We start from the raw sequence: 57671 nt of genomic DNA on the forward strand, positions 1-57671 counted from the left end.
TTTTTCGAACGTGGTGTTGTCATTGCCGATCTCAGTCAGGTTCGCTGCGGGGGGGCTTTGCTATCTGGGGAGAACGAGTGATCGGCGGGGAAATTTAGGTGCGGCCAATGGCCCTATCGCGAGCAGGCTCGCTCCCACATGGAACGCGCTCACCTGTGGGAGCGAGCCTGCTCGCGATAGCGGTCTGACGGTCGACCGATCTCTCGCGGATGTACCAGATCCATTGTGGGAGCGAGCCTGCTCGCGATGAGGCCCTCACAGCCCCTATAAATTTGTCAGTCCCCCCATCGTTCTAGCTTGGATAAAGCCCGCTCCAGGGCCGAACACAGGTAAGGCAATGACGATTTCTCGACGATGGTTCATGGCGGGCCTGGCGCTGACCGGTGCCGCCGTGCCTGCGGTGTATTACGGGCATCGCGAACTGACCCGGCCGGACCCCACCATCACCCCCGGCGAGGCCTCATTCGATGTGGCGGACGTGGCGGGGCAGCGCCGGGCCGATACGCTGCGGGGTATCTGGACGATCCGTTTTTCAGGAAGCGACGCGGGCCTGGACGGTTTGCCCGGCGACGGTCTGCAAGTGTTCCTCGACATCGCCCACAAGGGCCGTGGGCTGGTGGGCTGCCTCGACACCGCCGAGCGGTTGCGCGCCGATGATGAGCCGCGTTATCGAGTGCTGGGCGACTTGGCGGGGGATGACAAGAAACAATTGAGCTGGCGCCTGATCGGGACCCGGCAGGATGCGCCGGTCTATGAATTCATCATGACCCTCGACGAGGTCTGGGCCGGCTTCGGCAATGCCGGCACTGCCACCCTCAGCGGTCGCGTGTTGCGCCTTGATCGCCCGTTGGCGCTGCCGGAACTCGACAATCAGTTCATCGCCCGCAAGCTGCCGTTCCCCGAAGCCCGGGAACGCACGCCGCTGAGCCCGCCATTGCTGGCCTGGCTGGTGTCGCCGGAGCATCGGTTGTTCCATCAGCTCTGGCACGCCTCGCGGGACAAATGGCACAGCCTGGACGAAGACAAGCGCAATGCCTTGCGAGGCATCGGCTGGCAGCCCGGCCCACGGGACCATGAACGTGACGCTCGGGGCAAGCGCAAGGATCGCAACGGCTCGGGCGTGGATTTCTTTTTCATGCACCGGCACATGCTCGGCACGGCCCGTTCGTTCCAGCCGCTGCCGTCGTGGCCGCGCTTCCCGTTGCCGCAGCCGGAACTGGAGCGTGATCGCCTGGGCTTTGCCCGGTATTTCGATAACCACGATGGCACAGCTTTGCCGCCCACCTGGCTGGCCAGCGGCGACGAGCAGTACGCCCAATGGGTGAGTGACATCAAGACTGCCGAGACCTATCACAGCAATTTCCAGGTCTGGGAATCGCGCTACCGCGACCCGCGCTACCTGTCGAAACTGACCCTTGGCCAGTTTGGCTCGGAAGTGGAACTGGGCCTGCATGACTGGCTGCACATGCGCTGGGCTTCGGTGCCCCGCGATCCTTCCAACGGCCACCCGGTGCCCTTCGCCCGCGACCCGGCGGACTTCGCCCAGCGCTGGTACGAACCGGAAAACGATTTTCTCGGCGACCCGTTTTCCTCCCATGTGAACCCGGTGTTCTGGGCCTTCCACGGCTGGATCGACGACCGCCTCGAAGACTGGTTCCGCGCTCACGAACGTTTCCATCCGGGTGAAGTGAGCCGGCTGGAAGTCAACGGCGTGCCCTGGTTCGCCCCCGGCCGCTGGGTGGAAATCGCCGACCCCTGGCTGGGCCCGGTCACCCACGGCTGCAGCACCACGCCGGGTTTGCAGCCCGGACGTTCGGTGGAAATGGACCCGGAAACCATGAAACTGGCCCTGCGCATCACCTTCGGCAGCGACGACAAAAAACTCTCCGAACTGTTCCGCCGCGTGCCGCAGCGGCCGTGGTATGCGCGTAATCTCAAGAGTAAGCCGGTGTAAAGCTTCGCTTCCCAAAGAAAACCAAAGCGAACGCTGTTGTGGCGAGGGGATTTATCCCCGCTGGGGTGCGCAGCAGCCCCTTTAGCCGGCACCTCGGTGAGTCAGTTGTTTTGAGTGCGCTGGTTTGGGGCTGCTTCGCACCCCAGCGGGGATAAATCCCCTCGCCACAAATATCACTTGGCTTGAGAGGGCATGCGCCTTTAACGCGGCACTGCGATGTCCAGGGCGCGGTTCGCCAGCAGCTCACTCAGCTCGACCATCTGCTGGATCCCCAAGGCAAAACTCCGTCGCGCGCCGTCCAAATCAAATGCCAGGTCGCTGGCCATGACATTGACTGACGCAAGGGTTTCGCTGAGGTTGGCCTACAGGCATTCCAGGTCCGCACCTTCCGCAACGGTGAACAACTGGCCCGGCGGTGGAGTGGGGTTTTCAGGTTTGGGGTCGAGGTAGTAGGAGAGGGCGCGGTCGGCGGCTTCATCGTTCCTACGCGCTGCGTGGGAATGCAGCCAGGGACGCTCCGCGTCCCAAAGAGCAGAACGCAGAGCGTCAGTAGAGGCATTCCTTTGCTGCGCGTGGGAACGATAGAAACGTGTGTTTGACGCTCACATCACCCGCCAACCCCCACCCAGCGCCCTGTACAACGCCACGCTCGCCTGCACCCGCGCCAATCGCAATTGCACGTTCATGTCCTGGGCGGCGTACAGCGTGCGTTGGGTTTCCAGCACCGTGAGCAAATCTTCGGCGCCGGCCTGATAACGGCTCTGGGCGATGTCGAAGGCGCTCTGGGCCTGGTGCAGTTCTTCGCTTTGCCATTGCCGCTGCTGGTCGAGCCCGTGGATGCCGTTCAGGGCTTTTTCGACGTCGGCGAAGCCGTTGATGATGGAGGCGCGGTAGAGCTCCAGCAGTTCTTCCTGGCGCGCGGTGGCTCGGTCGCGTTCGGCGCTCAGGCGGCCGTTGTTGAAGATCGGCGCGGCCAAACCTGCGGTGAGGTTGTAGACGTTGTTGCGCAGCAACTGCTCGGCAATGTCGGCGCCGGTGGCGAGGCTCAGGCCCAGGGTCACGGAGGGCAACATGGCCGCGCGGGCTACGCTGATGTCGGCCTGGGCGGCGGCGAGGCGGGCTTCGGCGGCGGCGATGTCGGGGCGGCGACTGAGCAGGTCGCTGGGCACCCCGGCGTCGATGGCGGGCCAGTGCAATCGGTCGAAATTCTCATCGTCGAGTGTGACCGACTGCACCGGTTGCCCCAGCAGCGCCGCCAGGCTGATCAAGGCTTCCCGGGCCTGCTGCTGCACTTGAGGCAACCTGCGCTGTTGCGCCGCCACCAGGCTTTTTTGCTGGGACAACTCCAGGGCCGTGGCACTGCCGGCGTCGTAGCGGGTTTGCACCAGATCGAGTACGCGTTGGGCGTTGTCCAGGTTCTGTTCGGCGATGCGCTGTTGCTCGCGCAGGGACAACGCCTGGGTGTAGCTGTTGGCGACGCCGCTGAGCAGGGTCAATTCCACGGTCGCCCGGTCGAACTGGCTGGCTGACAGACTGCTCAGTGCACTGTTCCGGGCCGCCCGTTTGCCGCCCCAGAAGTCCAGCTCATAGCTGGCGCTGAGGTGGGCGTCGTAATAGTCGATGGTGCGGTTGTCCCGATTGACGTCCAGTTGGCTGTAACCCTTGCCCCGCAACAACTCTTGACGAGTGCCGTTGAGCCCGGCTGTGACCGCTGGCAGCAGCGGCGCGCCGGCGATCACTGCGCTGGCCTCGGCCTGGCGCACCCGGGCCATGGCGGCAGCGAGGTCGTAACTTTCCCGGCGCGCCTGCTCGATCAAACGGTTCAATTGCGGACTACCAAAGTGCGTCCACCATTGCTGGTTATCGGTTCGAGCGGTGGCGGTGTCGAAACTTTGCCAGGCCGGTGGCGGCTGGATGCCGCTGTCCGGCGTCGGCGCGGGGGTGCCGCAGGCCGCCAGTAACAGGCCTGCGGCCAGGAGGGTCAGGTGCGCTTTCATAAGGTGAGGTTCATTCACTGGTGAGGGCCGCGACCGGGTCGAGGCGAGCCGCCTTGCGGGCCGGCATGAAACCGAAGACAACGCCGGTGACCAGGGCGCAGCCGAAAGCGCCGAACACCGCCAGCCATTCGAAGGCCACGGCGATCTTGCCTAGCAGCAACGCACCGCCCACCAGCAAGGCCAGGCCGATCCCGGCCAGCCCACCGACCACCGAGAGCATCACCGCTTCGGTGAGGAACTGGCGCAGGATGTCCCGCTGGCGCGCGCCGGTGGCCATGCGAATGCCGATCTCGCGGGTTCGCTCGCGCACGGTCATGAGCATGATGTTCATCACGCCGATGCCACCCACTAGCAGCGAAATCGCGGCAATGGCCCCGAGCATCAGCGACAGTGTGCCCTGGGTGCGCGCCTCGGCCTGGATCATCGCGGCGTTGTTGGTCAGTTCGAAATCCTGCTTGCCGTCATGCAGGCGCAACAGGGCGCGGGAGATGGCCTGTTCGGCCTCCCTGACCTTGCCCGCGTCCCGGGCGGCGATCACCACGTACTCGGGATGCCGGCTGCCGAACAAACGCACGCTGGCGGCGGAGTAGGGCACGGCGATGCGGTTGTCGGCGTCCGAATCCCCGGAGCTGGCACCTTTTTCCGCCAGCACGCCGACCACCTGAAAGGGCACGTTCTCAATCAGGATGTAGCGGCCGATGGGGTCGTCGACCTCCTTGAGCAGCTTGTGCCGGACCTTGTGACCGATCACCGCCACTGCCGCCGCGCTGCGTTCATCGGCATCGGTGAAGTAGCTGCCCTGGGCCACCGGCCAATTGAAGATGGTCGGGAAGTTCGTATCGTTGCCGCCGACGTAGCTGGTGTGGTCGAGGTTGCCGAAACGCACGCTGGCGTCGGCGCCGTTGACCGGCATGATGCGCTGCACCTCGGGCAGGGCGGCGAGGGCCGCCAGGTCGTGTTCGCTGATGATGCCCTTGGCGGCGCGCGGGGTGGGCGCGGTGCCGTTGAGGTAGATGATGTTGGAGCCGAAGGCGCCCATCTGGGCCATGACCTGGCGTTTGCTGCCTTCGCCCACGGCCAGCATCACCACCACCGAGGCCACGCCGATGACAATGCCCAGCAGCGTCAGGGCGGTGCGGAAGCGGTTGATCCACATCACCCGCCACGCCGCTTGCACGGCGTCGAGCAGTTCGCCTTTCCAGGCACCGTTGTGTTCGCTGCCGGCGCTCAGGCGCTGGCGCAGGTCCACCGCTTGCAGTGCCTTCGGATTGGCTTGCACGTTGTGCGGCAAAGCGCCGGCGCTGTCGCTGATGATCAGCCCGTCGCGAATCTCAATGATGCGCTTGGCCCGCGCCGCCACCTCGCGGTCGTGGGTGATCAGGATCACCACATGACCCTGGCTCGCCAGTTCATCGAGCAACGCCATGACCTCGATGCCGCTCTGGCTGTCGAGGGCGCCGGTGGGTTCGTCGGCGAGGATGATGTGGCCGCCGTTCATCAATGCCCGGGCAATCGACACCCGTTGCTGCTGGCCGCCGGACAGTTGATGAGGGCGATTGCCGGTGCGGCTGGCCAGACCCAGGCGTTCGAGCAGGGCGCTGGCCCGGGCGTGGCGTTCGGCGGCCGAAGTACCGGCGTAGATGGCTGGCATCTCGACGTTTTCCTGGGCAGTGCCGGACGGGATCAGGTGATAGCCCTGGAACACGAAGCCGAAGGCTTCGCGCCGCAGCCAGGCCAGTTCGTCACTGCCCAGGCCGGCGACGTCTTCGCCGGCAAACCAGTAATCGCCGCTGGTGGGGCGGTCGAGGCAGCCGAGGATGTTCATCAAGGTGGACTTGCCGGAGCCGGACGCTCCGACAATCGCCAGGAATTCCCCGGCGTGAATGGACAAGTCGATGCCGCGCAGTACCTCCACCCGAGGGCTGTCGCCACCGCCGTAAACCTTGCGAATGTCCCGCAGTTCGATCAGGGGCGCGTCCATTCAGCCTCCACTGCCGACGGCCGGACCGATCAGCACCCGATCGCCTTCGCTCAGACCGTCGAGAATTTCGGTACGCAGCCGATCGCTGACGCCGGTGCGAACAGTGCGCGGCTGGACATCGCCATTGTCGGCCACCACCTGCACTTGCCTGGCGTTGGCCTGCAACGCAGCGCTGGGCACGGTCAGGACATCGCGTGCCTGGGCGGCAACAAAAAACACCTGGGCGGTCATTTCCGTCATCAGGGCGCGGTCGGCGTTATCCACATCCAGCAACACGGTATAGAGCACCACCCGTTCGCTGCCACTGCGCCCGCCCGTGAGGCTACCGCCCTGGCTCGCTTCCAGCGGGCGCGGCGGCACCGGCAGGATCTGGCGCACGGTGCTGCTCCAGCGGCGGGCGCCGCCGGCCAGGGTGGTGAAGTAGGCGGTCATGCCCGGTTTGACGTGGCCGATGTCCGCTTCCGAGACTTCGGCCCAGACCGTCATTGGCGACAGGCGCGCGATGCGCAGAATCAACGGGGTTTGCTGCTGGGCGTTAAGAGTCTGGCCTTCCCGGGCACCGACGGCGACCACGGTGCCGCTCATGGGCGCGAAAATGCGCGTGTAACCCAGCTCGGCCTCGTCACTGCGCAGGTTGGCCTGGGCCTGGCGGATCTGGGCCTGGAACATGTCGATGCGCGCCTGGGTCGCCCGCACTTCGGCCTGGGCAGTCTGCACGTCTTCCTCGCGGGTGGCGCCGCCGGCCTTGAGTTGCTGCTGGCGGCGGAATTTCTGCTGGGCCAGATCGTGCTGGGCTCGTTGTTCCTGGAGCTGGGCCTTGAGGTTTTCAATGGAGAAGCGTCCGGCGTCCAGCTTGGCCTTTTGTGTGGAGGGATCGATCTCAACCAGCAATTGGCCTTCGCGAACTTCGTCGCCGGCTTCTACATGAATCTTGCGGATCTGCCCGGACGCCTGGGCGCCGACGTCCACGTAACGCCGCGGTTGCAGGGTGCCCAGGGCGGTGACGCTGTTTTCGATATCGCCACGGGTGACGGGGGCGGTAATAAGCGATTCACGGCTCGGGGCCACCGCTTGCCAGGCGGCAAAGGCCACGGCTGGAAGCAGGGCGAAGGTTAAAAGCCAGGCGCGTCGTGTAGGGCGGGGACGTTTCATGCAGGGTTCCGGCCGGTGGTGTCGGGCCCGTTCCATGAGGGGCAGGGACGGGAGGCTGTCTTGGTAAACGAGCGCTTCGGACGGGAATTTACTGTGTGAAACACTTGGTAGCAGGATGGCGGATGGGCAACGCAACAACCAAGACAGGTGATGTTGTGGCGAGGGGATTTATCCCCGCTGGGCTGCGCAGCAGCCCCTCATAGCCAACAACTCGGTGTGCCAGATGTTTTGAGTAGTAGGTTTTGGGGCTGCTGCGCAGCCCAGCGGGGATAAATCCCCTCGCCACAACATCAGTGTCGGTGCCAGTAGAAATGAACGAATCAGCCTTGATACAAACCAAAGCTTTAAATCTATATGAGAATTACTATAAATTACGCGATGAAATCTGCCACTATCGTGCCATTGCCGATTTCAGGCACGCCGATCTGGCACAGGGATAGCTGTCGCAGCCATTGCGCAGGGGAGTCATGTTGGAAAACTACTATCGCGAGCTGGTGTGTTTCCTGAACGCCAGGCTAGGCAACCGCCAGGCGGCCGAGGATGTGGTGCATGACGCCTATGTGCGGGTACTTGAGCGCGCCAGTGACACGCCCATCGAACAACCTCGCGCGTTCCTGTACCGCACCGCATTGAACCTGGTGATCGACGGGCATCGGCGCAATACCCTGCGCCAGGTCGAATCCCTGGAGGTGCTGGACAGCGAAGAGCGTTTCTTCACGCCATCGCCCCATACCAGCCTAGACCACGGTCAACGCCTGGACATGCTCCAGCGCGCCCTGGCCGAATTGCCACCGCTGTGCCGCGAGAGTTTCCTGCTGCGCAAGCTCGAAGGCCTGTCCCACCCGCAAATCGCCGAACGCCTGGGCATTTCCCGGGCGCTGGTGGAAAAGCACATCGTCAACGCCATGAAGCATTGCCGCACTCGTATGCGGCAGTGGGACGCGCATTAATCCGTCCACGCCGGTCGCATCGCGGTAAATTTTTTTTCACTGTCCTCGTTCCTCTCAACAGACGACTTGCCGGCTTGCCAAAGATCGGTCGGGTCACCCCAGGCTTTTCGCGCCCTGTTGAGGGGCCCTCCAGAGGACACTGGACATGACACAGGCAATTGCTTCGCCCAACGTTCACGACTTGATCGGTATCGGCTTCGGCCCCTCGAACCTGGCGCTGGCCATCGCGCTGCAGGAGCGGGGCCCGGTCCAGGGCGAACTGGATGTGCTGTTCCTCGACAAGCAGGCCGACTACCGCTGGCATGGCAATACCCTGGTGAGCCAGAGTGAGTTGCAGATTTCTTTCCTCAAGGACCTGGTGACCCTGCGCAACCCCACCAGCCCCTATTCGTTCGTCAATTACCTCAAGCATCACGGCCGCCTGGTGGACTTCATCAACCTTGGCACGTTCTACCCGTGCCGTATGGAGTACAACGACTACCTGCGCTGGGTGGCCGGGCAGTTCACCAGGCAGAGCCGCTACGGCGAAGAAGTGCTGCGCATCGAGCCGGTGTTGCACAACCAGCAGGTCGAAGCCTTGCGGGTGATTTCCCGCGACAGCCAGGGCGAAGAGCTCGTGCGCAGCGCCCGCTCGGTGGTGGTCAGTGCCGGCGGTACGCCGCGTATCCCCGACGCGTTCACCGCCTTCAAGGAGGATGCTCGGGTGTTCCACCATTCCCAGTACCTGGAGCGCATGGCGACTCAGCCGTGCGTGAACGGCCAGCCCATGACCATCGCGATCATCGGCGGCGGGCAGAGCGCGGCGGAAGCCTTCATCGACCTCAACGACAGTTTTCCTTCGGTGCAGGTCGACATGATCCTGCGCGGCTCGGCCCTCAAGCCTGCCGATGACAGCCCGTTCGTCAACGAGGTGTTCTCCCCGGAATTCACTGATCTGGTGTTCCAGCAGCCCCACAGCGAACGCGAACGGCTGGTCAACGAGTACCACAACACCAACTATTCGGTGGTGGACATCGACCTGATCGAACGCATCTACGGGATTTTCTATCGCCAGAAAGTCTCAGGCATCGCCCGTCATGCCTTCCGTACCCTCACCACGGTGGAGAAAGCCACGGCCAGCGATGCCGGCGTGGAGCTGGCGGTGCGCAACAACGCCACCGGCGAGTTGAGCGTGCGCCGTTATGACGCGGTGGTGCTGGCCACCGGTTACGAACGGCAGATGCACCGCACATTGCTGGCGCCACTTGAGCAATACCTGGGGAATTTCGAGGTGGACCGCAACTACAAGTTGATCACCGACGAGCGCTGCAAAGCGGCGATCTACATGCAGGGCTTCTGCCAGGCCAGCCATGGCCTGAGCGATACCTTGTTGTCGATCCTGCCGGTGCGCGCCGATGAGATCGCTGGTTCGCTGTACGAGCACAGCAACCATCGCGGACAGAGCCGTTCGGTGCGCGACCTGAAGCTGGCCACGGCGTAAGCAATCGGCAGTCTCGCCAGGAAATTCTTCAGAAACTTCCTACACTCACCTCACGTGTCCTGTCTTTCTGACAGGCGCGTTGACGGTTCGCTGTTCCCTCGTTTTGGCAGTCTGAACCCATCAGCCGGTCTCCCTGACTTGACGTGAAGTCGGGGGTGTTCCGGGCCGACTACGCCAAACGAAACAACCTGAGTCAAATGACGCTGTTCTTACGCACAGGCCTGGTGGCGCTGTTGCTGGGCTTATCAAGTGTGACGCCGCAGGTTGGCGCGGCACCTGAGTCGCTGCAAGTGCTCGGGCGCTCCAGTGTGAGCGACTATTCGGTGTCCCTGGGGGCGGCCGACTGGAACTGGCTACGCGGCAAGGGAACGTTGCTGTTGGGGGCCTCGGCGCCGGATTACGCACCGTTCGGTATCACCAGCAATGGCCGCGACTATGAAGGCCTCACCGCGGACTATGCCCAGTTGCTGGGGCAGATGTTGCACGTCGATGTGCGGGTGCAGCGTTACGCGTCACGGGAGGCATCGCTCCAGGCGCTGCGCAGCGGTGAGATCGACATGCTCGGCACGGCCAACGGCTTCGAAGCCAGCGACCCGGCGTTGGCGATGTCCCAGGCCTATGCCGATGACCTGCCCACCCTGGTGGCCCGCGTCGCGGATAGCCAGGACTTGCCCACGGACCTGGCGGGCATGCGCGTGGCGATGCTGTATCACTATTTGCCCACCGAGACAGTCAAGGCGTTTTATCCGGATGCGGCCTTGCAGTTATACCCCTCGACCTTGAGCGCTATCGGCGCTGTGGCGTTTGGGCAGGCCGACGTTTACCTGGGGGATTCGATCAGCTCCAATTACCTGATCAGCAAGAACTACCTGAACAACGTCCAACTGGCTGATTTCTCACGCATGGAAGTACAGCCGTTCGCCTTTGCGGTCAGCCGCGAGAACGCACGCCTGCTGCGCATTATCAATGCCGCGCTACAAGCTATCCCCGCCAGTGAACGCATGAGCATCCTGCGGCGCTGGAGCGCTGGCGGTGCGAGCATACCCGGTCAGCAACCCCTGCATTTCAGCGTCAAGGAACAGCGTTGGCTGAATGCACATCCGCGGATCACAGTGGCCGTCAACCAGAACTTCCCGCCACTCACATTTATCGATGAACAAGGCCATTTGCGCGGTATCAGCGCCGATGTGCTGGCCCGGATCAGCCTGCGCACCGGCCTGAAGTTCGATATCCAGCGGGGTAACTCGCTTCATGATGTGATCGGGCGCGTCAGAAGCGGTCGGGCCGACGTACTGGCCGCCGCTCCACCGAGCACCGAGCTTGAGGGGGCGTTGCGTTTTACCCGGCCCTACCTGAGCAATCCGTTCGTGCTGGTGGCACCCTTGAGGGGCAAGGTCCCGTTGACGTTGGACCAGATGGAGGGCAAACGCCTGGCGCTGATCCGGGGCAATGTGCTGCGTGAGTATCTGCTGGAACAGTTTCCCCGGGTGCACCTGGTGCCGGCTGAAAACGCGGCGGATGCGATGTCCATGGTCGCCGCCGGCACAGTGGACGGCGCGGTCAATTCGCTGATCAGTGCCCGCTATATGATTTCCCGCCAGTACCGCGGCAAACTGCAAATCACCAGCACCGTGGGAACGTTTCCGGAGAGCGTGGCCCTGGCGACTCATCGTGATGCGCCGGAGCTGCATTCGATCCTGGACAAGGCGCTGCTGAGCATTTCTCCCGAAGAAATGGACGAGCTGACCAATCGTTGGCGCAGTGAAGTGGTGATCGACGACAACTACTGGTTGCGCAACCGCACCACTATCGTCCAGGGGTTCGCCATCGCCGCGCTGCTGTTGCTGCTGGCATTGGGGTGGGTCGTTTACCTGCGGCGTCTGCTGGAACAGCTGCGCGTGGCCAAGCAAAGCGCCGATGATGCCAACCGGGCCAAGACCACTTTCCTGGCGACCATGAGCCATGAAATCCGCACCCCCATGAACGCGGTGATCGGCATGCTGGAGCTGGCCCTGAAAAAAGCTGACCAGGGTGTCATGGACCGGTTCGCCATCGAAGTCGCGTCGGGCGCCGCTCGCGGCATGCTCGACTTGATCGGTGACATCCTCGACATCGCCCGCATCGAGTCCGGCAGGTTGTCGCTGACCCCGCAGCGGGCCAACCTGCGGGAACTGATCGAGTCGGTGGCACGGATCTTTGAAGGCCTGGCCTGGCAGAAACAACTGCACTTACAGCTTGAACTCGACGCCGCGATCAACCGCGACGTATTGGTTGATCCGTTGCGTTTCAAGCAGATCGTGTCGAACCTGCTGAGCAACGCCATCAAGTTCACCGACCAGGGGCAGGTGCGCTTGAGTGTGCGAGCCGCACCGGGCGATGACGCGCAGTGCCTGCCGATCCGCCTGCGCGTCGAAGACACCGGCTGTGGTATTTCGGCCGAGGATCAGCGCCGCTTGTTCAGCCCTTTTACCCAGGCCAGCAACAACACCCAGTCGGCCCGCAGCGGCTCCGGGTTGGGGCTGGTGATCAGCCGCACGCTCTGCGAAATGATGGGCGGCACCCTGACGTTGAGCAGCGTGCCGGGGGAGGGCACGCAGATTGAAGTTCTGCTGAGCCTGCCGGCGCTCGATGCCTTGGCTCAAGCGCCGTCGGCGCAAGTCGAGGCGCTGGCACCGGTGCGGGCGCTGAACATTCTGGTGGTGGACGACTACCCGGCCAACCGTTTGCTGCTGTCCCAGCAACTGAGCTATCTGGGCCATCGCGTCCGCGAAGCCGACGATGGTGTCCAGGGGTTGCGCGCCTGGCGTGCTGAACGATTCGATGTCGTCATTACCGACTGCAACATGCCGTTGATGAGCGGCTACGAACTGGCCCGGGCCATTCGCGAGGCGGAGCGGACCGAGGGTTTGTCGCCGGGGGTGATCCTGGGTTTCACGGCCAATGCCCAGCCCGAGGAAAAGGCCCGCTGTGTCGAGGCCGGCATGGACGATTGCCTGTTCAAACCCATCAGCCTCAAGGAACTGAACAGCTGCCTGGCTTCGGTCACGCAGGATTGCGCTGCAGTGCCCGATGAGCGGGTGCCTGCGCCGACCACCGGCGACATCGACTTGAGCAGCCTTGAACTATTGAGCGCAGGTGACACGGGCTCAATCAAAAAACTGCTAGTGGAAATGGTCAACAGCAATGCCGAAGACCTGGCGCAATTGATGCGTCTGCTCGCCCGACAAGACCTGCCAGGGCTGGCGGATCTGGCGCACCGGGTCAAGGGTGGCGCGCTGATGATCAGGGCCCAGCGCCTGATTGCCGCCTGCGAAGCCCTGGAAAGTGCCTGCCGTGGCGGCGACCGGTCGTTGCTCGCCGCCGCGGTGGATGACGTGCGCCAAGCCATGGAGCACCTGACTGAACGACTGGAGGCCTATGTGGCGGGGGAGCTTGCTCCCGCTGGGGCGCGAAGTGGTCCCCGCGGGTCTTCTCATGGATAAGCGAGCCGCGTAGTCATCCCGAAGCTACATGCGAAGTACCTTTTTCCTCCCTTTTTTGGGATTCGTCCTACAGCGCCTCTCAAAAGCTTCCTCTAGCCTGACGCCCCTTAACGATTGGGATGCCTGTCATGCCGAACAAAGCATTACGTATCATGATTGCCGACACGCAACATGCTCATCGAATGAGGCTTGAGCACCTGTTCAATCAACAGGGTTATTTTCGGATCGCCCCCGTGAGTGGCCTGCAGGAGCTGTTGACGCTGGTGGAATACGGCAGCGAGCCGTTCGACCTGGTCGTGGTCAATGCCGGCTTGGCCAACGGCGCGCTGAACCTGCACGATTTCATTCTCGATAACCCCCAGCTTCGTCACGCGATGATTTACAACACACCACAGGTCGGCCTGTCCTCGGCGGCGGTCGCGCGGCGGCCGGGCATGCACTTGAGCCCGGCCCAGTTGCCTGACCTTGCGTCACTGGCAAGTCTGATGGAGCGGATTGATCCCCAGGCCAGCGAGTTGACGCGACCCTGGCTTCGCCCTCTCAGGCAAGGTCACGCAGGGTGAAGCTGCACCGTTGGTCGGCACTGTCAGACCTGACAGGTGGCATGGCCCGGCGCCTGTGCAACAGTCCGAAGCAGTCATGGCATCGGCGCCGTTTGCATTTACGTGGGGAGTTGCCTTGAAAGACGTATTGATCGTGGATGACCACCCTGTCATACGAGGGGCATTGCGGCTCATTTGCCAGAACGAGGGGTTTACCGGAGTCAGGGACGCGAGCGGTGTCGCCGACGCCAGGGCGTTGATCAAGGAAAAGGCCCCAGACCTGGTGATTCTGGACCTGGTGATGAACGGATTCGATGGCATGGATCTGTTGGTCTGGATCATGACCCAGTTCCCAGAGTGCGGGGTGCTGGTATTCACTTCCCAGGACGCGCAGCACTTCTGCAACCGCTGCATCTCGGCCGGAGCCAGGGGCTTTGTGACCAAGAAAAGCGACCTGAAAGAACTGATCAAGGCCATTCATGCGCTGAAATCCGGCTACTCCTATTTCCCTCAAATGCCAGTCAGGCTGGATTTTCAACAACGCACTGAACAGCAGACCCTGGAAAGTCTCTCGACCCGCGAGCTATCCATTCTGCGAATGCTGGCCATGGGAATGCGCGGCAAGGACATCGCCGAGGCCTTGTTCCTGAGTCCGAAAACCGTCAGCACCTACAAGACCCGTCTGCTGGAAAAACTCGGACTCAAGACGCTGGTGGGTCTGTCGGATTTCGCCAAGCGCAATCATTTGTGATCCCTGTGTGCGGGCTCATTGCAGCCCCGTGCGATGGCATATCAGTGAAGTTGGGGGTCGATCGTTCTCTCTATAGAACGCTAAGACTGATTTTTGCAGTCTAGTGCGGCTGCGTTCGTGGTTTTAATCTGTGTCCATCGAATCGCAACGTCTGATTCGCAACACGATTGGAGCCACCGCATGAAAAACATCATCGGCGTCTACACCAGCCCCCGAGCCCATTGGGTCGGTGACGGCTTCCCGGTTCGCACGCTGTTTTCCTACGACAACCTGGGCAAGCACATCAGCCCGTTCCTGCTGCTGGACCACGCCGCTCCCACGCAATTCGAACCCACCGCCGAGCGTCGCGGTGTTGGCCAGCACCCTCATCGCGGTTTCGAAACCGTGACCATCGTCTACCAGGGCGAACTGGAACACCGGGATTCCACTGGCAGCGGCGGCAAGATCGGCCCTGGCGACGTGCAATGGATGACGGCCGCTTCCGGGATCATTCATGAAGAGTTCCACTCCGAGGACTTCGCCCGGCAAGGCGGGTTCATGGAGATGGTTCAGCTGTGGGTCAACCTGCCCGCCAAGGACAAAATGGCCCCGGCCGGCTACCAGACAATCCTCAAGAGCGACATTCCGAGCATCGACCTGAAGGACAACGCTGGCAGCCTGCGCTTGATTGCCGGCCGCTTCGAGGGGCATCAGGGCCCGGCGAAGACGTTTACGCCCATCGATGTCTGGGACATGCGCTTGAATGCCGGGAAAAACCTGACCCTCGACGTACACGAGGGCCACAACACCGCACTGGTGGTGCTGCGTGGCACGGTTCAGGTCAACGGTCGCGAGCGGGTCGAAGCCGGGCAGCTGGCGTTGTTCGACCGGGCCGGCGAGCAGTTGCACCTGCACGCCAATCACGACGCGGTGGTGTTGCTGCTCAGCGGCGAGCCCATCGACGAACCCATCGTCGGTCATGGCCCGTTCGTGATGAACAGCGAGCAGGAAATTCACCAGGCCTTCAACGATTTCCACTCCGGTCGTTTTGGCGCGATGGACGACTGACCAGAGACAAGTCCTGTGGGAGCGAGCCTGCTCGCGATAGCGGTCTGACAGTCGATGCATCATTGACGGATACGCCGCAATCGCGAGCAGGCTCGCTCCCACATGAGTTTCTGCGGTGCTCTCTACGCCGCGTTCAATTTGTGCCAATCTTCGCCCCATGACCTTCCTGGAGCTGTCGCGATGCTGTCTCTGATCTCCGATCACCCACTGCTGAGTGCCTTGGTGCTGTTGGTGCTCGACATTCTGCTGTGGCGGCTGGTCAGCGCTGATCGGACTTATTGGAAGATCGGCGGGCGGCTGCTGATTTTTTCGTTGTTCAGCGCGCTGCTGTTCAACGAAGGCCTCAACCCCCTGCAACCGGCGCAGTGGGTTGACGACGTGCCACGCCACTTGGCGGCCACCGGTTTACAAATTGCCTGGTGGCTGTTCGCTGCGCGGACCCTGACGGTGATGATCGGCGCGGTGATGATGCAACGGGTGGGTCATACCGGGCGGCTCTTGCAGGATCTGATCGGCGCGGTGATCTTCCTGATCGCCGTCATCGCTGCCCTGGCGTATGTGCTGGACTTGCCGGTCAAGGGCGTCCTGGCAACCTCCGGGGCGATGGCGATCATCGTCGGCCTGGCCTTGCAGAGTACCCTCAGTGACGTGTTCTCCGGGATCGTGCTCAACACCACCAAGCCCTATCAAGTCGATGACTGGATTTCCATCGATGGCACCGAAGGCCGGGTCACCGACATCGACTGGCGCGCCACGCGGTTGCAGACCGCCCAGGGCAGCATGGCGGTGATTCCCAACTCCTTGGCGGCCAAGGCCAAGATCGTCAACTTCAGCCGGCCCAGCGATGTCCACGGGTTATCCATCAGCATCCCGGTCAGCCCGCATGCACGGCCACAAACCGTGATCGATGCGCTGGAGCGGGCGATGATTGGTTGTCGTTCCCTGCTTGCCAGCCCGGCTCCCTGCGTGACACTCAAGAGCACCGGCAGCACCGGGGCGGAATATGAAATCAGCGGGTTCGTCGCGTCCATGGGCCAGAAGCGCGAGGTGCGCAATCAGTTGTTCGACCTGGCTTTCCGGCATTTGCAGGCATCGGGCGTAAGCCTGTTGTCCACCAGCGAAAGCGCGTCCACCAATGGCGTGTCGCGGCCCCGTGCGCTGCTGGAAAGCTCGAGCATTTTCTCCACCTTGCGCCAGGATGAGAAAGACACCTTCAGCCAGAACATGACCCTGCAGACCTTCCGCGCCGGCGACATGATCCTGCCGGCCGGGGAGGTCAGCGATCATTTGTTCATCATCGAGTCGGGGGTGGTCAGCGTGACCCTGTTTCGTAACGGCCAGCCGTTCGAGGCCGGACGCATGGGGCCGGGAGAGGTTATTGGCGAAGCCGGGATCGTTTCCGACCAGGCCGCGCTGGCGAACTTTTCCGCCAAGACCTTCTGCACCCTTTATCGCATCGAGAAGAGCTACCTCAAACCCTGCCTGGACGCTCGCCGCGACATCAATGACGCGATGAAGAACCTGCTGGACGTGCGCATGCACCTGGCCCAGAACCTGACCCGCGACGTTCCCAAACCGGTGGCCAAGAAGCGCTTCCTGCAATGGTTGCGCAGTCGGGCCTGAGCAAGTATCAAGGGCGTGCATTGGCCCCCCGAACTTCCCAATAATTGGCTATTTGTACCGCGCCACCGCGAGGCTAACGTAGCGCCACACCCAATTGTTCTGGAGTTCACCATGCAACCGCGTATCGATTTCTACACTGCCTCCCCTGAAGCTTTCAAAGCCATGCTGGCGTTCGAAACCGCTGTTTCGAAACTGGGCCTGGAAAAATCCCTGCTGGAACTGGTCAAGCTGCGTTCCTCGCAAATCAACGGTTGCGCCTTCTGCATCGACATGCACACCGCCGATGCCCGCAAGGACGGCGAGACGGAGCGTCGCCTGTATGCCGTGACCGCCTGGCGCGAAGCCCCGTTTTTCACCCCTCGCGAACGCGCCGCGCTGGCCTGGACCGAAGCGCTGACCCGCTTGAGCGACACCCATGCGCCAGACGCCGACTACGAACTGCTGAACCAGCATTTCACGCCCAAGGAAATGGTCGACCTGACCGTGGCAATCAACGCCATCAATGGCTGGAACCGCTTGGCGGTGGGCTTTCGCAAGATGCCTGAGGCGTGAGTCCACCGGCAATCAATCCAGATAGGTCCTCGGTGTACGACCGGTCATGTGCTTGAAATAGGCGATGAAAGCGCTGTCACTGGCAAAGCCCAGTTCAAAGGCGCTGTAGCTCAGGCTGCGACCAGTGGCGAGCAGTTCAATGGCGCGCATCAGGCGCCATTGCTGGCGCCACTGTTGATAACCCATGCCGGTTTCCCGTTGAAAGATCCGTCCGATGGTTCGGCCGCTGGCACCGATCTTTTGCTCCAGCACCGCCAATGTTGGTGGCAGGTGGTCCAGGGTTGTGAGCAAAGGCGCGAGGCGTTTGTCCTGAGGCAGCGGTAGCAGCATCGGCTGTTCTGCCGCCTCACGGATTTCGTTCAGGCACAACCCCAGCAAGTGCAGGTTGCGACCTTGGGTCCAGTCGCTGTCGAACGCCGCGTCGGTGATCGGCTCGAGTACAGCGTGCAGCAGCGGCGAGACCTCAATGACGCAAACGCGTGAAGGCAGGTCCGCGCACAGCGTCGCCGTCAGGTAGATCGATCGGTAATCCACGCTCTGCTGCATCACCGCCCGATGGGGCGTCAGCGGTGGAATCCAGGCAGCTCGCGACGGGGGCAGCAGGCACAGCTGTTGCGCCAGTGTGATGCGCGCGCAGCCCTGTCGCGTAAATAGCAGTTGCCCGCGTTGATGCTGGTGTAGGCCAGAATCGTGGTGCCCCAGCGTCGCTGCAATGCCGATGACCGGCGCGCTATGACAGTCGGGGTCGAACCGGGCGTGAGCGCCGAGCCAAGCCATAAGTTGTCCGATTTCAAGGATCAGTTGTCAGGCTTTGGATAATACGACAGTCCTGGCTTCGTAGACTGCTCGTCGTTTTTCTAACGAGCGTGCCCATGACTTCTCGTCCGTTCCTCGGCCTGGCGATTGCCTTGGTGATGTTTCCGCAAATTGCCCAGACCCTCTATAGCCCTGCATTGGCAGACATCAGCCTGACCTTTGCCGTCAGCGCCGAAATGGCGGCGCAGATGTTGTCCGTATTTTTCCTGGGATTCGCCTTGGGTGTGGTGGTGTGGGGGGGCGTCTGTGACCGCATCGGCCGAAGGCCCGCCATGCTGGGTGGGTTGGCGTTGTATGCGCTAGGGACGGTGCTGGGCCTGAACGTCGACACCTTCGACGCATTACTGGCCGTCCAGGCTCTGGCTGCGTTTGGTGCGGCGGTCGGTTCGGTGGTCACCCAGACGATTCTGCGTGATCGCTACCAGGGCGCGGAACTGGGCAAGGTTTTTTCGATGATTGGCATTCCCCTCGCGGCCAGCCCGGCGATCGGTTTGTTCAGCGGTGCCAGCCTGGTTCGCTTCTTTGGCTATCAAGGCACACTCGGTGGCCTGTTGATGCTGTCGCTGATTCTACTGTGGTGGAGCGCGCGATCCTTGCCCGAGACGCTTGAGGGCAGTGTCCCGCCGCAACCCTTGTTGACGACTCTGTGGCGCATGCTGAAGGACCCGGACATCTGGCGCTCGTCGTTTTTGGTGGCGGCATTCAACGTCGCCCTGTTCAGCTACTACAACCTCGCTCCGTTCCAGTTCGAACGGCTCGGGTTGAGCCCTGAGCTGTTCGGCTACAGCGGGGCGATTCTGGCGTTGGGTTCGGGTCTGGGGGCGTGGCTGAACAAGCGTCTGCTTGCACGGGGTTTCGACGGCTCTCAGTTATCGGCTGTTGCGGCGATCGTGCTGCTGATGGGGGGGATAAGCGTTCAGGGCCTGCTCGACAGCGCTGGTTTTGTTGTGGCGATGCTGTTGATTGTCCTGGCGTTTGGCATGGCGATACCCAACGTGCTCGGTGCGGCATTGGTACGCTACGGTGATTGCCTGGGCACCGCTGGCGCGCTGTTTGGCCTGTTCTATTACTTGCTGATAGGAGGCGCGTTGATGCTAGCAGCCTGGTTCCAGGCGCTGGGCTGGACCCTGATTCTGTGCGGCTCACTGGCGGTGTGCCTGACGGTTCACCTGATGTGGGAGCGAGCCTGCTCGCGATGACGGTGTATCAGTCAACATCAATGTTGAGGGTCAGTCCGCAATCGCGAGTAGGCTCGCTCCCACAGGATTGTCTTAAGTTTGAAAGCTTCGGACGACAGGCACTGCAATAGGTTTGCTTCGGCTTAATAGGAAGCATTACTATTCACGCCCCGTCCCTACAGCGCAGTGCGATGACCCCCAAGCCGCCCCGCAGACCTGGCTTTTTCGAGCATTACGAAGAGTTGATCGGCACCTGGACTCGTCGCCTGCGCAATCGCCAGCAGGCCGAGGACCTGGCTCACGATACTTTCGTGCGGGTGCTCGAGTCCGATTCGGCTGATGTCCAGCAGCCGCGGGCTTATTTGCACCAGACGGCGCGCAATATTGCGGTGGATGGCTATCGGCGCGAAGATCGGCGGGGCGCCATGGAGGAGGCGGCGCTCGATCACAGCCAGTCGCTTTCGGGCGACCCGGAGCACTACATGCACGCGATCCAGTTGGCGGACTCCATCGAAAGGGCACTGGCCGAGCTGCCGGCCAATTGCCGTACGGTGTTTGTCTGGCAGAAGATCGAAGGCTTGACCCAGGCGGAAATCGCCGAGCGCCTGGGCTTGTCAAAAAACATGGTGGAAAAGTATATGATCCGCACCCTGCGGCATCTGCGCGATCGTCTGGACGGGGCTGGCCAATGATCCGTCGTTATCTTCCACCTGAGCCACAGGACCTTCCATGATGGATAACCGTGAATGCCCGTGCGGGCAGAACCGGGTTCGCGACGAGGCGGCGCAATGGTTCGTACGCTTGCAAGCTCCCGTCATGGGTGTCGATGAGCGCCAGCGTTACGAGGCCTGGCTGGACGAGCATCCTAATCACCGCGACGAAATTCTACTTCTACAGGGGATCTGGAGCGCCACGGATCTGCTGCCCAAGGAACGTCTGCAAGCGTTGTGCGAACCACCCGCCAAACGTCCCCAGCGTCGACCGCTGCTGCGCTTCGCCGTGGCCGCCGGGCTGTTGGCGATGGCGGTCGGGCTGGGCTTGTTCAGCGGCTTGGGTGCTTCCAGCGATTACAGCGCTGAATTTGCCACGGCCCTGGGCGAGCGCCGGCACATCGCGCTGCCGGACGGTTCGGTGATCGACCTCAACAGCCGCAGCCGCGTGCGTGTTCAGTTCGTCCACCATCAACGGCGCGTGGAACTGGCCGAAGGCGAGGCGTTGTTTCGCGTCGAGCATGACGCTGGCCGGCCGTTTACGGTGGAGGCGGGCAACGGCCGGGTGACGGTGACCGGAACGCGCTTCGATGTGCGCCGCGATGCCGACTCAACCCGGGTGGCGGTGGAGCAGGGCAGTGTCAAGGTTCAGGGGCGCGACGCGGCGCAGGCCGAGTTCGTCAGCCTCACGGCCGGCCTTGGCACCCGTATCGATGCGCAGGGCAAGGTCGCCGCACCTTATGGCATCAACGCCGATGAACTCACCGCCTGGCGCCACGGCAAACTGGTGTTCAACAACGCTCCCTTGAGCGAAGTCGTCCAGGAGGTTTCCCGTTATCGCGCTAAACCCCTGCGCGTCGGCAGCGCGGCGGTGGGCAACTTGCGCCTGACCAGCGTGTTTCGTGCCGATAACCCCGAGGCGCTGCTCAAGGCTTTGCCCAACATCCTGCCGGTGGCCGTGCGCACCCTGGATGACGGCAGCCAGGAAATAATTGCGCGGTAAATTCAGGTTTTTTTCGAGTTCTTCGTCTTCTTGTCCAACTGCAACTGGTTTGCATTAACAGACGCGTATTCTTGCGATTCAACAGGACAAGGTTCGACGTGAAAACCACCTTCAAAAACAACAACCGCGCCCCCGCCCGCTGGCTGCCGCTGGCCCTGACCCTGGCCGTCAGTGCCGCATTGCCCCAGGCCTTCGCCGATCAGGCGGCCACGTCCATTCACATCCAGGCGCAGCCGCTGGGCCAGGCCTTGAGCCAGCTCGGCCAGCAGACTTCTTTGCAGGTGTTCTTCAGCCCGGAGCTGGTGGCCGGCAAGCAAGCCCCGGCGGTGGACGGCAACTTGTCCCCAGAAGCGGCCCTGGGCCAACTGCTGCAAGGCAGCGGCCTGCAATACCAGATCAATGAAGGTTCGGTGACCGTGCTGCCGGCGCCCTCGGCGTCCACTGGCGGCCCGCTGGAACTGGGGGCCACCGACATCCAGGTGGTCGGTGACTGGCTCGGCGATGCCAATGCCGAAGTGGTGCAGAACCATGCCGGCGCGCGCACGGTAATCCGCCGCGAAGCGATGGTGGAGCAGGGGGCCATGAACGTCGGCGATGTGCTGCGGCGCGTGCCGGGGGTGCAGGTGCAGGATGCCAATGGCACCGGCGGCAGCGACATCTCCCTGAACGTCGGCGTGCGCGGTCTCACTTCGCGCCTGTCGCCCCGTTCCACGGTGCTGATCGACGGCGTGCCGGCGGCGTTTGCGCCTTATGGTCAGCCGCAACTGTCCATGGCGCCGATTTCTGCGGGCAACTTGGACAGCATCGACGTGGTGCGCGGCGCCGGGTCCGTGCGTTACGGGCCGCAGAACGTCGGCGGCGTGATCAACTTCGTGACCCGCGCGATTCCGGAAAAAGCCACCGGTGAAATCGGCACCACCCTGGAAACCTCCCAGCGCGGCGGCTGGAAGCACATCGACAGCGCTTTTCTCGGCGGCACGGCCGATAACGGCATGGGCGTTGCGCTCCTGTATTCGGGGGTCAACGGTAATGGCTATCGCCGCAGCAACAACGACAATGACATCGACGACGTCATCCTCAAGACCCATTGGGCGCCCACCGAGGTGGATGATTTCTCGCTGAACTTCCATTACTACGACGCCAAGGCTGACATGCCCGGCGGCCTGACCCAGGCGCAATACGACGCGGACCCGTATCAGTCCGACCGTGACTGGGACAACTTTGCCGGCCGGCGCAAGGACGTGTCGTTCAAGTGGATCCGCGAGATCAGCGAACGCACCCAGGCCGAAGTGCTGACCTATTATTCCGACAGCTACCGTGGCAGCACCATCGCCTCCCGGGACCAGCGCAACCTGGCGTCCTACCCGCGTACTTACTACACCTTCGGCATCGAACCGCGGGTGTCCCATGTGTTTGACCTGGGCTCGACCACCCAGGAAGCCAGCGTCGGTTATCGCTACCTCAAGGAAGGCATGCACGAAGAGGCCAGTCGCCTGGCGCTGCGCGATAACCAGCCGGTGGTGCGGCCGGGGTCCGATGGTCACGTCTATCAGGACCGCACTGGTGGCACCGAAGCCCATGCGGTCTACATCGATGACAAGATTGATGTCGGCAAGTGGACCATCACCCCGGGCATCCGTTTCGAACGCATCAGCACCCAATGGCACGACCGCCCGGTGCTCGACACCGACGGCAGTCCGGTACAGGAAAAACGCCGCAGCATCGACAGCAACGAACCGCTGCCGGCCTTGAGCGTGATGTATCACCTGTCCGATGCCTGGAAGCTGTTCGCCAACTACGAGACGTCGTTCGGCAGCCTGCAATATTTCCAGCTCGGCCAGGGCGGCGACGGCAACAACACCGCCAACGGCCTGAACCCGGAAAAAGCCAAGACCTACGAGATCGGTACCCGCTACAACGATGACGTGTGGGGCGGGGAAGTGACGCTGTTCTACATCGACTTCGACGACGAGTTGCAGTACATCAGCAACGATGTGGGCTGGACCAACATGGGCGCCACCAAGCACCAGGGCCTGGAAGCCTCGGTGCGCTACGACATGGCCGCGCTGGACCCACGCCTGGAAGGCCTGAGCGCCAATGCCGGTTTCACCTACACCCGCGCAACTTATGAAGGTGATATTCCAAGCTTCAAGGGCCGTGACCTGCCGTTCTACTCGCGTCAGGTGGCGAACCTGGGGTTGCGTTATGAGATCAATCGCTGGACTTACAACCTCGATGCCTTTGCCCAGTCTAAGCAACGCTCACCCGGCAACAGCGTGAACCCCGACGGCAGCTTCAGCGACGATTACATCACCGACGGCAGCGCCGATGGACGCTACGGTGACATGCCGGGTTACGTGCTCTGGAACGTGCGCGCTGGCTACGACTTCGGATCGCAACTATCGAACCTGAAGGTCGGCGCCGGGGTGAAGAACCTGTTCGACCATCAGTACTACACCCGCTCCAGCGACAACAACTCGGGCATCTATGTCGGCGCACCGCGTACGTTTTTTGTGCAGGCGAGCGTGGGGTTCTGATGAAAAACCAGGATTGACGCGTACTCCTGTGGCGAGGGGATTTATCCCCGTTGGGCTGCGCAGCAGACCCAAAGCGGCAGACTCAATCTGCCTGACACACCGAGTTAGTGATTTTAGGGCTGCTTCGCAGCCCAACGGGGATAAATCCCCTCGCCACAAATAAATCCCCTCGCCACAGATAAATCTCCGTTCCACAGAGAGGGGGGTAACGCCTCAAACCTTCAACACTTTCCCACTGACCGCCACCGCCACCAACGACAGCGCGATCAACCCGAACGCAAAGCTCAGGCTGCTGCCATGGGCGACGAATCCGATCAGCGCCGGGCCTGCGAGGATGCCGGCGTAGCCGATGGTGGTGATGGCCGGTACGGCGATCGCTTCAGGCATCAGCGTCTGCTTGCCGACCGCGGTGTACAACACCGGCACGATGTTCGAACACCCGGCCCCGACCAACGCATACCCCAACAGCGCCGCCTGCCACATCGGTGCCAGGGTCGCCAGCAGGAACCCGGCCGCAGCGGTCGCGCCGCCGTAGATAATCACGCGTCTGGCGCCCAGGCGATGCACCACCGAATCCCCCGTCAAGCGGCCAACGGTCATGGTCAGCGCGAACGCGGCATAACCGAGCCCGGCATAGGCGGTTTCCACTCCACGCTCGGCCGTCAGAAATACCGCGCTCCAGTCCAGCACCGCGCCTTCGGCAAGGAATACGATGAAACACAAGATGCCGATAAACAGCACCACGCCGTGGGGAATGGCAAACGCCGGGCCCGAACTTTCACTGCCATAGGGCAGCAGATGCGGCGCCGCTTTGAACAGCGCCACCAGCAACAATGCATTGACCACCAGCGTCGCCCCCAGGGGCGAAAGGCCGAGGCCGAGCAGCGCGCTCACACCAGCCGCGCCAATGATCCCGCCGAGGCTGAACATGCCGTGAAAACCCGACATCATGGTCTTACCGCTGGCCCGCTCGACGATCACCGCCTGCAGGTTGACGGTCGAGTCCACGGTGCCGAGGCCGGCGCCAAACAAGAACAAGGCTGCCACCAGCCAGGGCAAAGACGTCATCGTTGCCAGCGCGGGCAAGGCCAGGCAGATCAGAATCGTGCCGCCACTGAGCACCCGCCGGCAGCCAAATCGCGCCGCCAGTGCGCCGGAAATCGGCATCGCCAGAATCGACCCCACCCCAAGGCACAACAGCAGCAACCCGAGAGTGCCTTCGTCCAGGTTCGCCCGCACCTTGGCGTACGGCACCAGCGGCGCCCAGGCCGCGATCCCGACACCGGCGATGAGATAGGCAATGCGGGTGGACATCTGTTCCAGGCGTCCGGGGATGAAGGTTGGCGGTGGCGTAATGGCAGTCATGAAACGTCCTTGGTTTGGCGAGGCGATGGTGCGGGCGGGCCCTATGCTTGCACATCCACTGACCGCGCCGCGACCTCAAGGTGCCGAAGAGGTGCGTGGGTGGCAAGCACGCTTTGCCTGCACAGCCTTGGCCGGAATAAAGTACCGGCTTTCGCTGGCTGAATCCGGGTCTGGTCCATGACGCAGTTTTATGATGCACGGGGCAATATTTATGGCGTGGTCTCACCGCAGCAGGTCCGTGCCCAAGGCATTGACCTGCCGCCGACAGCCGCCCAGGCTGCCCATGCCCGCCAGGCCTGGACCCGCGCCGCAGTGCAGGCCTTCTGTAGTTGGGCGCCGCGTCAGGCGCCGCCGGATGCCAAGGCCCATTGCAGCGATGGTCTGCTGATCGGCCCGTTCCAGAATGAGCCACCTTTTGACCTGTTGATCGTCAACACCGATGGGACCCTGGCCGAGCGCAGCGGCAATGGCCTGACGATTTTCTCCCAGGCGCTCAAAGAGCAAGGCTTGATGCCGAGCGACGGCGAATGTGTTCTACAGGTTCATCACGACAAACGTGAAGGCGTGTCACCGCTGCAAACGGCGGTCCGCGCAGCTGAGTTCGAAGGTCTCTCGGGTTTCTGGCTGGACCTGGGAAAACCACTTTTCGGGCCCGGCGCTGTCGCGGCTCAAGGTGTGCAAAGCGTGATCGTCAACCAGCGCGAAGTCAGCCGTGTGGCTGCGCTTCATGCTTTGAATCCGGCCTGGGGCAGCAGTCAGTTCGTGAACATTGGCAACCCGCACTGCGTGACCCTGGTGGACAGCGCCGAGACGTTGCCAAGTAACCCGCAAATGCGTTCCCCAGCGTTGGCCCAAAGCCTGACGCGCATTGCCTATGCGCCGCCCGGTGGGGCCGGGATTCCCTGCCCGGCGGGGGTGAATCTGCAGTGGGCTTGGCGCCAGGCCGAAGCAAGCATTGCCGCGCGGATTTTTGAACGAGGGGAAGGTCCCACCGCTTCTTCGGGCACCAGTGCCAGTGCGGTGGCGTGCGCCGCGTGGCGAGTGGGTTGGGTGAAGGCGGGGGCGGTGAGTGTGGTGATGCCGGGTGGCACTGCACCGATTCTGCTGGAAGAACAGGCGGGTGAGCTGATGCGGGTCAGGTTGTTTGGTATTGCGCGGTCTGTGTCATAGACGATCTGCGCCGCAGCCAATGACGCCATCGCGAGCAGGCTCGCTCCCACATTCGATCTTCAGCGGGCACAAAAATGCGCGTACGGCGCCGCTCCACTGTGGGAGCGAGCCTGCTCGCGATGACCTCAACCTGGCTGAACCGCAAACTCCACCATCGGCATCTGCCGCTTCATCAGCACTTCGCCATTGCGAATGGAGTAAAGCGGTAGGCCCTGGCTACGGATCACTTCGTAGTCACTGTCGGCCGAGAGGATCAGCAGATTCGCCGGGCGCCCGGCTTCCAGGCCGTAGCGCTCGCCCAGGGCCATGGCCTTGGCGCTGTTATCAGTGACCAGGTCCAGGGCGCTTTGCAGGTTGCGGTAACCCAGCATGTGGCAGATGTGCAGGCCAGCTTCCAGCACCCGCAGGATATTGCCGTTGCCCAGGGGGTACCACGGGTCGACGATGGAGTCCTGGCCGAAGCACACGTTCATCCCCGCTTCGAGCAATTCGTTGACTCGGGTGACGCCGCGGCGTTTAGGGAAGTTATCGAAACGTCCTTGCAGGTGGATGCTTTCGGTGGGGCAGGAAACGAAGCTGATGCCCGAGTGCCCGAGCAGGCGAAACAGCTTGGCGCAGTAGGCATTGTCATAGGAGCCCATGGCCGTGGTGTGGCTGGCGGTGACGCGGGCGCCCATGTCGCGGCTGCGGGCTTCTTCGGCCAGCACTTCGAGAAAGCGCGAGTGCGGGTCGTCGGTCTCGTCGCAATGCACGTCCACCAGGCAACCGGTGCGCTCGGCCAGGTCCATCAGGAATTTCACCGAGCTTACGCCTTGATCCCGGGTGTACTCGAAATGCGGAATGCCGCCCACCACGTCGGCACCCATTCGAATTGCTTCCTCCATCAGTTCGCGGCCGTTGCGGTAGGACTCGATGCCTTCCTGGGGAAACGCGACGATCTGCAGGTCGATCAGGTGACGACTTTCCTCACGCACCTCAAGCATGGCTTTGAGGGCGGTGAGGTCAGGATCGGTGACATCGACATGGGTGCGCACATGCTGGATGCCATGGGCGGCCAATGCCTGGATGGTTTTTTTGGCGCGGGTCTTGGTGTCTTCCTGGGTGATGGTGGCCTTGCGCTCGCCCCAGCACTCGATGCCCTCGAACAGCGTCCCGCTCATGTTCCAGCGGGGTTCGCCGGCGGTGAGGGTGGCATCCAGATGAATGTGCGGTTCGACGAAAGGCGGCACCACCAGATTACCGCCGGCGTCGAGGTCTTGCGGGCCGAGGCTCGGGGCTTCGGTCTGGCGTGCAATGCTGGCGATCAGGCCGTTTTCCAGGTGCAGTTCATGCAAGCCTTCGCGGTTGCGCAGGCGGGCGTTGATGATGTGCATCAAGCGAGTCCTTCTCAAAGATCTTGGAGGGGGGTATCGGTGGCGCGAATTCCCAATAGGCCGATCAATATCACATACGTTAGCGCGCCGGTGGCGATTCCTACCAGTGGCGCAACCCAAGGCGAAGTGAACGCCGCGAGGGTGCCTGCGCCGTACGCAAACAGCCCCGGCCAGTTGAAGGCCGGCAGCTGCGCTTGGGCCAGACGCGGATAGCGGCCGCGCCAGCGGAAGAAGAAATCGGCCATGATCACTCCGCCAATCGGCGGGATCACCGTGCCCAGCAAAATCAGGTAAGGCACCAGCAGATCGTACATGCCCAGCAGGGCCAGCAGTGTGCCGATCGCCGCGCCGCCCAGGGTCACGGTTTTGCGCCGACGGGTGCGCAGCAGGTTGCAGCCGGCCACGGCAAAGTTATAGATGGTGTTGTCCTGGGTGCTCCAGATGTTGAGCAGCAGCATCGCCATCGCCGCCATGGCGAAGCCTTGCAACAGCAGAACTTCCACTACGTCCGGCTGCTGATAGACGATGGCTCCGTAGGCGCCGATCAATACCATCAGGCCGTTGCCGATGAAAAAGCCGATCAGGCTCGCCAGCACCGCGATCTTCGCCGAGCGGGAAAACCGCGTCCAGTTGGTCGCCTGGGTGGCACCGCTGACGAACGTGCCGAACACCAGCGTGATGGCGGTGGACCAATCGAGGCTGCCCGTCGGCACCACCGCCAGCAACCCATCCAGGCCACCGACCTTTACCGTCGCGACCCACATCGACAACATCAGCAACAACATCATGGCCGGCACGGCGATGTACGACAGGATCTCCAGCCCGCGATAACCGATGTAGGCGGTGACGCAGAACCCCAGGCCGAACAGCACCATCAGCCCCAGCACGGTGCCTTCGTTCAAATGAAAATACTTGCCCAGTACCACCGCCGCCGTCGCCGTGCCCCAGGCGTACCAGCCGATCTGGGTGAAACCCAGGATCAAGTCGCTGAGCTTGCTGCCCACCTCACCGAAACAGAAGCGACCCATCAGCACCGAATTGAGCCCGCTCTTGAAGGCGATATAACCCAGGCCGGCGGCGTACAGGCCCAACAGCAGATTGCCGATCACGATGACCGTGAGCATTTCGGCAAAACCGAACGCTACCCCCAGCTTGCCACCGGCAAACATCGTGGCGGTGAAAAAGGTGAAGCCCAGCAGCACCATGGCCGTGGAGGCCAGGCCCTTGCGGGCATGCATCGGGACTTCGCTCAAGGGATAGTCGTTGCCCGGATCGTTTTGAGTCATGTGGAGGTCCTTGCGCAGGAGGAAGATGTCGCAAGCGTGCAGCGCCCGTGCCAAGCGAGTGATCGCGAGGTTATTTATAGCCAATCCGTGGGATTGGGTAAGTGAAGAGAACGAAAGCGGTGCGGCGGTGGTTCAAGTTGGAACACAGTTTCCACTGCCTATGCGGTTTCTTCAGGTGGGAGAGTGCAGCGCTAGAAACCGCAACACTGCCGCGACGAGGGCCTCCGGCGCGTCTTCCTGGACCAAATGCCCGGCATTGGGAACGGGATGAAACTGTGCGCCCGGTATCATCCGTTGCAACGCACGACCGCGTTCGATGGGGATCCACTGATCGTCCTCTCCCCAAAGGATCTGCGTCGGGCAGCGCACGGTTGCATACAGCGGTTCGACCTCGCGGGTATAGCGTTCGTCCATCTGCGCGATCTGCCGATAGAGCGCGGCCTGGCCGGTCTCGCCAAGCCAGGGCTGCACGTACGGCGCCAGTTCTTCATAGGGGATCTGCCTGTTGATCGCACCCCGGATATAGGTCGGTACGATGGCCCGCTGAATGTAATCGGGCAGGCCGCTGAACGCCGCTTCGTACTGGCGCACATGCTGGACAAAAGGTGAACCCCAGGGCGACAGCGCCACCGGATCGATCAGGGTCAGGCTGCGGTAGTGCTTGCCGTTGAGCAGGTGCGTGCGCAGGGCGGTTGCGCCACCAAAATCGTGGGCCACCACGTCCGGGCAATCCAGGCCCCAGTGGTCCAGCAACTGTGCGAGCAACTGGTTTTGCACACTGAGGGAAACGTCGGCGTCCGGTTGTGCGGATTGGCCGTAACCCAGCAGGTCAAAGTAATGCACCTTGCGAGTGGCGAAGAACAGCGGGGCGATTCGGTGCCACACGTAGGAAGAGAAGGGCGTGCCGTGGACAAACACCAGCGGCGGGCCGTCGCCGTGGACGGCGTAACGGATGCGGTGTCCGTTGAAGTTGTATTCGTGATCCAGGGGCCAGTGGCTCATGGTCGCGTCCTCTTGGCATGTTCGAGCCAAAAAGCATAGACACAAAAAAAGCCAATGCCACAGGTCCCTGTGGCCCGGTTACTCGCCGCGGTAGATGCAACCGCTGGTGCAGGTCTCATGGATGCGAATGGCACTGAGTTCCGGCAACAATGGCTTCAACTGTTCCCAGATCCACTTGGCCAGGACTTCGCTGGTGGGGTTTTCCAGGCCGGGGATGTCGTTGAGGTAGTTGTGGTCCAGGCGCTCGTAGAGCGGCTTGAAGATCGCCTTGATCTCCGAGAAGTCCCGAATCCAGCCGGTGTGCGGGTCGATGTCGCCGCTCAGGTGAATCGCCACTTTGAACGAGTGGCCGTGCAGGCGGCCGCACTTGTGACCGTCTGGCACGTGGGGCAGGCGGTGGGCGGATTCGAAGGTGAATTCTTTGAAAATTTCCACAGGTTCAGGCTCTTTAAGGTAGCGGTCGCGAGGCAGGCGGCGGAGTTTATCAGTTTGGTTCCGGCGTTGCGCGACCGTGCTGACTAAAGGGTCAGCAAACGCCCGCCCAGCCCACCGTTGGCCGCCAGTTCAAGGAACTCGTCACCGAGCCGGCGGCTTTCGTCCATCGCCGTGCGCCAGTATTTGCGGCGGCTGGTGTCATCGCCCATGAAACGCTTGAAGTCGTTACGGTCCGGCAGCTTGCCGAAGGGCAGGCGCGCCAGGTATTCGCGGGACGGCGCTAGTAGCAGCACGTCCTGCAGACGCTCGACGTTCCCCCGGCGCCATGGCAGGCCCTTGTCGAACCAGCCGGGAATGACCCGGTCGGTGAAGTGCGGATACAGCACGATGTCTTCGCCGCTGTAGGGCAGGTCCAGGTGGTAGTCCAACAGGCCGCCGTCGCGGTAGGTGCCAACGCCGGCGCCGGGTAGGTCGCGCACGCCCTCCATCACCATCGGGATCGAGCCGGATGCCAGCAGCGCCTGGCGCAGATTACCGGCCTCCAGCGGGACGAAGCGTGACGGAAAGTCGTTCAACGGGTGCAACGGCGGCGCCCGGCGTGGGTCGTGGACGATCAGCCGTTCGAAATGCCGCGACAGGCGCGCTCGGCCCCGCAGGTTGTCGGCGATCACCGACGACAATCCCAGGCCGAGTCGCCCGCGATGATCCTGGGCCAGCCAGCCGTGACTTTTGACCACCATGATGTTGAGTCGGTAATGCGGGTTGTCGAGGATCGACGTGTCGCGGCCCTGGAGCAGATCATCGAGCATGCGCTGCGAACTCTGGCTCACCCCGGCCATGGTCACGCCTTTGGCAAAGCTTTGCTCGTTGTACAGGGTGCCCAGGCGCCGGATCCCCTCGGCGGCATCCGGCAGGCAGGCGCTGGCGAAGCGCCAGGAGCCCACCGAAGCACCGATCAGCGAGCGCTCCCGGGGCGCGGCGGGCAGCCACTCGCCAAACAGCGCCAGGTCCAGCCCCTGAATGCCCAAGGCCTTGGGGCCACCAGCGGCGCCCGGCAGAATGCCGACATCGGCAGCGTTCAGGCCAGCCTGGCGAATGCGTGCCAGAGCACGAGGGCCGGCCTTGAGGGTCAGGGCAGGGAACTTGATGTGGATGGCGGTCATACCGGTCTCGAATGGTGCAACGGATAATTTAACGGCGTCAGCCCTGTGGCAGCGAACAGGTTCGCTCCCACATTGATCTGTGTTCAATGATGGCAATTCAGTTTCAGTTAAGTTCGCCCCGATACAGTTCCCCGGTGAAGATTACAAAAAAAGGAGACAACCCATGAACCGCCTGACTGCCTTTTTCATCGTTACCCTGATGGCCATCAGTGGCCTGGCCAGCGCACGAGACCTCACGGCCGACGAAGCCCAAAAGCTGCAGGACGCTGGTACCATTCTGTCGGTTGAAAAACTCAACGCCACTGCCTTGTCCAAACACCCTGGCGCCACCTTGACCGATACCGAGCTGGAGCAAGAATACGGCAAGTACATCTATCAGGTGGACTTGCGCGATGCCCAGGGCGTTGACTGGGAACTTGAATTGGACGCGGTTGACGGCAAGGTACTCAAGAATCATCAGGATCTGTAATGAAGCTTAATTTACGCCCCCGCAGCCGTTGGGGGCTGGCGCTGCTGGTGTTCTGTTCACTGGCCGTCGCTCGAGACCTGGACCAGGATGAGGCCCTGCAATTGCGGCAGCAAGGCGTGATCCTGCCCCTGGAACATTTGCTGCAACAGGCGCTGGATCGCCACCCCGGCGCCAAATTGCTGGAGGCCGAGCTGGAAGAAAAACACGGCGTCTATATTTACGAAGTCGAATTGCTGGCTACCGACGGCGTCGTGCGCGAACTGGACCTGGAGGCCGCGACCGGCCGTTTACTCAAAGATGAGGAAGACTGATGCGCCTGCTTCTGGTGGAAGATCATGTTCCCCTGGCCGACGAAGTGATGGCCGGGCTGACGCGGCAGGGTTACGCCGTCGACTGGCTCGCCGATGGTCGCGACGCGGTTTATCAGGGCAGCAGCGAGCCTTATGACCTGATCGTCCTCGATCTCGGCTTGCCGGGGGTGCCGGGGCTTGAAGTGTTGGCCCAATGGCGCGCGGGCGGCCTGAGCACGCCTGTGCTGATCCTGACCGCCCGTGGTTCCTGGGCCGAACGCATCGAAGGCCTCAAGGCCGGGGCCGACGATTACCTGACCAAACCCTTTCATCCCGAAGAGCTGCACCTGCGGATCCAGGCATTGCTGCGCCGCTCCCATGGCCAGGCCAACCAGCCGACGCTCCAGGCGGCCGGGCTGCATCTGGATGAAGGTCGCCAGTGTGTGAGCCGCGACGGCACCGAAATCCAACTGACCGCGGCCGAATTTCGCCTGCTGCGCTACTTCATGCTTCATCCCGAGCAAATCCTTTCCAAGAGCCATCTCGCCGAACACCTGTATGACGGTGAAACCGAGCGCGATTCCAATGTGCTGGAAGTCCATGTCAATCACTTGCGGCGCAAGCTGGGCCGCAGCGTGATCGAAACCCGTCGCGGCCAGGGTTACCTGTTCGGCGGGCAGGCCCAGTGAGATCGATCCAGCGGCGTCTGAGCCTGGGCCTGATCGGTGTGATGGTGGTGGTCGGCCTGGTTCTGGCGCAGACCAGTCTGTGGTTGTTCGAGCTGGGTCTGCAGCGGTATCTGGAGGCGGGGCTGCGCAACGACAGCGAGAACCTGCTAGTGGCCCTGGTGCGTGGTCCGCAAGGCCTGCAACTGGATGAGCGACGCTTGTCGCCGGCTTATCTGCGACCGTTTTCCGGGCATTATTTCCGCATCGATTTTGCCGATACGCATTGGCGCTCCCGCTCCCTGTGGGACCAGGAGTTGCCCCATCTCGACCATCCGGGGCTGCACAGCAACCTGCAATTGGGGCCTGAAGGTCAGAAGCTGCTGGTCCTGCGCACCGACTATCGGCGTCTGGGCCAGGCGATTTCCATCAGCGTGGCCCAGGACTACACGCCCGTGCGGGACAGCTTCCTGCGCATGCAGCAGATCGGCCTGGGACTTGGGTTGGCGGGGTTGCTGTTGATTCTGTTGTTGCAACGCATCACGGTGCACCGCGCCTTGCGCCCGCTGGACAAAGCCCGGGAGCAGATCGCCCAGTTGCAGCGCGGGCAGCGTTCGCAACTCGACGAACAGGTGCCCCGGGAACTGGAACCGCTGGTGGCGCAGATCAACCATCTGCTGGCCCACACCGAGGACAGCCTCAAACGTTCCCGCAACGCCCTGGGCAACCTGGGTCATGCCCTGAAAACCCCGCTGGCGGTGCTGCAAAGCCTGGCCTCGAATGAAAAACTCGACCCTTACCCCGAGCTGCGCAAGCTGTTGCTCGAACAACTGGAGCAGGTCCGTCAGCGCCTGAACCGCGAACTCAACCGCGCCCGACTGTCCGGCGATGCCTTGCCCGGTGCCCATCTTGACTGCGACGCGGAACTGCCGGCGTTGCTGGCCACGCTGAACATGATCCATGGTGAGCACTTGCACTTGGCTTACGTCGCGCCGCCCGGCCTGCACCTGCCCTGGGATCGTGAAGATCTGTTGGAACTGCTGGGCAACCTGCTGGACAACGCCTGCAAATGGGCCGACGCGCAAGTGCGCCTGACCGTGAGCGAGACAGCCGAAGGGTTCAGCCTGGCGGTGGAAGACGATGGGCCAGGCATTCCCGCAGACCGCCGCGATCAGGTCTTCAGCCGCGGCACGCGGCTCGATGAGCAGACCGACGGCCACGGTCTGGGGCTGGGCATCGTGCGGGACATCGTCGACACCTGGGGCGGGACACTGGCGCTGGGCGACAGCGAGTGGGGCGGGCTGAAGGTCACGATCGGATTGCCTAAGCGCTGATCTCTGGTGGGAGCGAGCCTGCTCGCGATAGCGCCGGGTCAGCCACTTCAATATCAACTGACAGACCGCCATCGCGAGCAGGCTCGCTCCCACATTGTTTTGGGGCTGGACTCAAGATATCGGTGCGTTCCCGCTCTCATGCGGATATAAAACCCGCCGCATGACCCTTGCAGCTTCTCGCCGCTTCCTGCAAAGTCGCGACCTTTTTGTCCGGTGGCTCTCCATCGCTGTGCTTTGAGGTAATGATGATAAATGCAGTAATTGCCGCGGTTGGCGTGATGCTGGTGCTCAGTCTGTCCCGCGTGCATGTGGTGATCGCGCTGATTATCGGCGCTCTGGTGGGCGGCCTGACTGGCGGCCTGGGCATCGACGCCACGCTCAAGGCGTTCAATGCCGGCCTCGGGGGCGGGGCAACCGTGGCGTTGTCCTACGCTTTGCTGGGTGCTTTCGCCGTAGCGATTGCCAAGTCCGGCATGGCTCACGCCCTGGCCGACAAAGCCCTGGCCATGGTGGATCGCCAGGACGTCGCCGGTGGCTCGGGGGTCAAATGGGTCCTGATCGGCTTGCTGGGAACGGTAGCGGTCGCCTCCCAGAATATTCTGCCGATCCATATCGCCTTCATCCCGCTGTTGGTGCCACCGCTTCTTTATGTACTGACCAAGCTGCAGCTGGACCGCCGGTTGATTGCCTGCGTCATGACTTTTGGCTTGATCACGCCCTACATGTTCTTGCCGGTGGGCTTTGGCAACATCTTCCTCAACGAGATCCTGCTAGCCAACGTCGCCCGCAGCGGCGTGGATGTCAGTGGCATCAACATCACCCATGCCATGGGCATTCCGGCGCTGGGCATGGTGTTTGGCTTGGTCATGGCATTTTTCACGTATCGCAAAAAACGCATCTACGACCTGAAGACTATCGCCAGGGCCGAACAGGTGACCGTGCGCTACAACCCGTTGAGCCTGTTGGTGGCGGGGCTGGCGATCGCGGCGGCGTTTGCCATTCAGCTCCTGCTGGATTCGATGATCATCGGTGCCCTGGTCGGGTTCCTGATTTTCTCGGTATCGGGGGTGGTGCGCTGGCGCGAAACCGACGACCTGTTCACCGAAGGCATGAAGATGATGGCGATGATCGGTTTCATCATGATCGCCGCCTCAGGCTTTGCCGAAGTGATGAAGGCGACAGGCGAAGTCCAGAGCCTGGTGGAAACCTCCGCGACCTGGATCGGCCACAACAAGGGCATCGGCGCCCTGTTGATGTTGCTGGTGGGCTTGCTGGTGACCATGGGCATCGGTTCATCGTTCTCCACGGTGCCGATCCTGGCGACGATCTTCGTGCCGCTGTGCCTGCAATTGGGTTTCAGCCCGCTGGCGATCGTTTGCATCGTCGGCACCGCCGGAGCCCTGGGCGATGCCGGCTCGCCCGCTTCGGACTCGACCCTGGGCCCGACCTCCGGGCTGAACATCGATGGCCAGCACCACCACATCTGGGACACCGTGGTCCCGACCTTCATCCATTACAACTTGCCGCTGCTGGTGTTTGGCTGGGTGGCGGCGATGGTGTTGTAACCCGGGACCCAGTTGCCTTCATCGCGAGCAGGCTCGCTCCCACAGGGGTGTTCACAGAATATCCAATGTGGGAGCGAGCCTGCTCGCGATAGGGCCCCCAAATTCAGCAGCTCTTTTAGCCGACCACTCGGCGCAAGCCCTTTCACCTTGTCCTACAGTTTTCCCACGCCGTGCCGTTAACCCAGTTAACCACGCCATAAAACCGACAAGAGTGAACAGTATGCGCCTGAGCCTGAAGGCTAAAGTTCTGTCCCTGGCAATACTGCCCGTATTGCTGTCCGCCGCTATCATCAGCCTGACCACGGCCTTCATTCTGAAGGAACAGGCCGGTAAAGAGGTCCAGCAAACCCGCGAGCGCTTGCTCAGCGACGCCAAGGCCACCCTGCAGAATTACGTCGCGGTGGGGCTTACTGCCATCAAGCCGTTGTACGATGCGTCGGCACCCGGGGATAACGCCGCGCGGGCCGAGGCGATCAAGCTGCTGTCGAACGTCACCTACGGCAAGGACGGCTATTTCTTCGGTTACGACTCCGAAACTGTTCGTCTCTTCAAGGCCAACAGCCCCGACGGCGTGGGCAAAAACTTCAAGGACAACCGCGATCCCAACGGTGTCTATGTCAACCGTGACCTGGTGAAAGTCGCCAAGGACGGGACCCACTATCTGGAATACAGCTCGCCACTGCCAAACAGCAAGGAACTGGTGCCAAAGCTCGGCTACACCGACTACCTGCCCAAGTGGGACATGGCGGTCGGCAGCTCGGTCAACCTGGACGGCATTGAAGCTCAGGTAGCACTGGTTGAGGCCAAGGTTCAAGAACGTCTGCAAGGCGTTCTGCTGAGCATTGTGGGTATTGCTGTCGTGGTATTGCTGGTGATTGCGGTGGTGGGCATGTTGCTGGCCAATGCCATCCTGCGGCCGCTGCACCTGATGAAAGACAACCTCGATGACATCGCGGCGGGCGAGGGCGACCTGACTCGTCGCCTGGCGATCACCAGCCAGGACGAACTTGGCCAACTGGCCGGCTCGTTCAACCGTTTTGTCGACAAGATCCACGGTCTGGTCCGGCAGATCACCGAAATGACCTCGCAGCTGACTGGGCTGGTGGCGCAGGTTTCCGAGCAGGCACAGCGCTCCGAGCAGGCCATGGAGCGTCAGCGTCACGAAACCGACCAGGTCGCCACGGCGATCAACGAGATGTCTTCGGCCGCCCAGGAAGTGGCTCGCAGTGCCCAGGGTGCCGCCGTCGCGGCCCAGCAGACCGACGAAGAAGGCCAGTCCGCCAAACGTGTGGTGGCCGGCAGCATCCAGCAGATTCATGCACTGGTGAACGATATTCGCAGCAGCGGCTTGTCCCTGGACAGTTTGCAACAGGACGTGGCTTCGATTGTCAGCGTGTTGGGGGTGATTCGCTCGATCGCCGAGCAGACCAACCTGTTGGCGCTGAACGCCGCCATCGAGGCCGCTCGCGCCGGGGAAGCGGGCCGCGGTTTTGCCGTGGTGGCTGATGAAGTGCGGGCCCTGGCCAGCCGGACTCAGCAAAGTACCCAGGAAATCCAGGGCATGATTGATCGTCTGCAGTCGGGCACCCACGCAGCGGTAGAAGCGATGCGCCGCTCCAGCGAAGCGGGCGATGGCACGTCGGTGCAGGCCAACGAGGCCGGCGCGTCCCTGGACACCATGGCGCAGTTGATCGGCACCATCAATTCGATGAACGCCCAGATCGCCAGCGCTGCTGAAGAACAGACCGCCGTGGCCGAGGAAATCAACCGCAGCGTGCACCAGATCGCCGTGGCGGTGGACAGCGTCGCCGACGAAACTCAACTCGGTGCCCAGACCTCCCGCAGCTTGGCCGATCTGGGCCAACGCCTGGGCAAACTGGTGGGGCAGTTCCGCATCTGAGTCGTGCAGCAGGAGCTGCCGAAGGCTGCGATCTTTCGTGCTCGATCCGGATGTTTCGCCTGGGCAACCGGGCCCTATCGGGAAAGGAGGATCGCAGCCTTCGGCAGTTCTTGCCGGACGCAGGCAAACACGACCTTGTGGGAGCGAGCCTGCTCGCGATGGCGGTAGATCAGTCAATAACGATGTTGACTGTGAAGGCGCTATCGCGAGCAGGCTCGCTCCCACAATTGTTTGGCGGTGTCTGCATGATTGGGGAGGCCGTGCAGGCGCTACGCTTCTCGCACATCCCGCATCAACAACCCAAACCGCAAATCCACCGCATCCGGAATCGGTACGTACACCACGTGCCCGTCTCCCGGTGCCACGTCGATGCCCTGGCCGTTGACGTTCTGCAACTGATGCAGGTCGAAGTGAAAGTTGCCCTTGGGGGTCATCAATTCCATGTGATCGCCCAGGCCAAAGCGGTTCTTGACCCGGACTTCGGCCAGACGCTCGCGCCGTTGGCCGGTCAATTCGCCGACGAACTGCTGGCGCTCCGACACTGAGCTGCCGTTCTGATAGTTCTGGTACTCATCATGAACATGCCGGCGTAGAAAACCCTCGGTGTAGCCGCGCTGGGCCAGGGATTCGAGATCGGTCATCAGGCTGCGGTCAAACTCCCGGCCGGCCACGGCGTCGTCGATCGCCCGGCGATAGACCTGGGTGGTGCGTGCGCAATAAAAGTGCGACTTGGTCCGGCCTTCGATCTTCAAGGAATGCACGCCCATGCGGGCAAGCCGTTCCACGTGTTGCACGGCCCGCAGATCCTTGGCGTTCATGATGTAGGTGCCGTGCTCATCCTCGAAGGCCGGCATCGATTCCTCCGGGCGGTTCGCTTCCTGAAGCAGGAACACCTGGTCGGTGGGCGCGCCGAGGCCCAGGGTCGGTTCGGCTGGCCAGGTCTGCACGATATCGCCCACCGCGTTTTCCTGCGCCGGTTGCGCCGAATATTTCCAGCGACAGGCGTTGGTGCAACTGCCCTGGTTGGCGTCGCGCCGGTTCAGGTAGCCCGACAGCAGGCAGCGCCCGGAATAGGCCATGCACAGCGCCCCGTGAACGAACACTTCCAGTTCCATGGCCGGCACCTGCTCGCGGATTTCGGCGATCTCCTCCAAGGACAGCTCCCGGGACAGGATGATGCGGCTCAAGCCCTGCTGTTGCCAGAACTCGACGCTTGCCCAGTTCACGGTGTTGGCCTGTACCGAGAGATGAATCGGCATCTGCGGGAAATGCCGGCGCACCAGCATGATCAAGCCGGGGTCGGACATGATCAGCGCATCTGGTGCCATGGCAATCACAGGTTCCAGGTCTTTGAGGAAGGTCCGCAGCTTGGCGTTGTGGGGCGCGATGTTCACCACCACATAGAAGCGCTTGCCCATGGCCTGGGCCTCGCCAATGCCCAAGGCCAGATTGGCGTGGTCGAACTCGTTGTTACGCACACGCAGGCTGTAGCGCGGCTGACCGGCGTACACCGCGTCGGCGCCGTAGGCGAAGGCATAACGCATGTTTTTCAGGGTGCCGGCGGGGGCGAGCAGTTCGGGGGCAACGAAGGGCATGGTGGCGTCGGATCGCAAAAAGCGCCGAGAGTACGCCACGACGGGTACCGTGCAATTGATCTGGATCAACACCGGATGCAAAGGGAAAGGCACTCCGGCGAATCCTGGCTGACTAACGTTTATTGCGCCAAGGATATGGAAAAGAAATGAACCGAAAGACCCTGCAAGACAAGTCCCAGATGCTGATGTTGATTCTGGTCACCATCGCTTTCATCTGGATCCTCCTGCCGTTTTATGGCGCCGTGTTCTGGGCAGTGATCCTGGGGATCGTCTTTGCCCCGATGCAGCGCCGCCTGCAACTGAAACTCGGCTGGCAGCGCAACCTCACTTCGTTGCTTACATTGAGTATTTGCGTGGTGATCGCGATCTTGCCGGTGATCGTCATCAGTACGTTGCTGGTCCAGGAAGGGGCGGCGTTGTACAAGAGCCTGGAAAGCGGAGAGTTGGACATTGCCGATTACCTGGCCCGCTTCCGGGATGCCTTGCCGCCTTACTTCCAGAACCTGCTCGACCGTTTTGGCCTGGGTAACCTGAACGGGCTGCGAGAGCGGATCGTCAAAGGCGCGATGCAAGGCAGCGAATTTTTCGCCACCCAGGCGTTCAGCTTCGGCCAGGGCACGTTTCAGTTCCTGGTGAGCTTCTTCGTCATGATTTACCTGTTGTTCTTTTTCCTGCGTGACGGTCCTGAGCTGGTGCGCAAGGTCCGTACCGCCGTTCCCCTGGCGGAGTACCAGAAACGTCGCCTGCAGTTGAAGTTCAACCGTGTGGTGCGAGCGACCGTGAAGGGAAACCTGCTGGTGGCCATCACCCAAGGGGCGTTGGGTGGGCTGATTTTCTGGATCCTGGGGATTCCCACGGTATTGCTCTGGGCGGTGCTGATGGCCTTTCTGTCGCTGTTGCCGGCGGTGGGCGCGGGCCTGGTCTGGGCGCCGGTGGCAGTGTATTTCCTGCTCTCCGGGGCCATCTGGCAGGGCGTGGTATTGACCCTGTTCGGGATATTCGTCATTGGCCTGGTGGACAATTTCCTGCGCCCCATCCTGGTGGGCAAGGATACGAAGATGCCCGACTACATGGTGCTGGTCTCGACGTTGGGCGGGCTGGCGGTGTTCGGGCTGAACGGATTTGTGATCGGCCCGCTGATCGCCGCGCTGTTCATGTCGTGTTGGGCGCTGTTCGTCGAAAGCAAGCCGCGGGTGCGGTTGCCCTAGGCCGTCAGCAGATAAGGGCCGATGCGTTGTGACAGGGCTTGGGCGGCGGGCAGAGAAGTCAGCGGACCGCTGATGGTGACGCCGTCCTGCACCAGATACCAGCAGGCCAACAGACCACGCTCCCTGAGCGGGGCGGGCACGGCGCTGCCAATGACAGACATGATTTGAACCTTGGGCATGGGAACCTCCATCAATCGATGGAGTTACCTTACGACTCAGCAGGGGGGAGGAAAAATCAACCGCTTCAATAGTAGGAATCGATGCTGCTCAATCGACGACCAGATCGAGCATGTGCACCACTTCCTGCTCGTTGAGCAAGCCCTTGCGCACCAGGTGTTGCGTCAGCAGCGAAAGGAATTTGGCGCTGCGATGGCCTTCCAGGTGCTTGAGTTCAGTCAGTGCGGTGTACACCTTGCTGGAGGTACACAGATCATTGTTGCGGTGCGGGTGTTGCGTGGGCATGTCTTCGTCCTTGTTGTTATGGAGATGTTTGTTGGCGGACAACGCCAGTTTGCGACGTCCTCATGACGTGCACGTGACGGTCGGGCCTGGCAAATTCAAGCAGGATTCAGACCATGATGCCTGTTCGGGCCTGACTGATTGTTCCGCCAGCGACATCGGCAGGCCTTTTCAATCAATCAGCCCTTTCTTTCGCCCACAAAAAAGCCCCTGAATCTTTCAATTCAGGGGCTTGATTTGTTGCTGTCTGGCTCCACGACCTGGACTCGAACCAGGGACCCAGTGATTAACAGTCACTTGCTCTACCAACTGAGCTATCGCGGAATGACGCGTATGTTACTGATTGGAAAAGAGAAGTCAAGCTTCTCTTGCCGGCCGGCACATTCCTCAGGTCCGTTGGCGATTAATCGGCGATTGGCGGTTACCGCAACGGCAGGAGAGGGCTACCATGGTCCCCCGGAAGTGGCTGGACGCGCTGCCGGCCATTCGCCAAACAAAGGTTTGCGCCATGAATCATCTGTTACCGCTTCACACAGACAGCCACACTGAGGTGCGCCTATGAGCACTGCCCAGATCAGCTTGCCCAAGGGCGTGGGACCGCACGCCGAGAAACTCTACGATGCCATCACCCAGGCCAGCACCGCTGACGAACTGAACCGTGCCGGTGGCAAGGCCGAGGGTTTTGTCCTGGGGCTGGAAAGCACCAAGGCCATCAAGAGCCAGATTGCCGAGTCGTTGTATGTGATCTACGACGATGCGGCGAGTCAGCGGGCGACGGAGCTGTAATTTGACGAGTTGATTTTGTTGTGAGGGAGCAAGCTCCCTCGCCACGGGGTCAGAGTGCACGCAAAAAAAGGGAAGCCTTGGCTTCCCTTTTTTCATTCCGGCGGCCTTCAGATCACCTGAACAATCGCCTTGGTCACTGCATCGATGTTGTTCTGGTTCAGCGCGGCCACGCAGATGCGGCCGGTGTCCAGGGCATAGATGCCGAACTCGTTGCGCAGGCGCGTCACCTGTTCAACGGTCAGGCCGGAGTAGGAAAACATCCCGCGCTGGCGTGCGACGAAGCTGAAATCCCGCTGCGGAGCGGCTTTAGCCAGCATGTCCACCATCTGGTTGCGCATGCCGCGAATCCGCAGACGCATTTCGGCCAGTTCTGCTTCCCATTGGGCCCGCAGTTCCGGGCTGTTGAGCACGGCTGCGACAATGCTGGCGCCGTGGGTCGGCGGGTTGGAGTAGTTGGTGCGGATCACGCGCTTGACCTGGGACAGTACCCGGGCACTTTCCTCTTTCGATTCGCTGACGATCGACAGGGCGCCAACGCGCTCGCCGTACAGCGAGAACGATTTGGAGAACGAGCTGGACGCAAAAAAAGTCAGGCCCGACTCGGCGAGCAGGCGCACGGCGGCGGCGTCTTCGTCGATACCGTCGCCAAAGCCCTGATAAGCCATGTCCAAAAATGGAACGTGGTTCTTGGCCTTGACCACGTCCAGTACGTTTTTCCAGTCTTGCGGGCTCAGGTCCACGCCGGTGGGGTTATGGCAGCAGGCGTGCAGCACGACGATCGAGCGGTCGGGCAGGGCGTTGAGGTCTTCCAGCAGGCCGCTGCGGTTCACGTCATGGGTAGCGGCGTCGTAGTAGCGGTAGTTCTGCACCGGGAAACCGGCAGTTTCGAACAGCGCGCGGTGGTTTTCCCAGCTTGGATCGCTGATGGCCACGACGGCGTCAGGCAGCAGCTGCTTGAGGAAGTCGGCGCCGATCTTCAGTGCGCCAGTGCCGCCCACGGCCTGGGTGGTGATGACGCGGCCGGAGGCGATCAACGGCGAGTCCTTGCCGAACAGCAGGGTCTGGACCGCCTGGTCGTAGGCGGCAATGCCGTCGATCGGCAGGTAACCACGGGAAACGTGTTGGGCCACGCGGATCGTCTCGGCTTCGACAACGGCGCGCAGAAGTGGAATGCGCCCCTCCTCGTTGCAGTAAACACCCACGCCCAAGTTGACCTTATTGGTACGGGTGTCGGCGTTGAATGCTTCGTTGAGGCCCAGGATGGGGTCGCGTGGTGCCAATTCGACAGCGGAAAACAGGCTCATTATTGCGCGGCTCTGAATGGAGTGTGAGGGGACGTGTAGCGCTCCAGCCGAATGCACTAGAGCGGTGCACAAACGGGGAGCTAGTATAGAGGCCATCACCGGGCGCGGCGACAGGCGATTCGGTTTTTAAGGCAAGTATTTTCGTTTTTTTTCGACCGTTAGTCCCCTGGCGGCGTCAAAGACTTCAAGGCGTGTAGGACGTTCGTCTTGAAAGCGAAGGCATTCACCTCCACATTGTATGCATCCCAGTTTTTTCCTCGGGCGACATCAGTCGTTTCGGTCTTTCTTGTTCCTGTTGGCTGGCCGACAGGGGTGAACCCAGAGGTTATGTTATGTCTGAATTCCAGCTAGTCACCCGATTCCAGCCCGCCGGCGACCAGCCGGAAGCCATTCGCCAGATGGTCGAAGGCATCGAGGCCGGACTGGCGCACCAGACGCTGCTCGGTGTGACAGGCTCGGGCAAGACTTTCAGCATCGCCAACGTGATTGCCCAGGTGCAGCGCCCGACCTTGGTGCTGGCACCGAACAAGACCCTGGCGGCGCAGCTGTATGGCGAGTTCAAGGCGTTTTTCCCCAATAACGCGGTGGAGTACTTCGTCTCCTATTACGACTACTACCAACCCGAGGCCTACGTACCGTCTTCGGACACCTTCATCGAGAAGGATGCTTCGATCAACGATCACATCGAACAGATGCGGCTCTCGGCGACCAAGGCATTGCTCGAACGCAAGGACGCGATCATCGTCACCACGGTGTCGTGCATCTATGGTCTGGGTAGCCCGGAAACGTATCTGAAGATGGTCTTGCACGTTGATCGCGGCGACAAGCTCGACCAGCGAGCCTTGCTGCGCCGCCTGGCGGACCTGCAATACACCCGCAACGACATGGATTTCGCCCGGGCAACGTTCCGGGTCCGTGGCGACGTGATCGACATCTACCCGGCGGAATCGGACCTGGAGGCGATCCGCATCGAGCTGTTCGATGACGAAGTAGAGAGTCTTTCGGCGTTCGATCCGCTGACCGGCGAGGTGATCCGCAAGCTGCCGCGCTTCACCTTCTACCCCAAGAGCCACTACGTTACGCCCCGGGAAACCCTGCTGGGCGCTATCGAGGGGATCAAGGTTGAATTGCAGGAGCGCCTGGAATACTTGCGGTCGAACAACAAACTGGTGGAAGCCCAGCGGCTGGAGCAGCGGACCCGATTCGACCTGGAGATGATCCTGGAGCTGGGTTACTGCAACGGCATCGAAAACTACTCGCGCTACCTGTCGGGTCGCCCGGCGGGCGCGCCACCGCCTACGTTGTATGACTATCTGCCGGCCGATGCCTTGCTGGTGATCGACGAATCCCACGTCAGCGTGCCCCAGGTCGGCGCCATGTACAAAGGCGACCGGTCCCGCAAGGAAACCCTGGTGGAATACGGCTTCCGTCTGCCTTCGGCCCTGGATAACCGGCCGATGCGTTTTGACGAATGGGAAAGTGTGAGTCCGCAGACGATTTTCGTCTCCGCCACCCCCGGCAACTACGAGGCCGAGCATGCCGGCCGGGTGGTCGAGCAGGTGGTGCGACCCACCGGGCTGGTCGATCCGCAGGTTGAAGTGCGCCCGGCGCTGACTCAGGTCGATGATCTGCTCTCGGAAATCTCCAAGCGTGTGGCAGTGGAGGAGCGGGTGCTGGTCACCACGCTGACCAAGCGCATGGCCGAAGACCTGACTGATTATCTGGCCGACCACGGTGTGCGGGTGCGCTACCTGCACTCGGACATCGACACGGTGGAGCGGGTCGAGATCATCCGCGACCTGCGCCTGGGTACGTTCGACGTGTTGGTGGGGATCAACCTGCTGCGCGAAGGCCTGGACATGCCGGAGGTGTCACTGGTGGCGATCCTGGACGCCGACAAGGAAGGTTTCCTGCGCTCCGAGCGTTCGTTGATCCAGACCATCGGTCGGGCGGCGCGTAACCTCAACGGCCGGGCGATTCTTTATGCCGATCGCATCACCGGTTCCATGGAGCGGGCCATCGGCGAGACCGAGCGTCGTCGCGATAAACAGATTGCCTTCAACCTGGCCAACGGCATCACGCCGAAAGGGGTGTTCAAGGACGTCGCCGACATCATGGAAGGCGCCACTGTGCCCGGCTCGCGCAGCAAGAAGCGCAAGGGCATGGCCAAGGCCGCCGAAGAGAGCGCCCGTTACGAAGCCGAACTGCGCTCGCCGAGCGAAATCAGCAAACGTATCCGTCAGTTGGAAGAAAAAATGTACCAGCTGGCCCGGGACCTGGAGTTCGAAGCGGCTGCGCAGTTGCGTGACGAGATTGGCAAGCTGCGCGAGCGGTTGCTGACTGTCTGAGGTTGTGTGGCCACTGTAATGGCCTTATCGCGAGCAGGCTCGCTCCCACAATGGACCGCGTCCAGTCCGGACAACTTGGTTCCCTGTGTGAGCGAGCCTGCTCGCGATTGAAGGTGCCTCGGTCTGACAGGTGCCACACAAATCCCCCTCTCACTGGAGCCCGCCCACCATCGCCTGTTACCATTCGCCCCCTGTTTCATCTTCGCTTTTATATTCTTTCCGAGACATGCCATGACCACCGTCCGCACCCGCATCGCGCCTTCGCCCACTGGCGATCCCCATGTCGGCACCGCTTACATCGCTTTGTTCAACTATTGCTTTGCCAAGCAGCACGGCGGTGAGTTCATCCTGCGGATCGAGGACACTGACCAGCTGCGTTCGACCCGCGAGTCCGAACAGCAGATCTTCGACGCCCTGCGCTGGCTGGGCATCGACTGGAGCGAAGGTCCGGACGTTGGCGGCCCGCACGGTCCTTACCGCCAGAGCGAGCGCGGTGACATCTATCAGCAGTACTGCCAGCAACTGGTAGACATGGGTCACGCCTTCCCGTGCTTCTGCACCGCCGAAGAGCTGGACCAGATGCGCGCCGAGCAGATCGCTCGCGGCGAGACCCCACGCTACGACGGCCGCGCGCTGCTGCTGTCCAAGGAAGAAGTCACCCGTCGCCTGGCCGCCGGTGAGCCCCATGTGATCCGCATGAAGGTGCCGACCGAAGGCGTCTGTGTGGTGCCGGACATGCTGCGCGGCGATGTCGAGATCCCGTGGGATCGCATGGACATGCAAGTGCTGATGAAGACCGACGGCCTGCCGACGTATTTCCTGGCGAACGTGGTCGACGATCACCTGATGGGCATCACCCACGTCCTGCGCGGTGAAGAGTGGCTGCCGTCGGCGCCGAAACTGATCCTGCTCTACGAATACTTCGGCTGGGAACAACCGCAGCTGTGCTACATGCCGCTGCTGCGTAACCCGGACAAGAGCAAGCTGTCCAAGCGCAAGAACCCAACGTCGGTGACCTTCTACGAACGCATGGGCTTCATGCCTGAGGCGATGCTCAACTACCTGGGGCGCATGGGCTGGTCGATGCCGGACGAGCGCGAGAAGTTCTCGCTGCAGGAAATGGTCGAGCACTTCGACCTGTCGCGGGTGTCGCTGGGTGGTCCGATCTTCGATGTCGAGAAACTCTCCTGGCTCAACGGTCAGTGGTTGCGTGACCTGCCGGTGGAGGAGTTTGCTGCGCGTGTACAGAAGTGGGCATTCAACCCTGAGTACATGATGAAAATCGCTCCCCATGTGCAGGGCAGGGTGGAGACGTTCAGCCAGATCGCACCCCTGGCCGGCTTCTTCTTTGCCGGCGGCGTGACCCCGGATGCGAAGCTGTTCGAGTCCAAGAAGCTTTCCGGTGATCAGGTGCGCCAATTGATGCAACTGATCCTGTGGAAGCTCGAAAGTCTGCGTCAGTGGGAAAAGGACAGCATCACCGCGACCATCCAGGCCGTGGTCGAATCGCTGGAGCTGAAACTGCGTGATGCCATGCCGCTGATGTTCGCCGCCATTACTGGCCAGGCCAGCTCGGTGTCGGTGCTCGATGCCATGGAGATCCTTGGCCCGGACCTGACCCGTTTCCGTCTGCGCCAGGCCATCGATCTGCTCGGTGGTGTGTCGAAGAAGGAGAACAAGGAGTGGGAAAAACTGCTGGGCGCGATTGCCTGAGTGCTCGATGAGGCAGGACATACCCCGGTTTTCCGGGGTTTGTCGGTAAGTGATTGTTATCCCGGCAAAAAACTTTCAAATTTGTTGAAAATAAATTTGACAGCCCTCGGATACGCCCTTAAGATTCGCCCCGTCCTCAGCGATGAGGGGCTATAGCTCAGCTGGGAGAGCGCTTGCATGGCATGCAAGAGGTCGACGGTTCGATCCCGTCTAGCTCCACCAATTTACACTTCAAGGCCTGGCCACACCGGTCTTGAAGCGATCAACACTCAGCGTTGATCAGTTGTATAGAAGGGTTTGCGTCCCCTTCGTCTAGTGGCCTAGGACACCGCCCTTTCACGGCGGTAACAGGGGTTCGAGTCCCCTAGGGGACGCCAGTTTTACAGAAGCGATGTTGCAAGATGTCGCTCCGCCGCGAGGCGAAAAATCCGGGGCTATAGCTCAGCTGGGAGAGCGCTTGCATGGCATGCAAGAGGTCGACGGTTCGATCCCGTCTAGCTCCACCAATTACAGGTTCAAGGTTTGGCCACACCGACCTTGAATCGATCAGTTCTCAGCGCTGATCAAGTTAGAAGGTTTGTGTCCCCTTCGTCTAGTGGCCTAGGACACCGCCCTTTCACGGCGGTAACAGGGGTTCGAGTCCCCTAGGGGACGCCACGATTACCCGCTCTGCGGGATTTTATAAGGGTCATTCAATTCTTGAATGGCCCTTTTGTTTGTCTGGCGTTCGGCCAATCTTCAATTCCTTTAACGATGCTTCTGACCAGCGGTCAAAATTTCCGCTTGCGGAAAATTATTACATGGATAATATTTCAGTCGTAATATTCGGAGGTAACGATGAGCGATAAAAAAGCGCAAACCCGCGAACGCATACTCAAGGCCGCCAGTGCTGCGCTGATTCAGCGGGGTCCGGCCGAGCCGAGTGTCGGCGAAGTGATGGGCGCCGCCGGGCTGACAGTGGGCGGCTTCTATGCCCACTTCGAAAGCAAGGATGCCTTGATGCTCGAGGCATTCAAGCAACTGCTCAGCCAGCGTCGTGGCTTGATCGCTGACATGGATGCCGAGCTGAGCGGTGAGGAGCGGCGAACCCTGGCAGCCGCGTTCTACCTGTCGCGCAAGCACCGTGATACCACCGATCTGGCCTGCCCGATCCCGGCATCGGTCGGCGAGCTCGGGCGGCTGCCGGATGAGTTTCGTGAGGTGCTCAATGAGCATATTGAGCTGATGGTTGCGCAGTTGGCGGCCAGCCCGGAAGACGCCGACAAGGCCTTGGCTGACATTGCCCTGATGGTCGGCGGCCTGGCCTTGGCGCGAGCGTTGGGCCCGGGAGAGTTATCGGATCGGTTGCTGCGCGCTGCCAAGTCGGCGGTGCGATGAGCTAAGGCGCAAGCCCTGGAGATGAGCGATGAACAGGTTTAGCTGGATTCGTGGCGTCAATGGCACGCTGGGATGGGTGGCTCCGGGCCTGGTGGCGAAGAAGATGCGATCGCTGTTCATGCGTCCCCGGGACTTGCCGCCAAGGGATTGGGAGCTGCCATTGCTGGCGACCTCCGAGCGCATCACCTTACGCTTCGGTCTGTCCGCCTTGCGTTGGGGCAAAGGTCCGACCGTCTTGTTGATGCATGGCTGGGAAGGGCGACCCACGCAATTTGCCGCGCTGATCACGGCGCTGGTAGGTGCCGGCTACACGGTGGTGGCGTTGGACGGCCCGGCCCATGGCCGCTCACCTGGGCGCGAGGCCAATGTCCTGCTGTTTGCCAGGGCCATGCTCGAAGCCGCGGCGGAGTTACCACCTCTGCAAGCCGTGGTTGGGCATTCCATGGGTGGTGCCAGTGCCATGCTCGCGGTTCAGCTGGGGTTGCGGACCGAGACTCTGGTCAGCATTGCGGCGCCTGCGCGCATTCTTGGCGTGCTGCGTGGGTTCGCCCGGATGATGGGGCTGCCGCCCAAGGCGCGATCGGCCTTCATTCGCCAAGTGGAAAACGATGTGGGCATGCCGGCTTCGAGGATGGATGTCGCCCATTACCAACTGGACGTGCCCGGGCTGATTGTCCATGCCGAGGACGACACCTTCGTTTCGGTCAAGGAATCGCAACTGATTCACGAAGCCTGGTTCGACAGCCGCTTGCTGCGCTTGCCGCAGGGCGGCCACCAGCGGGTGCTGGCCGATCCTCGCGTCATTGATGGCGTGTTATCCCTGCTGGCCGGGCGCAGTCTGCAAGCACGGCAATCGGCTTGATCTGTGGGAGCAAGGCTTGGCCGCGATGGCGGTCAAGCTCGGATCCGTTACACTGGCCCCCACCAAATTCGACTGGGAGAGGGGCATGGGCTGGGATCGGGCAACGCCGTTCATTATTGATCTTCAAGTAAATGCTGAAGACATCGACGGGCTGGGCCACGCCAATAACGCGGTATACGTCACCTGGCTTGAGCGCTGTGCCTGGCGCCATTCCCAGCGCCTGGGGCTGGATCTGGTGGAGTATCGGCGGCTGGACCGGGCCATGGCGGTTGTGCGTCATGAGATCGATTACCTGGCGGCGGCCTACGAAGGTGACGAGTTGCAACTGGCTACCTGGATCGTCGACTGGGATCAGCGATTGAAGATGAATCGGCATTTCCAGCTGATTCGCCCCAGCGACAACACCACGTTATTGCGGGCCCAGACCACATTTGTCTGCATTGAACTGTCCACCGGCAGGCCCAAGCGCATGCCGCCGGAGTTCATCGAGGGTTATGGTCCTGCGCTGATGACATCCGGCATTCTCATAGACTGACCCAGCGCTATCGCGAGCAAGCTCGCTCCCACAGGGATCTGTGGTGGATGCAGAATCTGTGAACACGCGGGATCCAGTGTGGGAGCCGAGCTTGCTCGCGATGACGGCCGCACATTCGGTATCAATGCAAGCTGACCCAGCGCTATCACGAGCAAGCTCAACTCCCACAGGGGATTGGTGGTGAATTCCGATGTTGTGGGCAAAATCCGGTAAACTGCCGCACGTTTTTCGTTGAGTGTGTTTTTCCATGCAAATTGCCCTGGCGCCCATGGAGGGGTTGGTTGACAACATCCTGCGGGACGTTCTGACCCGTGTTGGCGGTATCGACTGGTGCGTGACCGAGTTCATTCGCATCAATGACCGTCTGCTCACACCGGCCTATTTCCACAAGCTTGCCCCTGAGCTGCTGACCGGTGCCCGGACCGCTGCCGGCGTACCGCTGCGGGTGCAATTGCTGGGTTCCGATCCGGTGTGCCTGGCGGAGAACGCCGCATTGGCCTGCGAGCTGGGTTCGCAGGTTATCGACCTGAACTTCGGCTGTCCGGCCAAGACTGTGAATAAATCACGGGGTGGGGCGGTGTTGCTCAAAGAGCCGGAGCTGCTCAACGAAATTGTCGAGCACGTGCGCCGCGCGGTGCCCAGGCACATTCCCGTTACCGCCAAGATGCGCCTGGGTTTCGACAGCCCGGATGGGGCGTTGGTCTGTGCCACGGCATTGGCCGAAGGTGGCGCGGCGCACATTGTGGTGCATGCGCGGACCAAGACCGACGGCTATAAACCACCGGCCCACTGGGAGTGGATCCCACGGGTTCAGGATGTGGTCAAGGTCCCGGTATTCGCCAACGGCGATATCTGGAGCGTTGAAGACTGGCGCCGGTGCCGCGAGATCAGTGGTGTGGAAGACATCATGCTCGGTCGCGGCCTCGTTTCCCGTCCTGATCTGGCCCGGCAGATCGCTGCGGCCAGGGCCGGTGAAGAGGTGATCGAGCTGTCCTGGGCCGAATTGCAACCGATGCTCCAGGACTTCTGGGTGCAGGTGGTCGAGCAATTGACCCCACGCCAGGCGCCCGGCCGGTTGAAGCAGTGGCTGGCGATGCTGACTCGCAATTATCCCGAAGCGGTGGAGCTGTTTACCGCCCTGCGCCGGGAAACCGACTTGGACGCGGTAGGCCATTTGCTCGGCGTGCAGCGCACCGAAGCGGCCTGAAAAAAATTTCAAAACAACCTCTTGAAAAGTTTTTGGCGGTCCCTAGATAGGGATTACGCGATGCCGAATTCGGGTCGCGGAGACAAAAAACCTTGCTGAACTTTTCAGGAGATTTGAATCATGAGTACTGCATTTTCCCTGGCCCCTCTGTTCCGTTCCTCGGTGGGCTTCGACCGTTTCAACGACCTGTTCGAAACCGCCTTGCGCAACGAACCGGGCAGTAGCTATCCACCCTACAACGTGGAAAAACATGGCGATGACGAGTATCGCATCGTGGTTGCCGCCGCCGGGTTCCAGGAAGACGACCTGGACCTGCAAGTGGAAAAAGGTGTGCTGACCATCAGCGGTGGTAAGCGCGAAGCGAGCAACGACAGCGTGACCTACCTGCACCAGGGTATCGCCCAGCGTGCGTTCAAGCTGTCCTTCCGGTTGGCCGATCATATCGAGATCAAATCCGCCGGCCTGAGCAACGGTCTGTTGAGCATCGACCTGTTGCGAGTGATCCCGGAAGAGGCGAAAGCCAAGCGCATCCCGATCAACGGGGCGCAGCAACAACCCGCGCTGCAAAACTGATGCATCGCAACTAATGAAGAAGGGCGCCATTGGCGCCCTTTTTCATTTGTGGAGCCCTCATTGCGGGCTCCTTTGTCAGGGCAACAGTCGCTCAAACGCGTCTAGCGGCAACGGCCGACTGTGCAGGTAGCCCTGGTACAAATGGCAACCCAGCCCCTGCAGGAAACTCAGTTGTTCCGGGGTTTCGACACCTTCGGCGATCACCTCCAGCTCAAGGCTGCGGGCCATGGCGACGATGGCGCGGATGATTTCGGTATCGTTGGGGTCGCTGGTGGCGTCGCGCACGAATGACTGATCGATTTTCAAGGTATCCACCGGCAGACGTTTGAGGTAGGTCAGCGACGAATAACCTGTCCCGAAATCGTCCATGGCGAAGCTCACTCCCAATTTTTTCAGGCGACGCATCTTGGCGATGGTGTCGTCCAGGTTCTGGATCACGATGCCCTCGGTGATTTCCAGCTTGAGCATGGCGTAAGGCAGGCCATAGGTGGCGAGGCAGCTTTCGATGCGCTCGACGAAGTCGCTCTGGCGGAACTGCCGTGGGCTGATATTCACGCACAGGCTGAATTGCAGCGGATCGATCTTGCCCTTGGCGATCAGTTGTTTGAAGCCGTTGCAGGCTTCATCGAGAATCCAGGTGCCAACTTCCAGGATCAGCCCGCTGTCCTCCAGCACTTTGATGAATTCATTCGGTGATTGGGCGCCCAATTCGGGGTGATGCCAGCGCACCAGCGTTTCGGCGCCGATGATGCGGTTGTCCCGGGCGTCGACCTGAGGTTGGAAATGTACGCTGAACTCTCCGCGAGCCAAGGCCTGGCGCAGGTCGGTTTCCATGCGCAGCCGTTCGCTGGCGGCTTTTTGCATGGTGGTGTGGAACATCTGCGAGGTGTTGCGCCCCGAATCCTTGGCGCGGTACAGCGCAATGTCGGCGCGCTTGAGCAGGTCGGTGGGGGTAGAGCCATGGTCGGGAATCAGCGCCATGCCGATGCTCGGCGTGACCTGCAACCGTTGGCCATCGAGAAACATCGGCTCCGACAGTAATTCGCGCAGAGTGTCGGCCAGGTTCTGTACCTGTTGGCTGACTGCGCTGCGGGTGCCTTCCAAGCCGCTGAGCAGCACCACGAATTCGTCGCCGCCCAGCCTCGCCACGGTGTCTTCCAGGCGCACGCTGGCTTCCAGGCGTGCGGTGATGATTTTCAGCACCGTGTCGCCCACTGGGTGGCCCAGTGAGTCGTTGATGTGCTTGAAGTGGTCCAGGTCCAGAAACAGCAGGGCGCCCCGCAGGTTATGGCGCTTGAGCAAGGCGATCTGCTGGCTCAGCCGATCCATCAGCAAGGCGCGGTTGGGCAGGTTGGTCAGCGGATCGTGATAGGCCAGGTGGCGGATCTGTGCTTCGGCATTGCGCAACAGGCTCACGTCCCGGGCGGTCAGCAGCAGGCAGGCCGTCTCATTGAGCATGATCGGTTCGACCGAGACCTCCACCGTGAGGATCTCTCCGCGTTTATTGCGCCCGAGCATTTCCTGGTGATGCACCCGGCCCTTGAGCTCCAGTTCGGCCAGCAATGCCATGCGTTGTTTTTCTTCGGCCCAGATACCGACCTCGTAGACCGTATGCCCGATCACTTCGTCGGCGCGGTAGCCGGTCAGGCGGCAGAAGCCATCATTGACTTCGAGGTAGCGGCCGCTGTCGCGTTCGGTGATGGTGATCGCGTCAGGGCTGGAATGGAAAGCCTTGGCGAATTTCTCCTCGCTGGCCTTGAGGGCCGCCTCGGAGCGCTGCTGCTGGGAGATATCCCGCAGGGTGGTGACGATGCAGGGCTGGTTGCCGACGTTGATCTGGCGACTGGAAATCACGCATGTCAGCGGCTGGCCGTTTTTATGGTGGACGACGACGGCCACGTTGTTCAGGGAGCGCTCGCGTATCACCCTTTCGATGCGTTGCAGGCTGCTCCCCGAGGCATCCCACAGGCCGATTTCGTCGGCGCTCAGGCCGATCACGTCGGTGGCTGACCAGCCGAAGGTCTGGGTGAAGCTGGAATTGATTTCGAGGAACCGGCCACTGTCCTGATGGGTTACGCAGATCGGGTCGGGGCTGACCTGGAACAGGGTGGCGAATTTTTCTTCCGACGCCGCCAGGCTCTGTTCGCGTTCTACCTGGTCAGTGATGTCCAGCAAGGTACCGGCCATGCGCAGCGGGCTGCCGTCGTCATTACGATAGAGACGTGCGCGGCTTTCCAGGTATCGAGCGCTGCCGTCCGGCATTTGTACGCGGTAGGTCAGTTGATAATTCCCCGCCGGGCCTTCCCGCAAGCTGCGGTAGGCGTTGCGCATGTTGTTGCGCTCGTCATCGGGCACCCCTTCGAAAAACGCATCGAACGACTCGTGGAACGGCTTGGGCTCCAGGCCATGCAACTGCGCCGCCCGGGCCGAGCCGTAGAGCATGCCACTGGGGATATGCCAGTCCCAGGTGCCCAGTTGCGCCGAATCGAGGGCCAGATCGAGGCGTTCCTGGCTGTCCTTGAGGGCCTGTTCGGCGAGTTTGCGTTCGGTGGTATCGAGGAAGGTGCTCAGCAGATAAGGCTGGCCTTCCAGCTCGACCTTCTGGGCGCTGAGCAGGCCGCTGTGGATCTGACCATTGCTGGCCTGCAGTTCCACCTCCATGCTCGCCATTTCGCCGTTGGCCTTGATGATCTCCACCAGTTTTGCCCGCTGTCCGGGGTCGACCCATAGGCCCAGTTCCAGCGTCGTGCGGCCGATGATGTCGTGCAGCGGCCAGCCAAACAGACTTTCGAAATACTGGTTGGCCTCGATGATCAGCCCGTCTTCCTGGCGGGTCAGCAGCACCATATTCGGACATAGGTGAAAGAGCGTGGCGAAGCGTTTTTCCGAGTTGCGCAGTGCCTGCTCCCGTTCGCGCTGGTGCGTGATCTCCCGGATTACTCCGATCATCCGCGGGCGGCCGTGTTTGTCGGGTAATACGCTGCCGTTGATTTCCAGCCAGTGCAGGCTGCCGTCGGGCCAGACGATGCGATGGTGCATGGCCTGTTCCAGCGGCGCACCGGCCACCGCCGCATGAAAGGCGCGGATGGCCTTTGCTCGGTCTTGGGGGAGCAACAGGTCCAGATAGTCCACATCCGCCGGCAATGGCTGGCGCGGATCGAAGCCGAACAGCGCCTGGGTGCCCCGTGACCAACTGATCCGCCCGGTATCAATGTCCCACGACCAGGCTCCCAGGCGCGCGCCGTTCAGGGCGGCCAGCAACTGTGGGGCACTGTCCCAGCTTTGCTCGGACCGTTTCGGGTCTAGCGCCTGAATGCGCGGCAGGGGCGGGAATTGGTCAGCGGATTTGGGCATTATCTCGCGAGCCTTGGGCAATTTGGGGCGTTGGGCGCAGGCGTTTCGGCTCTATAGGAGTAGCACAACCTATGCCCTTTTCCCTGGCAGATCGATTTGTGCGTCCAGTAAGGACATGAAAGCCCGTGCAGCATTCGACAGCGTCCGTTCGGTGTGCAAGATATAGCCTAGCTGGCGACTGAGCTGTATGCCCGGCAAAGGAATGCGTGCCACCTGTTCATCGAGCATGGTGCGCGGCAGGACGCTCCAGGCCAGGCCGATGGAGACCATCATTTTTATGGTTTCCAGATAATTCGTGCTCATGGCGATGTTCGGCGTCAGGCCCTGGGCTTCGAACAGGCGTTGAACAATGTGGTGGGTAAAGGTATTGCCGCCGGGGAAAACCGCCGGATGCAAGGCGATGTCTGCCAGGCTGACCGGGCCGTTGTCCAACAGCGCGTGTTCCGGCGCCACCACGAAATCCAGGGGGTCGTCCCACACCGGCGTGGCGCGTACCAGCGTGTGCGGTTCCGGGGCCAGGGTGATGACCGCCAGCTCCGCCCGGCCGTGGAGAATTTCTTCGTAGGCCACTTCCGAATCGAGGAACTGAATATCCAGCGCCACCTCAGGGTAGCGTCGGGTGAACTCCCTCAATAGAGGTGGCAGCCGATGCAGGCCGATATGGTGGCTGGTGGCGAGCGTCAGGCGTCCGGTCACTTCGCCGGTCAGGTTGGTCAGGGCGCGGCGGGTGTCATCCAGCACGTTCAGAATCTGATAGGCCCGTGGCAGAAGGGCTCGGCCAGCCTCGGTCAGGCCGACTTCTCGACCGAGCCGATCGAACAGACGCACTTTGAGCTGTTGCTCCAGCCCGGCGATACGCTTGCTGATGGCCGGCTGGGTCAGGTGCAGGCGTTCACCGGCGCCGGAGAAACTGCCGGTCTCGGCGATGGCGATAAAGGCGTTAAGGCTGGCGAGGTCCATGGTCGTCCTGGTCGAATTCCAAATGGTTATGCAAAGCATGAAAAATATGAATTTGAGTTATTTAATGTAGCCTCATAAGATCAGCCTCACAAGCCAAGGGGTTATTGATTCACCAAGACCCAGGGCATAGAAACAAGCTGATGAGGAACCGTCTGATGGCCGGCAAAACGCTCTACGACAAGCTCTGGGATTCGCATTTGGTCAAGCAGCGCGACGATGGTTCGGCGCTGATCTACATCGACCGTCACATCATCCACGAAGTGACTTCGCCGCAAGCCTTCGAAGGCCTGCGTCTGGCCGGGCGCAAGCCGTGGCGCATCGATGCCAATATCGCGACCCCGGACCACAACGTGCCGACCACACCGGAGCGCAAGGGCGGCATCGAAGCCATTGCCGATCAGGTGTCGCGCTTGCAGGTGCAGACCCTTGACGATAACTGTGACGAATACGGCATCGTTGAATTCAAGATGAATGACGTGCGCCAGGGTATCGTCCACGTCATTGGCCCGGAGCAGGGCGCGACCTTGCCCGGCATGACCGTGGTCTGCGGCGACTCCCACACCTCCACCCATGGTGCGTTTGGCGCCTTGGCCCACGGCATCGGCACCTCCGAGGTCGAGCACGTGCTCGCTACCCAGTGCCTGGTCGCCAAGAAAATGAAAAACATGCTGGTGCGCGTCGAGGGCAAGCTGCCGTTTGGCGTGACCGCCAAAGACATCGTCCTGGCCGTGATCGGCAAGATCGGCACTGCCGGTGGTAACGGCCACGCCATCGAGTTCGCCGGCAGCGCCATCCGCGATTTGTCCGTGGAAGGGCGCATGACCATCTGCAACATGTCCATCGAAGCCGGCGCTCGTGTCGGGCTGGTGGCCGCCGATGAAAAAACCGTGGAGTACGTCAAGGGCCGTCCGTTCGCCCCCAAGGGCGCCGAGTGGGACATGGCGGTGCAAGCCTGGAAAGACCTGGTTTCCGATGCCGACGCGAAGTTCGACACCGTGGTCGAACTCGACGCGACGCAAATCAAGCCGCAAGTCAGCTGGGGCACTTCCCCGGAAATGGTCCTGGCCGTGGACCAGAACGTGCCCGATCCTGCCCAGGAGATGGATCTGGTCAAGCGAGACTCCATCGTCCGCGCCCTGAAATACATGGGTTTGAGCGCCAACCAGGCGATCACCGACATTCAGTTGGACCGTGTGTTCATTGGCTCCTGCACCAACTCGCGGATCGAAGACCTGCGCGCAGCGGCGGTGATCGCCAAGGGCCGCAAAGTCGCCTCGACCATCAAGCAGGCCATTGTGGTGCCAGGCTCGGGCCTGGTGAAGGCCCAGGCGGAAGCCGAAGGTCTGGACAAGATTTTCCTCGAGGCCGGTTTCGAATGGCGTGAGCCTGGGTGCTCGATGTGCCTGGCGATGAACCCGGACCGTTTGGAGTCGGGCGAGCATTGCGCCTCCACCTCCAACCGTAACTTCGAAGGCCGTCAGGGCGCCGGTGGCCGTACGCATCTGGTCAGCCCGGCCATGGCCGCCGCCGCCGCCGTCAACGGCCGTTTCGTCGACGTCCGTGAATTGATCTGAAGGAGCGCAGCATGAAAGCTTTTACCCAGCACACTGGTCTTGTC

48 protein-coding genes, 5 tRNA genes and 2 pseudogenes (2 of these 55 cut by a window edge) are annotated in these 57671 nt (G+C 61.7%); 36 read left to right on the forward strand and 19 right to left on the reverse strand.

What is annotated here, in order from left to right:
• Nucleotides 1–23 carry the 5' end (the start) of a pyoverdine-tailoring dipeptidase-like protein PvdM gene (gene pvdM, locus HQ912_RS09935; RefSeq protein ID WP_173406734.1) on the reverse strand. Its footprint begins 1348 nt before the window's first position, so only the first 23 of its 1371 coding nucleotides appear in the window; the start codon lies at nt 21–23; its stop codon lies off the left edge, out of view.
• Nucleotides 24–337: 314 nt separating this feature from the next.
• On the opposite strand from pvdM, the gene HQ912_RS09940 reads away from it, so the two are divergent.
• Nucleotides 338–1954, forward strand: a complete 1617-nt coding sequence (locus HQ912_RS09940) for a PvdJ/PvdD/PvdP-like protein (protein WP_160891252.1) — start codon at nt 338–340, stop codon at nt 1952–1954.
• 200 nt (nt 1955–2154) lie between these two features.
• Here HQ912_RS09940 and HQ912_RS09945 read toward each other — a convergent pair.
• The 4 genes and pseudogenes from HQ912_RS09945 to HQ912_RS09960 form a co-directional block, all read right to left on the reverse strand.
• A pseudogene (locus tag HQ912_RS09945) lies at nt 2155–2460 on the reverse strand (DUF6124 family protein).
• A 96-nt stretch (nt 2461–2556) separates the two neighbouring features.
• Nucleotides 2557–3951 carry an efflux transporter outer membrane subunit gene (locus HQ912_RS09950; RefSeq protein ID WP_173406735.1) on the reverse strand — a complete coding sequence of 465 codons (1395 nt, stop codon included), beginning with the start codon at nt 3949–3951 and terminating at the stop codon, nt 2557–2559.
• Nucleotides 3952–3961: 10 nt separating this feature from the next.
• Nucleotides 3962–5932, reverse strand: a complete 1971-nt coding sequence (locus HQ912_RS09955) for a MacB family efflux pump subunit (protein ID WP_173406736.1) — start codon at nt 5930–5932, stop codon at nt 3962–3964.
• Nucleotides 5933–7084: an efflux RND transporter periplasmic adaptor subunit gene (locus tag HQ912_RS09960; RefSeq protein ID WP_076383897.1), complete on the reverse strand. Its 1152-nt coding sequence runs from the start codon at nt 7082–7084 to the stop codon at nt 5933–5935.
• A 467-nt stretch (nt 7085–7551) separates the two neighbouring features.
• Between HQ912_RS09960 and HQ912_RS09965 the strand changes: the two genes are divergently transcribed.
• The 8 genes from HQ912_RS09965 to HQ912_RS10000 all read left to right on the forward strand — a co-directional run bounded on the left by HQ912_RS09965 (nt 7552) and on the right by HQ912_RS10000 (nt 17511).
• Complete coding sequence (locus tag HQ912_RS09965; protein ID WP_173406737.1) at nt 7552–8034, forward strand: sigma-70 family RNA polymerase sigma factor; 483 nt, start codon at nt 7552–7554, stop codon at nt 8032–8034.
• 145 nt (nt 8035–8179) lie between these two features.
• Entirely contained in the window at nt 8180–9514 is a 1335-nt protein-coding gene (locus HQ912_RS09970) for a lysine N(6)-hydroxylase/L-ornithine N(5)-oxygenase family protein (RefSeq protein WP_173406738.1), read from the forward strand.
• A gap of 197 nt (nt 9515–9711) precedes the next feature.
• The gene (locus HQ912_RS09975; RefSeq protein ID WP_173406739.1) at nt 9712–12996 is read left to right on the forward strand and encodes a transporter substrate-binding domain-containing protein; all 3285 of its coding nucleotides are present in this window, start codon (nt 9712–9714) and stop codon (nt 12994–12996) included.
• A gap of 128 nt (nt 12997–13124) precedes the next feature.
• Nucleotides 13125–13559, forward strand: coding sequence for a chemotaxis protein CheY (locus tag HQ912_RS09980; protein ID WP_047229284.1), 435 nt, complete (start codon nt 13125–13127; stop codon nt 13557–13559).
• A 115-nt stretch (nt 13560–13674) separates the two neighbouring features.
• Nucleotides 13675–14289 carry a response regulator transcription factor gene (locus HQ912_RS09985; RefSeq protein WP_047229283.1) on the forward strand — a complete coding sequence of 205 codons (615 nt, stop codon included), beginning with the start codon at nt 13675–13677 and terminating at the stop codon, nt 14287–14289.
• 180 nt (nt 14290–14469) lie between these two features.
• Nucleotides 14470–15336, forward strand: a complete 867-nt coding sequence (locus tag HQ912_RS09990) for a pirin family protein (RefSeq protein ID WP_047229282.1) — start codon at nt 14470–14472, stop codon at nt 15334–15336.
• Between the two features lie 180 nt (nt 15337–15516).
• Nucleotides 15517–16959 carry a mechanosensitive ion channel family protein gene (locus HQ912_RS09995; protein WP_047229281.1) on the forward strand — a complete coding sequence of 481 codons (1443 nt, stop codon included), beginning with the start codon at nt 15517–15519 and terminating at the stop codon, nt 16957–16959.
• 111 nt (nt 16960–17070) lie between these two features.
• Nucleotides 17071–17511 (forward strand): carboxymuconolactone decarboxylase family protein, encoded by a 441-nt coding sequence (locus tag HQ912_RS10000; RefSeq protein WP_047229280.1) that lies wholly within the window; start codon nt 17071–17073, stop codon nt 17509–17511.
• Nucleotides 17512–17523: 12 nt separating this feature from the next.
• On the opposite strand, the gene HQ912_RS10005 is transcribed toward HQ912_RS10000, so the two are convergent.
• Nucleotides 17524–18288, reverse strand: coding sequence for an AraC family transcriptional regulator (locus tag HQ912_RS10005; RefSeq protein WP_173406740.1), 765 nt, complete (start codon nt 18286–18288; stop codon nt 17524–17526).
• A 95-nt stretch (nt 18289–18383) separates the two neighbouring features.
• Here HQ912_RS10005 and HQ912_RS10010 point away from each other — a divergent pair, with 95 nt between their 5' ends.
• From HQ912_RS10010 to HQ912_RS10025, 4 genes are all read left to right on the forward strand, one after another.
• Complete coding sequence (locus tag HQ912_RS10010; protein ID WP_047229278.1) at nt 18384–19526, forward strand: MFS transporter; 1143 nt, start codon at nt 18384–18386, stop codon at nt 19524–19526.
• A gap of 170 nt (nt 19527–19696) precedes the next feature.
• Nucleotides 19697–20197, forward strand: coding sequence for a sigma-70 family RNA polymerase sigma factor (locus tag HQ912_RS10015; protein WP_107322221.1), 501 nt, complete (start codon nt 19697–19699; stop codon nt 20195–20197).
• A 37-nt stretch (nt 20198–20234) separates the two neighbouring features.
• On the forward strand, nt 20235–21218 hold the full coding sequence (locus HQ912_RS10020) for a FecR family protein (RefSeq protein WP_076383901.1): 984 nt from the start codon (nt 20235–20237) through the stop codon (nt 21216–21218).
• A gap of 98 nt (nt 21219–21316) precedes the next feature.
• Nucleotides 21317–23755: a TonB-dependent siderophore receptor gene (locus HQ912_RS10025; RefSeq protein WP_047229275.1), complete on the forward strand. Its 2439-nt coding sequence runs from the start codon at nt 21317–21319 to the stop codon at nt 23753–23755.
• Between the two features lie 213 nt (nt 23756–23968).
• Here HQ912_RS10025 and HQ912_RS10030 read toward each other — a convergent pair whose 3' ends face one another.
• Entirely contained in the window at nt 23969–25120 is a 1152-nt protein-coding gene (locus HQ912_RS10030) for an MFS transporter (RefSeq protein ID WP_047229274.1), read from the reverse strand.
• A 177-nt stretch (nt 25121–25297) separates the two neighbouring features.
• Between HQ912_RS10030 and HQ912_RS10035 the strand changes: the two genes are divergently transcribed.
• Nucleotides 25298–26290: a DeoR family transcriptional regulator gene (locus HQ912_RS10035; RefSeq protein ID WP_047229273.1), complete on the forward strand. Its 993-nt coding sequence runs from the start codon at nt 25298–25300 to the stop codon at nt 26288–26290.
• Between the two features lie 125 nt (nt 26291–26415).
• Here HQ912_RS10035 and codA read toward each other — a convergent pair whose 3' ends face one another.
• From codA to HQ912_RS10060, 5 genes are all read right to left on the reverse strand, one after another.
• Nucleotides 26416–27663, reverse strand: a complete 1248-nt coding sequence (gene codA / locus HQ912_RS10040; RefSeq protein ID WP_076383904.1) for a cytosine deaminase — start codon at nt 27661–27663, stop codon at nt 26416–26418.
• A 14-nt stretch (nt 27664–27677) separates the two neighbouring features.
• The gene (codB, locus tag HQ912_RS10045; protein WP_076383905.1) at nt 27678–28949 is read right to left on the reverse strand and encodes a cytosine permease; all 1272 of its coding nucleotides are present in this window, start codon (nt 28947–28949) and stop codon (nt 27678–27680) included.
• Between the two features lie 171 nt (nt 28950–29120).
• Nucleotides 29121–29951, reverse strand: a complete 831-nt coding sequence (locus HQ912_RS10050) for an alpha/beta fold hydrolase (protein WP_173406741.1) — start codon at nt 29949–29951, stop codon at nt 29121–29123.
• A gap of 78 nt (nt 29952–30029) precedes the next feature.
• A complete protein-coding gene (queD, locus tag HQ912_RS10055; RefSeq protein ID WP_047229269.1) occupies nt 30030–30386 on the reverse strand; it encodes a 6-carboxytetrahydropterin synthase QueD in 357 nt (118 codons plus the stop codon).
• A gap of 83 nt (nt 30387–30469) precedes the next feature.
• On the reverse strand, nt 30470–31549 hold the full coding sequence (locus HQ912_RS10060) for a hypothetical protein (RefSeq protein ID WP_076383908.1): 1080 nt from the start codon (nt 31547–31549) through the stop codon (nt 30470–30472).
• Nucleotides 31550–31712: 163 nt separating this feature from the next.
• Between HQ912_RS10060 and HQ912_RS10065 the strand changes: the two genes are divergently transcribed.
• From HQ912_RS10065 to HQ912_RS28085, 7 genes and pseudogenes are all read left to right on the forward strand, one after another.
• Nucleotides 31713–32018 carry a PepSY domain-containing protein gene (locus HQ912_RS10065; protein WP_047229267.1) on the forward strand — a complete coding sequence of 102 codons (306 nt, stop codon included), beginning with the start codon at nt 31713–31715 and terminating at the stop codon, nt 32016–32018.
• Nucleotides 32018–32329, forward strand: a complete 312-nt coding sequence (locus tag HQ912_RS10070) for a PepSY domain-containing protein (RefSeq protein WP_047229266.1) — start codon at nt 32018–32020, stop codon at nt 32327–32329. The genes HQ912_RS10065 and HQ912_RS10070 overlap by 1 nt, the downstream gene beginning before the upstream one ends.
• Nucleotides 32329–32997 carry a response regulator transcription factor gene (locus HQ912_RS10075; protein ID WP_076383909.1) on the forward strand — a complete coding sequence of 223 codons (669 nt, stop codon included), beginning with the start codon at nt 32329–32331 and terminating at the stop codon, nt 32995–32997. Before HQ912_RS10070 ends, HQ912_RS10075 begins: the two co-directional genes overlap by 1 nt.
• A complete protein-coding gene (locus HQ912_RS10080; protein ID WP_107322235.1) occupies nt 32994–34307 on the forward strand; it encodes an ATP-binding protein in 1314 nt (437 codons plus the stop codon). The genes HQ912_RS10075 and HQ912_RS10080 overlap by 4 nt, the downstream gene beginning before the upstream one ends.
• Before the next feature lie 248 nt (nt 34308–34555).
• Nucleotides 34556–35872: a Na+/H+ antiporter family protein gene (locus HQ912_RS10085; RefSeq protein WP_173407527.1), complete on the forward strand. Its 1317-nt coding sequence runs from the start codon at nt 34556–34558 to the stop codon at nt 35870–35872.
• Between the two features lie 220 nt (nt 35873–36092).
• Nucleotides 36093–36914: pseudogene (locus tag HQ912_RS28080) on the forward strand (cache domain-containing protein); the annotation flags it as partial.
• A gap of 102 nt (nt 36915–37016) precedes the next feature.
• Nucleotides 37017–37772, forward strand: coding sequence for a methyl-accepting chemotaxis protein (locus tag HQ912_RS28085; protein ID WP_371264138.1), 756 nt, complete (start codon nt 37017–37019; stop codon nt 37770–37772).
• A 269-nt stretch (nt 37773–38041) separates the two neighbouring features.
• On the opposite strand, the gene yegQ is transcribed toward HQ912_RS28085, so the two are convergent.
• Nucleotides 38042–39367, reverse strand: a complete 1326-nt coding sequence (gene yegQ / locus HQ912_RS10095; protein ID WP_076386590.1) for a tRNA 5-hydroxyuridine modification protein YegQ — start codon at nt 39365–39367, stop codon at nt 38042–38044.
• Between the two features lie 146 nt (nt 39368–39513).
• On the opposite strand from yegQ, the gene HQ912_RS10100 reads away from it, so the two are divergent.
• Nucleotides 39514–40575 (forward strand): AI-2E family transporter, encoded by a 1062-nt coding sequence (locus tag HQ912_RS10100; RefSeq protein ID WP_139049554.1) that lies wholly within the window; start codon nt 39514–39516, stop codon nt 40573–40575.
• Here HQ912_RS10100 and HQ912_RS10105 read toward each other — a convergent pair.
• The 3 genes from HQ912_RS10105 to HQ912_RS10115 all read right to left on the reverse strand — a co-directional run bounded on the left by HQ912_RS10105 (nt 40572) and on the right by HQ912_RS10115 (nt 41358).
• A complete protein-coding gene (locus HQ912_RS10105; RefSeq protein WP_047229260.1) occupies nt 40572–40754 on the reverse strand; it encodes a hypothetical protein in 183 nt (60 codons plus the stop codon). The genes HQ912_RS10100 and HQ912_RS10105 overlap by 4 nt on opposite strands.
• An 88-nt stretch (nt 40755–40842) precedes the next feature.
• Nucleotides 40843–41037 (reverse strand): hypothetical protein, encoded by a 195-nt coding sequence (locus HQ912_RS10110; protein WP_047229259.1) that lies wholly within the window; start codon nt 41035–41037, stop codon nt 40843–40845.
• Nucleotides 41038–41282: 245 nt separating this feature from the next.
• A tRNA-Asn gene (locus tag HQ912_RS10115) sits at nt 41283–41358 on the reverse strand.
• Between the two features lie 234 nt (nt 41359–41592).
• Between HQ912_RS10115 and HQ912_RS10120 the strand changes: the two genes are divergently transcribed.
• Nucleotides 41593–41820: a hypothetical protein gene (locus HQ912_RS10120; protein ID WP_047229257.1), complete on the forward strand. Its 228-nt coding sequence runs from the start codon at nt 41593–41595 to the stop codon at nt 41818–41820.
• A gap of 107 nt (nt 41821–41927) precedes the next feature.
• Here the strand turns inward: HQ912_RS10120 and HQ912_RS10125 are convergent, their stop codons facing one another.
• Nucleotides 41928–43124 (reverse strand): amino acid aminotransferase, encoded by a 1197-nt coding sequence (locus tag HQ912_RS10125; RefSeq protein WP_173406742.1) that lies wholly within the window; start codon nt 43122–43124, stop codon nt 41928–41930.
• Between the two features lie 332 nt (nt 43125–43456).
• Between HQ912_RS10125 and uvrB the strand changes: the two genes are divergently transcribed.
• From uvrB to HQ912_RS10180, 11 genes are all read left to right on the forward strand, one after another.
• Entirely contained in the window at nt 43457–45472 is a 2016-nt protein-coding gene (gene uvrB / locus HQ912_RS10130; protein WP_047229255.1) for an excinuclease ABC subunit UvrB, read from the forward strand.
• Nucleotides 45473–45703: 231 nt separating this feature from the next.
• Nucleotides 45704–47185, forward strand: coding sequence for a glutamate--tRNA ligase (gene gltX, locus HQ912_RS10135; RefSeq protein WP_173406743.1), 1482 nt, complete (start codon nt 45704–45706; stop codon nt 47183–47185).
• 146 nt (nt 47186–47331) lie between these two features.
• Nucleotides 47332–47407: transfer RNA gene (locus tag HQ912_RS10140), tRNA-Ala, on the forward strand.
• Between the two features lie 79 nt (nt 47408–47486).
• Nucleotides 47487–47562, forward strand: a tRNA-Glu gene (locus tag HQ912_RS10145).
• Nucleotides 47563–47615: 53 nt separating this feature from the next.
• Nucleotides 47616–47691, forward strand: a tRNA-Ala gene (locus tag HQ912_RS10150).
• Nucleotides 47692–47766: 75 nt separating this feature from the next.
• Nucleotides 47767–47842, forward strand: a tRNA-Glu gene (locus tag HQ912_RS10155).
• Between the two features lie 180 nt (nt 47843–48022).
• Nucleotides 48023–48562 carry a TetR/AcrR family transcriptional regulator gene (locus tag HQ912_RS10160; RefSeq protein WP_076383913.1) on the forward strand — a complete coding sequence of 180 codons (540 nt, stop codon included), beginning with the start codon at nt 48023–48025 and terminating at the stop codon, nt 48560–48562.
• Nucleotides 48563–48590: 28 nt separating this feature from the next.
• Entirely contained in the window at nt 48591–49424 is an 834-nt protein-coding gene (locus HQ912_RS10165) for an alpha/beta fold hydrolase (protein ID WP_047229252.1), read from the forward strand.
• An 85-nt stretch (nt 49425–49509) separates the two neighbouring features.
• Nucleotides 49510–49959, forward strand: coding sequence for an acyl-CoA thioesterase (locus HQ912_RS10170; protein WP_047229251.1), 450 nt, complete (start codon nt 49510–49512; stop codon nt 49957–49959).
• Between the two features lie 247 nt (nt 49960–50206).
• Nucleotides 50207–51166: a tRNA dihydrouridine synthase gene (locus HQ912_RS10175; RefSeq protein ID WP_076383914.1), complete on the forward strand. Its 960-nt coding sequence runs from the start codon at nt 50207–50209 to the stop codon at nt 51164–51166.
• 120 nt (nt 51167–51286) lie between these two features.
• Nucleotides 51287–51739, forward strand: coding sequence for an Hsp20 family protein (locus HQ912_RS10180; RefSeq protein ID WP_047229249.1), 453 nt, complete (start codon nt 51287–51289; stop codon nt 51737–51739).
• 75 nt (nt 51740–51814) lie between these two features.
• Here HQ912_RS10180 and HQ912_RS10185 read toward each other — a convergent pair whose 3' ends face one another.
• Both HQ912_RS10185 and HQ912_RS10190 read right to left on the reverse strand, forming a co-directional pair.
• Entirely contained in the window at nt 51815–55093 is a 3279-nt protein-coding gene (locus HQ912_RS10185; protein WP_047229248.1) for an EAL domain-containing protein, read from the reverse strand.
• Nucleotides 55094–55162: 69 nt separating this feature from the next.
• On the reverse strand, nt 55163–56053 hold the full coding sequence (locus HQ912_RS10190; RefSeq protein ID WP_047229247.1) for a LysR family transcriptional regulator: 891 nt from the start codon (nt 56051–56053) through the stop codon (nt 55163–55165).
• 155 nt (nt 56054–56208) lie between these two features.
• Here HQ912_RS10190 and leuC point away from each other — a divergent pair, with 155 nt between their 5' ends.
• A complete protein-coding gene (gene leuC / locus HQ912_RS10195) occupies nt 56209–57627 on the forward strand; it encodes a 3-isopropylmalate dehydratase large subunit (RefSeq protein WP_139049559.1) in 1419 nt (472 codons plus the stop codon).
• An 11-nt stretch (nt 57628–57638) separates the two neighbouring features.
• Nucleotides 57639–57671: the 5' portion of a 3-isopropylmalate dehydratase small subunit gene (gene leuD / locus HQ912_RS10200; RefSeq protein WP_047229245.1), read on the forward strand. Its footprint extends 612 nt past the window's final position; 33 of the gene's 645 nt are visible here — the first part of the coding sequence; its start codon is at nt 57639–57641; its stop codon lies beyond the right edge, outside the window.

This window comes from Pseudomonas sp. MPDS (genome assembly GCF_013283895.1).
Classification (GTDB): domain Bacteria; phylum Pseudomonadota; class Gammaproteobacteria; order Pseudomonadales; family Pseudomonadaceae; genus Aquipseudomonas; species Aquipseudomonas rhizophila.

Excerpts from the sequence above, each read along its gene's own strand:
- HQ912_RS09940 (WP_160891252.1), top strand. The coding sequence starts at position 338 with ATGACGATTTCTCGACGATGGTTCATGGCGGGCCTGGCGCTGACCGGT.
- HQ912_RS09950 (WP_173406735.1), bottom strand. The coding sequence starts at position 3,951 with ATGAAAGCGCACCTGACCCTCCTGGCCGCAGGCCTGTTACTGGCGGCC.
- HQ912_RS09955 (WP_173406736.1), bottom strand. The coding sequence starts at position 5,932 with ATGGACGCGCCCCTGATCGAACTGCGGGACATTCGCAAGGTTTACGGC.
- HQ912_RS09960 (WP_076383897.1), bottom strand. The coding sequence starts at position 7,084 with ATGAAACGTCCCCGCCCTACACGACGCGCCTGGCTTTTAACCTTCGCC.
- HQ912_RS09965 (WP_173406737.1), top strand. The coding sequence starts at position 7,552 with ATGTTGGAAAACTACTATCGCGAGCTGGTGTGTTTCCTGAACGCCAGG.
- HQ912_RS09970 (WP_173406738.1), top strand. The coding sequence starts at position 8,180 with ATGACACAGGCAATTGCTTCGCCCAACGTTCACGACTTGATCGGTATC.
- HQ912_RS09975 (WP_173406739.1), top strand. The coding sequence starts at position 9,712 with ATGACGCTGTTCTTACGCACAGGCCTGGTGGCGCTGTTGCTGGGCTTA.
- HQ912_RS09980 (WP_047229284.1), top strand. The coding sequence starts at position 13,125 with ATGCCGAACAAAGCATTACGTATCATGATTGCCGACACGCAACATGCT.
- HQ912_RS09990 (WP_047229282.1), top strand. The coding sequence starts at position 14,470 with ATGAAAAACATCATCGGCGTCTACACCAGCCCCCGAGCCCATTGGGTC.
- HQ912_RS09995 (WP_047229281.1), top strand. The coding sequence starts at position 15,517 with ATGCTGTCTCTGATCTCCGATCACCCACTGCTGAGTGCCTTGGTGCTG.
- HQ912_RS10000 (WP_047229280.1), top strand. The coding sequence starts at position 17,071 with ATGCAACCGCGTATCGATTTCTACACTGCCTCCCCTGAAGCTTTCAAA.
- HQ912_RS10005 (WP_173406740.1), bottom strand. The coding sequence starts at position 18,288 with ATGGCTTGGCTCGGCGCTCACGCCCGGTTCGACCCCGACTGTCATAGC.
- HQ912_RS10010 (WP_047229278.1), top strand. The coding sequence starts at position 18,384 with ATGACTTCTCGTCCGTTCCTCGGCCTGGCGATTGCCTTGGTGATGTTT.
- HQ912_RS10015 (WP_107322221.1), top strand. The coding sequence starts at position 19,697 with ATGACCCCCAAGCCGCCCCGCAGACCTGGCTTTTTCGAGCATTACGAA.
- HQ912_RS10020 (WP_076383901.1), top strand. The coding sequence starts at position 20,235 with ATGATGGATAACCGTGAATGCCCGTGCGGGCAGAACCGGGTTCGCGAC.
- HQ912_RS10030 (WP_047229274.1), bottom strand. The coding sequence starts at position 25,120 with ATGACTGCCATTACGCCACCGCCAACCTTCATCCCCGGACGCCTGGAA.
- HQ912_RS10035 (WP_047229273.1), top strand. The coding sequence starts at position 25,298 with ATGACGCAGTTTTATGATGCACGGGGCAATATTTATGGCGTGGTCTCA.
- codA (WP_076383904.1), bottom strand. The coding sequence starts at position 27,663 with ATGCACATCATCAACGCCCGCCTGCGCAACCGCGAAGGCTTGCATGAA.
- codB (WP_076383905.1), bottom strand. The coding sequence starts at position 28,949 with ATGACTCAAAACGATCCGGGCAACGACTATCCCTTGAGCGAAGTCCCG.
- HQ912_RS10050 (WP_173406741.1), bottom strand. The coding sequence starts at position 29,951 with ATGAGCCACTGGCCCCTGGATCACGAATACAACTTCAACGGACACCGC.
- HQ912_RS10060 (WP_076383908.1), bottom strand. The coding sequence starts at position 31,549 with ATGACCGCCATCCACATCAAGTTCCCTGCCCTGACCCTCAAGGCCGGC.
- HQ912_RS10065 (WP_047229267.1), top strand. The coding sequence starts at position 31,713 with ATGAACCGCCTGACTGCCTTTTTCATCGTTACCCTGATGGCCATCAGT.
- HQ912_RS10070 (WP_047229266.1), top strand. The coding sequence starts at position 32,018 with ATGAAGCTTAATTTACGCCCCCGCAGCCGTTGGGGGCTGGCGCTGCTG.
- HQ912_RS10075 (WP_076383909.1), top strand. The coding sequence starts at position 32,329 with ATGCGCCTGCTTCTGGTGGAAGATCATGTTCCCCTGGCCGACGAAGTG.
- HQ912_RS28085 (WP_371264138.1), top strand. The coding sequence starts at position 37,017 with ATGGAGCGTCAGCGTCACGAAACCGACCAGGTCGCCACGGCGATCAAC.
- yegQ (WP_076386590.1), bottom strand. The coding sequence starts at position 39,367 with ATGCCCTTCGTTGCCCCCGAACTGCTCGCCCCCGCCGGCACCCTGAAA.
- HQ912_RS10100 (WP_139049554.1), top strand. The coding sequence starts at position 39,514 with ATGAACCGAAAGACCCTGCAAGACAAGTCCCAGATGCTGATGTTGATT.
- HQ912_RS10105 (WP_047229260.1), bottom strand. The coding sequence starts at position 40,754 with ATGCCCAAGGTTCAAATCATGTCTGTCATTGGCAGCGCCGTGCCCGCC.
- HQ912_RS10110 (WP_047229259.1), bottom strand. The coding sequence starts at position 41,037 with ATGCCCACGCAACACCCGCACCGCAACAATGATCTGTGTACCTCCAGC.
- HQ912_RS10120 (WP_047229257.1), top strand. The coding sequence starts at position 41,593 with ATGAGCACTGCCCAGATCAGCTTGCCCAAGGGCGTGGGACCGCACGCC.
- HQ912_RS10125 (WP_173406742.1), bottom strand. The coding sequence starts at position 43,124 with ATGAGCCTGTTTTCCGCTGTCGAATTGGCACCACGCGACCCCATCCTG.
- uvrB (WP_047229255.1), top strand. The coding sequence starts at position 43,457 with ATGTCTGAATTCCAGCTAGTCACCCGATTCCAGCCCGCCGGCGACCAG.
- gltX (WP_173406743.1), top strand. The coding sequence starts at position 45,704 with ATGACCACCGTCCGCACCCGCATCGCGCCTTCGCCCACTGGCGATCCC.
- HQ912_RS10160 (WP_076383913.1), top strand. The coding sequence starts at position 48,023 with ATGAGCGATAAAAAAGCGCAAACCCGCGAACGCATACTCAAGGCCGCC.
- HQ912_RS10165 (WP_047229252.1), top strand. The coding sequence starts at position 48,591 with ATGAACAGGTTTAGCTGGATTCGTGGCGTCAATGGCACGCTGGGATGG.
- HQ912_RS10170 (WP_047229251.1), top strand. The coding sequence starts at position 49,510 with ATGGGCTGGGATCGGGCAACGCCGTTCATTATTGATCTTCAAGTAAAT.
- HQ912_RS10175 (WP_076383914.1), top strand. The coding sequence starts at position 50,207 with ATGCAAATTGCCCTGGCGCCCATGGAGGGGTTGGTTGACAACATCCTG.
- HQ912_RS10180 (WP_047229249.1), top strand. The coding sequence starts at position 51,287 with ATGAGTACTGCATTTTCCCTGGCCCCTCTGTTCCGTTCCTCGGTGGGC.
- HQ912_RS10185 (WP_047229248.1), bottom strand. The coding sequence starts at position 55,093 with ATGCCCAAATCCGCTGACCAATTCCCGCCCCTGCCGCGCATTCAGGCG.
- HQ912_RS10190 (WP_047229247.1), bottom strand. The coding sequence starts at position 56,053 with ATGGACCTCGCCAGCCTTAACGCCTTTATCGCCATCGCCGAGACCGGC.
- leuC (WP_139049559.1), top strand. The coding sequence starts at position 56,209 with ATGGCCGGCAAAACGCTCTACGACAAGCTCTGGGATTCGCATTTGGTC.